The sequence below is a fragment of the Streptomyces sp. NPDC004752 genome, assembly GCF_053601275.1.
Window position 1 is genome coordinate 1 of the sequence record NZ_JBSGBN010000003.1, and the last position, 54,480, is coordinate 54,480.

The 54,480-nt window shown below is 72.5% G+C and carries 52 protein-coding genes and 5 tRNA genes (1 of these 57 only partly in view); 20 read left to right on the forward strand and 37 right to left on the reverse strand.

Annotated elements, in window-relative coordinates; translation table 11 throughout:
• Positions 1-130: 130 nt before the first annotated feature.
• Positions 131-595: a TIGR02611 family protein gene (locus ACWEKM_RS02030; RefSeq protein WP_451619208.1), complete on the reverse strand. Its 465-nt coding sequence runs from the start codon at positions 593-595 to the stop codon at positions 131-133.
• A gap of 191 nt (positions 596-786) precedes the next feature.
• Here ACWEKM_RS02030 and ACWEKM_RS02035 point away from each other — a divergent pair, with 191 nt between their 5' ends.
• Together ACWEKM_RS02035 and ACWEKM_RS02040 are read left to right on the forward strand one after the other, a co-directional pair.
• Positions 787-1,200: an SsgA family sporulation/cell division regulator gene (locus tag ACWEKM_RS02035; RefSeq protein WP_004002642.1), complete on the forward strand. Its 414-nt coding sequence runs from the start codon at positions 787-789 to the stop codon at positions 1,198-1,200.
• A 249-nt stretch (positions 1,201-1,449) separates the two neighbouring features.
• A complete protein-coding gene (locus ACWEKM_RS02040; RefSeq protein WP_451619209.1) occupies positions 1,450-2,010 on the forward strand; it encodes a CGNR zinc finger domain-containing protein in 561 nt (186 codons plus the stop codon).
• A gap of 66 nt (positions 2,011-2,076) precedes the next feature.
• On the opposite strand, the gene ACWEKM_RS02045 is transcribed toward ACWEKM_RS02040, so the two are convergent.
• Both ACWEKM_RS02045 and ACWEKM_RS02050 read right to left on the reverse strand, forming a co-directional pair.
• Positions 2,077-2,229: a hypothetical protein gene (locus ACWEKM_RS02045; protein ID WP_451619210.1), complete on the reverse strand. Its 153-nt coding sequence runs from the start codon at positions 2,227-2,229 to the stop codon at positions 2,077-2,079.
• 202 nt (positions 2,230-2,431) lie between these two features.
• Entirely contained in the window at positions 2,432-2,875 is a 444-nt protein-coding gene (locus ACWEKM_RS02050; protein ID WP_451619211.1) for a hypothetical protein, read from the reverse strand.
• A gap of 201 nt (positions 2,876-3,076) precedes the next feature.
• Here ACWEKM_RS02050 and ACWEKM_RS02055 point away from each other — a divergent pair, with 201 nt between their 5' ends.
• Positions 3,077-3,604: a DsbA family protein gene (locus tag ACWEKM_RS02055; protein WP_451619212.1), complete on the forward strand. Its 528-nt coding sequence runs from the start codon at positions 3,077-3,079 to the stop codon at positions 3,602-3,604.
• Between the two features lie 280 nt (positions 3,605-3,884).
• Here the strand turns inward: ACWEKM_RS02055 and ACWEKM_RS02060 are convergent, their stop codons facing one another.
• Genes ACWEKM_RS02060 through ACWEKM_RS02070 form a run of 3 tightly spaced genes read right to left on the reverse strand, consistent with a single transcriptional unit; the run spans position 3,885 to position 6,635 of the window.
• Entirely contained in the window at positions 3,885-4,709 is an 825-nt protein-coding gene (locus ACWEKM_RS02060) for a GNAT family N-acetyltransferase (RefSeq protein ID WP_451619213.1), read from the reverse strand.
• 53 nt (positions 4,710-4,762) lie between these two features.
• Entirely contained in the window at positions 4,763-5,584 is an 822-nt protein-coding gene (locus ACWEKM_RS02065) for an aminotransferase class IV (protein ID WP_451619214.1), read from the reverse strand.
• 1 nt (position 5,585) lies between these two features.
• Positions 5,586-6,635: a chorismate-binding protein gene (locus ACWEKM_RS02070; protein WP_451619215.1), complete on the reverse strand. Its 1,050-nt coding sequence runs from the start codon at positions 6,633-6,635 to the stop codon at positions 5,586-5,588.
• Positions 6,636-6,812: 177 nt separating this feature from the next.
• On the opposite strand from ACWEKM_RS02070, the gene ACWEKM_RS02075 reads away from it, so the two are divergent.
• The 5 genes from ACWEKM_RS02075 to ACWEKM_RS02095 all read left to right on the forward strand — a co-directional run bounded on the left by ACWEKM_RS02075 (position 6,813) and on the right by ACWEKM_RS02095 (position 7,267).
• Positions 6,813-6,885, forward strand: a tRNA-Gly gene (locus tag ACWEKM_RS02075).
• A gap of 38 nt (positions 6,886-6,923) precedes the next feature.
• Positions 6,924-6,997 (forward strand) — tRNA-Cys (locus ACWEKM_RS02080).
• Position 6,998: 1 nt separating this feature from the next.
• Positions 6,999-7,070: transfer RNA gene (locus tag ACWEKM_RS02085), tRNA-Val, on the forward strand.
• Between the two features lie 20 nt (positions 7,071-7,090).
• Positions 7,091-7,162, forward strand: a tRNA-Val gene (locus ACWEKM_RS02090).
• A 33-nt stretch (positions 7,163-7,195) separates the two neighbouring features.
• Positions 7,196-7,267: transfer RNA gene (locus ACWEKM_RS02095), tRNA-Val, on the forward strand.
• A gap of 50 nt (positions 7,268-7,317) precedes the next feature.
• Here ACWEKM_RS02095 and ACWEKM_RS02100 read toward each other — a convergent pair.
• From ACWEKM_RS02100 to ACWEKM_RS02115, 4 genes are all read right to left on the reverse strand, one after another.
• Entirely contained in the window at positions 7,318-7,614 is a 297-nt protein-coding gene (locus tag ACWEKM_RS02100) for a TFIIB-type zinc ribbon-containing protein (RefSeq protein WP_451619216.1), read from the reverse strand.
• A gap of 80 nt (positions 7,615-7,694) precedes the next feature.
• On the reverse strand, positions 7,695-8,669 hold the full coding sequence (locus ACWEKM_RS02105) for a phosphotransferase family protein (protein WP_451619217.1): 975 nt from the start codon (positions 8,667-8,669) through the stop codon (positions 7,695-7,697).
• A 435-nt stretch (positions 8,670-9,104) separates the two neighbouring features.
• Positions 9,105-9,302 (reverse strand): hypothetical protein, encoded by a 198-nt coding sequence (locus ACWEKM_RS02110; protein ID WP_451619218.1) that lies wholly within the window; start codon positions 9,300-9,302, stop codon positions 9,105-9,107.
• 197 nt (positions 9,303-9,499) lie between these two features.
• Complete coding sequence (locus ACWEKM_RS02115; protein WP_451619219.1) at positions 9,500-9,784, reverse strand: hypothetical protein; 285 nt, start codon at positions 9,782-9,784, stop codon at positions 9,500-9,502.
• Positions 9,785-9,980: 196 nt separating this feature from the next.
• On the opposite strand from ACWEKM_RS02115, the gene ACWEKM_RS02120 reads away from it, so the two are divergent.
• Positions 9,981-11,387 carry a protein kinase domain-containing protein gene (locus tag ACWEKM_RS02120; protein WP_451619328.1) on the forward strand — a complete coding sequence of 469 codons (1,407 nt, stop codon included), beginning with the start codon at positions 9,981-9,983 and terminating at the stop codon, positions 11,385-11,387.
• A gap of 291 nt (positions 11,388-11,678) precedes the next feature.
• Here ACWEKM_RS02120 and ACWEKM_RS02125 read toward each other — a convergent pair whose 3' ends face one another.
• The 9 genes from ACWEKM_RS02125 to ACWEKM_RS02165 form a co-directional block, all read right to left on the reverse strand.
• Positions 11,679-12,497, reverse strand: coding sequence for a TrmH family RNA methyltransferase (locus ACWEKM_RS02125; RefSeq protein WP_451619220.1), 819 nt, complete (start codon positions 12,495-12,497; stop codon positions 11,679-11,681).
• A 115-nt stretch (positions 12,498-12,612) separates the two neighbouring features.
• A complete protein-coding gene (cobA, locus tag ACWEKM_RS02130) occupies positions 12,613-13,845 on the reverse strand; it encodes a uroporphyrinogen-III C-methyltransferase (protein ID WP_451619221.1) in 1,233 nt (410 codons plus the stop codon).
• Between the two features lie 259 nt (positions 13,846-14,104).
• A complete protein-coding gene (cobT, locus tag ACWEKM_RS02135) occupies positions 14,105-18,562 on the reverse strand; it encodes a nicotinate-nucleotide--dimethylbenzimidazole phosphoribosyltransferase (RefSeq protein ID WP_451619222.1) in 4,458 nt (1,485 codons plus the stop codon).
• 381 nt (positions 18,563-18,943) lie between these two features.
• Positions 18,944-20,161, reverse strand: coding sequence for a precorrin-6y C5,15-methyltransferase (decarboxylating) subunit CbiE (gene cbiE / locus ACWEKM_RS02140; RefSeq protein ID WP_451619223.1), 1,218 nt, complete (start codon positions 20,159-20,161; stop codon positions 18,944-18,946).
• A gap of 126 nt (positions 20,162-20,287) precedes the next feature.
• A complete protein-coding gene (locus ACWEKM_RS02145) occupies positions 20,288-20,926 on the reverse strand; it encodes a GNAT family N-acetyltransferase (protein WP_451619224.1) in 639 nt (212 codons plus the stop codon).
• A 361-nt stretch (positions 20,927-21,287) separates the two neighbouring features.
• Positions 21,288-22,124, reverse strand: a complete 837-nt coding sequence (locus ACWEKM_RS02150; protein WP_451619225.1) for a MetQ/NlpA family ABC transporter substrate-binding protein — start codon at positions 22,122-22,124, stop codon at positions 21,288-21,290.
• Between the two features lie 118 nt (positions 22,125-22,242).
• The gene (locus ACWEKM_RS02155) at positions 22,243-22,911 is read right to left on the reverse strand and encodes a methionine ABC transporter permease (protein ID WP_451619329.1); all 669 of its coding nucleotides are present in this window, start codon (positions 22,909-22,911) and stop codon (positions 22,243-22,245) included.
• A gap of 62 nt (positions 22,912-22,973) precedes the next feature.
• Positions 22,974-24,026 (reverse strand): methionine ABC transporter ATP-binding protein, encoded by a 1,053-nt coding sequence (locus tag ACWEKM_RS02160; RefSeq protein ID WP_451619226.1) that lies wholly within the window; start codon positions 24,024-24,026, stop codon positions 22,974-22,976.
• 374 nt (positions 24,027-24,400) lie between these two features.
• On the reverse strand, positions 24,401-25,051 hold the full coding sequence (locus tag ACWEKM_RS02165; RefSeq protein WP_451619227.1) for an HAD family hydrolase: 651 nt from the start codon (positions 25,049-25,051) through the stop codon (positions 24,401-24,403).
• 65 nt (positions 25,052-25,116) lie between these two features.
• Here ACWEKM_RS02165 and ACWEKM_RS02170 point away from each other — a divergent pair, with 65 nt between their 5' ends.
• Positions 25,117-25,476 (forward strand): hypothetical protein, encoded by a 360-nt coding sequence (locus tag ACWEKM_RS02170; RefSeq protein ID WP_451619228.1) that lies wholly within the window; start codon positions 25,117-25,119, stop codon positions 25,474-25,476.
• Complete coding sequence (locus tag ACWEKM_RS02175) at positions 25,457-25,900, forward strand: hypothetical protein (protein ID WP_451619229.1); 444 nt, start codon at positions 25,457-25,459, stop codon at positions 25,898-25,900. The genes ACWEKM_RS02170 and ACWEKM_RS02175 overlap by 20 nt, the downstream gene beginning before the upstream one ends.
• Here the strand turns inward: ACWEKM_RS02175 and ACWEKM_RS02180 are convergent.
• The 3 genes from ACWEKM_RS02180 to ACWEKM_RS02190 all read right to left on the reverse strand — a co-directional run bounded on the left by ACWEKM_RS02180 (position 25,890) and on the right by ACWEKM_RS02190 (position 28,189).
• Entirely contained in the window at positions 25,890-26,387 is a 498-nt protein-coding gene (locus tag ACWEKM_RS02180) for a GNAT family N-acetyltransferase (RefSeq protein WP_451619230.1), read from the reverse strand. The genes ACWEKM_RS02175 and ACWEKM_RS02180 overlap by 11 nt on opposite strands.
• A gap of 57 nt (positions 26,388-26,444) precedes the next feature.
• Entirely contained in the window at positions 26,445-26,939 is a 495-nt protein-coding gene (locus ACWEKM_RS02185; RefSeq protein WP_451619231.1) for a sigma-70 family RNA polymerase sigma factor, read from the reverse strand.
• Between the two features lie 74 nt (positions 26,940-27,013).
• Positions 27,014-28,189, reverse strand: a complete 1,176-nt coding sequence (locus ACWEKM_RS02190) for a glycerophosphodiester phosphodiesterase (RefSeq protein WP_451619232.1) — start codon at positions 28,187-28,189, stop codon at positions 27,014-27,016.
• Positions 28,190-28,641: 452 nt separating this feature from the next.
• Here ACWEKM_RS02190 and ACWEKM_RS02195 point away from each other — a divergent pair, with 452 nt between their 5' ends.
• Positions 28,642-29,271: a lysophospholipid acyltransferase family protein gene (locus tag ACWEKM_RS02195; RefSeq protein WP_451619330.1), complete on the forward strand. Its 630-nt coding sequence runs from the start codon at positions 28,642-28,644 to the stop codon at positions 29,269-29,271.
• A 321-nt stretch (positions 29,272-29,592) separates the two neighbouring features.
• Here ACWEKM_RS02195 and ACWEKM_RS02200 read toward each other — a convergent pair whose 3' ends face one another.
• The 5 genes from ACWEKM_RS02200 to ACWEKM_RS02220 form a co-directional block, all read right to left on the reverse strand.
• Entirely contained in the window at positions 29,593-31,116 is a 1,524-nt protein-coding gene (locus ACWEKM_RS02200) for an MFS transporter (protein ID WP_451619233.1), read from the reverse strand.
• Positions 31,113-31,664, reverse strand: a complete 552-nt coding sequence (locus ACWEKM_RS02205) for a TetR/AcrR family transcriptional regulator (RefSeq protein ID WP_451619234.1) — start codon at positions 31,662-31,664, stop codon at positions 31,113-31,115. The genes ACWEKM_RS02200 and ACWEKM_RS02205 overlap by 4 nt, the downstream gene beginning before the upstream one ends.
• An 84-nt stretch (positions 31,665-31,748) precedes the next feature.
• The gene (locus ACWEKM_RS02210; RefSeq protein WP_451619235.1) at positions 31,749-32,720 is read right to left on the reverse strand and encodes an aldo/keto reductase; all 972 of its coding nucleotides are present in this window, start codon (positions 32,718-32,720) and stop codon (positions 31,749-31,751) included.
• Positions 32,721-32,834: 114 nt separating this feature from the next.
• Complete coding sequence (gene argH, locus ACWEKM_RS02215; protein ID WP_451619236.1) at positions 32,835-34,268, reverse strand: argininosuccinate lyase; 1,434 nt, start codon at positions 34,266-34,268, stop codon at positions 32,835-32,837.
• Positions 34,269-34,372: 104 nt separating this feature from the next.
• On the reverse strand, positions 34,373-35,566 hold the full coding sequence (locus ACWEKM_RS02220; RefSeq protein ID WP_451619237.1) for an argininosuccinate synthase: 1,194 nt from the start codon (positions 35,564-35,566) through the stop codon (positions 34,373-34,375).
• Between the two features lie 185 nt (positions 35,567-35,751).
• On the opposite strand from ACWEKM_RS02220, the gene ACWEKM_RS02225 reads away from it, so the two are divergent.
• The 3 genes from ACWEKM_RS02225 (at position 35,752) to ACWEKM_RS02235 (ending at position 38,155) form a co-directional block, all read left to right on the forward strand.
• Positions 35,752-36,651, forward strand: a complete 900-nt coding sequence (locus tag ACWEKM_RS02225) for a hypothetical protein (RefSeq protein WP_451619238.1) — start codon at positions 35,752-35,754, stop codon at positions 36,649-36,651.
• 208 nt (positions 36,652-36,859) lie between these two features.
• On the forward strand, positions 36,860-37,447 hold the full coding sequence (locus ACWEKM_RS02230) for a pyridoxamine 5'-phosphate oxidase family protein (protein WP_451619239.1): 588 nt from the start codon (positions 36,860-36,862) through the stop codon (positions 37,445-37,447).
• Positions 37,448-37,450: 3 nt separating this feature from the next.
• Positions 37,451-38,155, forward strand: coding sequence for a L,D-transpeptidase family protein (locus tag ACWEKM_RS02235; protein ID WP_451619240.1), 705 nt, complete (start codon positions 37,451-37,453; stop codon positions 38,153-38,155).
• Here ACWEKM_RS02235 and ACWEKM_RS02240 read toward each other — a convergent pair.
• A complete protein-coding gene (locus tag ACWEKM_RS02240; RefSeq protein ID WP_451619241.1) occupies positions 38,149-39,777 on the reverse strand; it encodes a sensor histidine kinase in 1,629 nt (542 codons plus the stop codon). The two genes, ACWEKM_RS02235 and ACWEKM_RS02240, sit on opposite strands and share 7 nt — an antisense overlap.
• Complete coding sequence (locus ACWEKM_RS02245; RefSeq protein WP_451619331.1) at positions 39,774-40,514, reverse strand: response regulator transcription factor; 741 nt, start codon at positions 40,512-40,514, stop codon at positions 39,774-39,776. The genes ACWEKM_RS02240 and ACWEKM_RS02245 overlap by 4 nt, the downstream gene beginning before the upstream one ends.
• Before the next feature lie 187 nt (positions 40,515-40,701).
• On the opposite strand from ACWEKM_RS02245, the gene ACWEKM_RS02250 reads away from it, so the two are divergent.
• The 5 genes from ACWEKM_RS02250 (at position 40,702) to ACWEKM_RS02270 (ending at position 45,793) form a co-directional block, all read left to right on the forward strand.
• Entirely contained in the window at positions 40,702-42,054 is a 1,353-nt protein-coding gene (locus ACWEKM_RS02250) for a ferredoxin reductase family protein (protein WP_451619242.1), read from the forward strand.
• Between the two features lie 183 nt (positions 42,055-42,237).
• A complete protein-coding gene (locus ACWEKM_RS02255) occupies positions 42,238-42,726 on the forward strand; it encodes an FMN-binding protein (protein ID WP_451619243.1) in 489 nt (162 codons plus the stop codon).
• Positions 42,727-42,785: 59 nt separating this feature from the next.
• Positions 42,786-44,168 (forward strand): ferredoxin reductase family protein, encoded by a 1,383-nt coding sequence (locus tag ACWEKM_RS02260; RefSeq protein WP_451619244.1) that lies wholly within the window; start codon positions 42,786-42,788, stop codon positions 44,166-44,168.
• 49 nt (positions 44,169-44,217) lie between these two features.
• Complete coding sequence (locus tag ACWEKM_RS02265) at positions 44,218-45,000, forward strand: FMN-binding protein (protein WP_451619245.1); 783 nt, start codon at positions 44,218-44,220, stop codon at positions 44,998-45,000.
• Between the two features lie 4 nt (positions 45,001-45,004).
• Positions 45,005-45,793, forward strand: a complete 789-nt coding sequence (locus ACWEKM_RS02270; RefSeq protein WP_451619246.1) for an FAD:protein FMN transferase — start codon at positions 45,005-45,007, stop codon at positions 45,791-45,793.
• A 380-nt stretch (positions 45,794-46,173) separates the two neighbouring features.
• On the opposite strand, the gene ACWEKM_RS02275 is transcribed toward ACWEKM_RS02270, so the two are convergent.
• From ACWEKM_RS02275 to ACWEKM_RS02310, 8 genes are all read right to left on the reverse strand, one after another.
• Positions 46,174-46,749, reverse strand: coding sequence for an arginine repressor (locus ACWEKM_RS02275; protein WP_451619247.1), 576 nt, complete (start codon positions 46,747-46,749; stop codon positions 46,174-46,176).
• 7 nt (positions 46,750-46,756) lie between these two features.
• Complete coding sequence (locus tag ACWEKM_RS02280; protein WP_451619248.1) at positions 46,757-47,956, reverse strand: acetylornithine transaminase; 1,200 nt, start codon at positions 47,954-47,956, stop codon at positions 46,757-46,759.
• Positions 47,953-48,888 (reverse strand): acetylglutamate kinase, encoded by a 936-nt coding sequence (gene argB / locus ACWEKM_RS02285; protein WP_451619249.1) that lies wholly within the window; start codon positions 48,886-48,888, stop codon positions 47,953-47,955. Before argB ends, ACWEKM_RS02280 begins: the two co-directional genes overlap by 4 nt.
• Positions 48,889-49,050: 162 nt before the next feature.
• Positions 49,051-50,202: a bifunctional glutamate N-acetyltransferase/amino-acid acetyltransferase ArgJ gene (gene argJ, locus ACWEKM_RS02290; RefSeq protein ID WP_451619250.1), complete on the reverse strand. Its 1,152-nt coding sequence runs from the start codon at positions 50,200-50,202 to the stop codon at positions 49,051-49,053.
• Between the two features lie 148 nt (positions 50,203-50,350).
• Complete coding sequence (argC, locus tag ACWEKM_RS02295; RefSeq protein ID WP_451619251.1) at positions 50,351-51,379, reverse strand: N-acetyl-gamma-glutamyl-phosphate reductase; 1,029 nt, start codon at positions 51,377-51,379, stop codon at positions 50,351-50,353.
• Between the two features lie 76 nt (positions 51,380-51,455).
• Positions 51,456-51,887, reverse strand: a complete 432-nt coding sequence (locus ACWEKM_RS02300; protein WP_451619252.1) for a GtrA family protein — start codon at positions 51,885-51,887, stop codon at positions 51,456-51,458.
• Positions 51,887-52,837: a glycosyltransferase family 2 protein gene (locus ACWEKM_RS02305; RefSeq protein ID WP_451619253.1), complete on the reverse strand. Its 951-nt coding sequence runs from the start codon at positions 52,835-52,837 to the stop codon at positions 51,887-51,889. Before ACWEKM_RS02305 ends, ACWEKM_RS02300 begins: the two co-directional genes overlap by 1 nt.
• Positions 52,838-52,859: 22 nt before the next feature.
• Positions 52,860-54,480, reverse strand: partial view of a YfhO family protein gene (locus ACWEKM_RS02310; RefSeq protein ID WP_451619254.1) — the 3' portion only. 1,103 nt of this gene lie beyond the right edge of the window; 1,621 of the gene's 2,724 nt are visible here — the last part of the coding sequence; its start codon lies beyond the right edge, outside the window; it ends in the stop codon at positions 52,860-52,862.

Here is a 54,480-nt window from a genome sequence, read left to right on the forward strand (position 1 = left end):
CGGTAATTGTTTCCAACCATTAACCGCCCACCCGCACGGGGGGCCCGTCTGCGACTGAGCAGACGGGCCGCCGTCGTTCTCGTATGCACGCGCCCGGCGCCGGGACCGGGGACGGCGCCCACCCGGCGGATCACTGGTTCTTGATCGTCCAGGGCATGACGACGCCGAACTTCCAGATGTAGACCGCGAGCAGCGCGGCCACGATCACCAGGCCGATCACCGTCAAGGCGATGTTGCGGCGGCGCACCTTGGGATCAAGCGCCCGCTGAGCCGCCTCGGTCACTTTCCGCTTCGTCCAGCGGAGCACGAGCTGGGCCCAGACGAACTCGGTCGCCCAGATCGCCATGCCGCCGAAGATCACCACCCAGCCGGGTCCGGGCAGCGGCAGCATGATGATGCCGGCGACCACGACCGCGAGGCCGACCACGAAGACGCCGACCTGCCAGCTCAGATGCAGGGCGCGGCGCGCCTTGATGAACCCCGGCGCCCGCGACCCGAGGCCCCGCTCCTGCGGAGCACCCGCCGTCTTCGACTCCGCCTCGGCCAGGCCGGAGACCATGCCGGCGTCACCGGATCCGTCACTCCCCGTATTCATACGACCAAACCCTACCCGAGTGAAACCAGTCACCGGAATGGTGGTAGCCCCCGCTCGGCTTCTCGGCCGGAAGAGGTACCTAAAGACACGCAAAACACTCAGAGGGGTTTACAACGGCACCGTAGGTGGCATGTCGATTTCGCCGACGTGCGAATCCCCGAGCGCACACTGAGCGAAAGGCCCTGGCGCTTATGAACACCACGGTCAGCTGCGAGCTGCACCTGCGCCTCGTTGTGTCGAGCGAGTCCTCCCTGCCCGTCCCCGCGGGCCTGCGGTACGACACGGCCGACCCCTACGCCGTGCACGCCACCTTCCACACCGGAGCCGAGGAGACCGTCGAGTGGGTGTTCGCCCGCGACCTCCTCGCCGAGGGCCTGCACCGGCCCACCGGCACCGGCGACGTCCGCGTCTGGCCCTCCCGCAGTCACGGCCAGGGCGTCGTGTGCATCGCCCTCAGCTCCCCGGAGGGGGAGGCACTGCTGGAGGCCCCGGCGCGGGCCCTGGAATCCTTCCTGAAGCGAACCGACGCCGCCGTGCCGCCCGGCACGGAACACCGGCACTTCGACCTGGATCAGGAGCTCTCGCACATCCTGGCGGAGAGCTAGGCCGCCCCCGAAGCAGCCCGGCGCCGTCCACTCGGGGAGACGGCTCGGGCCAAGACAACCGAATACGGCATGGCCGAAGCCGCCGCCGCGAGCCGTCGCGGGGGCGGCTTCGGCGCGCCCTGGCCCGTACGGCGGGGCCCGGGCGGCGGGAACCGTGATGCGCGGGGAGCCGTTCTTCCGGCTACCGGCCAACTACCATCGGCCAGCATCGGCGGGCACCCGCCCGGCCCTCACGCCAGGGAGCGAAACGTGCTGATCACCCACGACACCCGGTGCGCGCTCGACACCGTGGTGGATCTGGTGAACACCGTGCCGGAGGACGAGGCGGCGCGGGATGGGCTGCCGGACGTCACGACACTCAAGGATTTCGTACGAAAACACGAAATCAGCGACGTCGGGGCGCTCTCCGAGTTCGACCTGTCGGCCGTGCGCAAGGTCCGCGGCCGGTTCGCGGGGGTCTTCGCGGCCCCGGACGCCCGGGCCGCCGCCGGAATGATCAACGAGTTGGTCGCGGCGGCGGGGACGACCCCGCGGCTCACGGACCACGACGGCTATGACTGGCATGTGCACTACTTCGCGCCCGGCGCCTCCGTGGCGGACCATCTCGCCGCCGACTGCGGGATGGCATTGGCGTTCTTCGTGGTCGCCGGGGAGCAGGAGCGGCTGCGGCGCTGCGAGGCCCCCGACTGCCGGCACGCCTTCGTCGATCTGTCCCGCAATCGCTCGCGCCGCTACTGCGACAGCCGCACCTGCGGAAACCGGCTGCATGTGGCCGCGTACCGGGCCCGGCGCAAGGAGGCCACGGGCTGACCGCCCGGCCGGTTCTCCGATGCCGACGCCGCCCCGGCGGGTGGCGCCGGGACCGACGTGTACGACTCACAGCAACAGCAGATCGTGCAGCGCAGCCATGAGGATCAGACACCCGATCACCGCCAGGAAGATCATCAGCGGTGGCTGGGAAAGGGCGAAGAGGCACCCGCGCGGCTCGTCCTTCGGCGGCGCGGACTCGCTCTGTGTCGTGTCCAGCATCTCGGGGGCGATGATGGCCCAGGTGAGGCGCCGTTCGCGATCAACACGCCCGAAATATGCGGTAGTTCGTCGAATTCCGTGATGTCCGGTTCGGTTCCGCCCGGCTCATGATCACTTTCGGGCACGGTCCCGACGGACTGTGTCGGTTCGGCGCCGGTGCCGATGTCCGATGCCGCGGCTCATATGCCGTGCGCTTCTCGGCTCATATGCCGTGCTTCTTGAGGATGGCCTCGATGTCGCTGAAATCGTCCGAGGAGTCGGTGGCACGGGGCGCGGTCGCGGGCCGGGCCGCGGGGCGGGTGGCCGGACCCAGCGAGGGCGCCGAGGCGGCGGGGGCCACCGCGTCGGACCGCGATCCACGGGCGGCCTTCCGCTGCGCGCGGGTGCCGCCGCGGCGGCGTTCGACCGCGCGCGTGGTCGCGGACAGGGCCCAGGCGGCGCCCAGCACACCGAAGCCCGCCCAGGCCGTCGGACTGAACGCCGTATCGGCCAGCCAGCCGACGACACCCGTCAGCACCAGGCCTACGGGGACGAGCGAATAGGCCGCGATGCGGGCGGCAGCGAGGTAGCGCTTGCGGTAGGCGGTCACCACCGCGATCCCCAGGCCGACCGCGGACACGGCGGAACAGACGGTCTCGGCAATCATCCGGTCCTCCTGGCGGGCTCGGGTGGGCAGGTCTAAGCGCCGGTGTGCGCTTCGTCCCTTCCATCCTGCACCGTCCCCTCCCCGCGATGCCATGGCCCGGCCCGAGATCAGGGACATCTCCGGGTCGCCTCCTCCGCAGGTGCCGCTCGCGCGTACGGCGCCGATTCGGCCGGGGACGCCGCGCCTGGAAGACTGACGTCCATGAGCGACTCCTCCCCCGCGCCCAGCGACGCCGCCGTGCCCGTGCTCGACGTCTGGTGCGAACTCCAGTGCCCGGACTGCGGCACCGCCCTGGACGACATCCGTGCCCTGCGCGCCCGCTACGGCGACCGGCTGGAGCTGCGGCTGCGGCACTTCCCGCTGGACAAGCACCGGCATGCCTTCGCCGCCGCGCAGGCCGCCGAGGAGGCATTCACCCAGGGGCAGGGCTGGGCGTACGTCGAGGCGGTCCTTCGCCAGGTCGCGGAACTGGACCGCGAGGGTGAGCCGCTGCTGGTCCGAGTTGCCCGTGAACTCGGGCTGGACGCCGAGGAGTTCGACACCGCGCTGATCGACGGACGGCACATCCTCGTCGTCGACGCCGACCAGGCCGAGGGCAAGGCGATCGGGGTGACCGGCACCCCGACGTACGTCATCGGCGGCGAGCGCCTCGACGGCGGCAAGAGTCAGGAGGGCCTGCGCGAGCGGATCGAGGAGATCGCCGACCGGCTGCTGTCCGCGCGGAACTGACCCCCCTCGGCAGGGCCTCGCGCCGTGGGAGCGGAGCTGGCCACCCGTCGCCGTGCGGCCACCCGTCGCCGAGCGGGTCTTCGTGCCTCAGAGCTCCGAACAGATTGGGAGTCCGATCAGCGTGCGGCGTCTGGTGCGTGCGATCGCAAGACGCCGGAAGGTCCTCGTAGCGGAGCTACCAGGGCGTTTCGGCAACGCCGCGTGGGGGCACCTCCCGGCCGAAGGCTGGGGGAGTGCGTGCCAGGCGTCGCACGCCGTCCGCCCATTCTGTTCGGAGCTCTCAGAGCAGGTGCTTGTACAGCGAGTACTCCTCCGTCTCGTACCCCAGTGACTCGTACAGCCGCTCGGCCGGTGTGTTGCCCGCGAAGACGTTGAGGGCGAGGACGCGCTGTCCGGCGGCCATCGTCTGGGCCTCGGCCAGCAGCATCAGGGCGCGTCCGTGGCCGCGCCCGCGGTAGCGCTCGTCGGTCTCCACGTCGTAGACATACGCCCGGTCACCGGCGACCGACAGCCACAGGGTGCCGACCCTGGCGCCCTCGTGCTCCAGGACGCTGAGCAGGGTGTCCGCGGTGGCCGGGCCGTCCGGCAGGGCCTGCGCGTAGTCCCGCTCCGCCTTGGCCCGCGCCGCGTCCGCGGGCACACCGCGCTCGATCCAGCTGTGCGTGTAGTCGTCGACCGCCTTCTCGACCCAGGGTCCGAACTCGGCCTCGGTCATGGGCCTGGCGCGGCTGCCCGCGGGCAGCTCGGGCGGCACATCGCCGAGTTGCTTGCGCATCCGGCGGTTGCGCCGGACGTAGCCGAGCGCCGTGGCCAGCCGCACCGCGGGCCCGGCCGCCGCGGGCACCGTGATCTCGACGCGCTCGCAGCCCCAGCCGCGCGCGACCTCCTCGGCGGCGAGGGCGGCCACCGTGCCGCGGCCACGGCCACGGTCCGGCTCGGCGATGCCCAGCTCGGCGATCCGGGCCACGGAGGGCCCGAAGAGTTCGTGTGTGGCGAGGTGCACAGCGCCGACGGGGCGGCCGTTCACACACACCTGGAAGTGCCGGGACAGCGCCCCGTCCGCGGCATGCTGGAGCGGCCCGGTCGGCCGCAGGGTCGTGGTCATCACGGGATTTCTACCCTGCGCGGCGCCCTGCGTCAGCCCAATATGCGCCGCCGCTACGGATCGAGGTCGGCCCCGGACCGCTCGTCGAAGATCCGCATGGCCTTCGCGGTCATCTGGCCCGGCGCGCCGGGCAGGTCACGGCCGTCGACCCGGTGCACGGCCTGGACGTCACGCAGGGTGGAGGTCAGGAAGATCTCCTCGGCGCGCTCCAGCACATCCAGTGGCAGGTCCGTCTCCTTCGCGCCGGTCCACTCGGCGGTCAGCGCGCGGGTGATGCCGGGCAGGCAGCCGGAGGCCAGCGGCGGGGTGTGGAGCTCGCCGTCGAGGACGACGAAGACATTCGAGCCCGTGCCCTCGCAGAGCCGTCCGACCGTGTTCGCGAACAGCGCCTCGGAGGCGCCTTGTCGGACGGCGCGGGCGAGAGCGACGACGTTCTCCCCGTACGAGGTGGTCTTCAGGCCGGTGAGGGCGCCGCGCTCGTTGCGGGTCCAGGGGACGGTGACGACGGCGGTGGAGTCGGGGCGCCGGGTGGTCCCGCCCAGCGCGACCACCAGGGTCGGGCCCCGGTCCCCGCGGTCGGAGCCGAGCGGGCCCTCGCCACCGGTGTAGGTGATGCGCAGCCGGCCCAGCGGCACCGGGTCGGCCGCCAGGACGGCACCGCAGGCGCGGCGGACCTCGTCCAGGTCGGGTTCGGGCAGGCCGAGGCCGCGCGCGGAGCGGGTCAGTCGTTCGAGGTGCCGGGTGAGCGCGAACGGCCTGCCGTGCACCGCCTTCACCGTCTCGAAGACACCGTCGCCCACGGTCAGTCCGTGGTCCAGGGCGGAAACCCGGGCGGACTCGATGTCCCGCAGGCCACCGTCGAGCCAGATCTTCACGTCAGGATTCCTCCCCGCTCGCGTCGTAGGTCCCCGACGCTATCGCGAGCAGCCGGGACGCCTTCAGCTCGGTCTCCCGCCACTCCAGCTCCGGGTCGGAGCCCCAGGTGATGCCGGCGCCGGTGCCGAAGCGCAGCGTCGCCCCGGGCGCGCCGGACCGGTCGAGCCAGAAGGTGCGGATGCCCACGGCCAGCTCGCCGGTGCCCCGATCCGCGTCGACCCAGCCGATGCCGCCGCAGTACGGCCCCCGGAGTGCCGTCTCCAGTGCCTCGATGATCCGCAGCGCGCTCGACTTGGGCGCGCCGGTCACCGAGCCGGGCGGGAACGCGGCGGCGAGCAGCTGCGGCCAGCCGGCACCCGCGCGCAGTTCCCCGCGGACCGTGGACACCAGGTGGACGAGACCCGGGTGCTTCTCCACGGCGCACAGATCGGGCACCGTCACGCTGCCGGCGGCGCAGACGCGGCCGATGTCGTTGCGGACCAGGTCCACGATCATCACGTTCTCGGCGCGGTCCTTCTCCAGCAGGTCCGCCTCGGTGCGTCCGGTGCCCTTGATCGGGCCGGACTCGACCAGCGCTCCGTCGCGGCGCAGGAACAGCTCGGGCGAGGCGGTGGCGATCTCCACCCCGTGGCCGGGCAGCCGGATCGTTCCGGCGTACGGCGCGGGGTTGCCCCGGGCGAGCAGCGCGGTCAGGGCGTCGACGTCGGTGTCGGGGGCGACGGGCGCGGACAGTACCCGGCAGAGGTTGGCCTGGTAGACCTCGCCGGCCGCGATGTGCTCGCGGATCCGGGCCACGGCCGCCGTGTACGCGGCGTGGTCCAGGGACGACGTCCACTCCCGTGGCGCCGGTCCCCGCCACCCCCCGGGCACCGGGGCCGGTACCGGCTCCGCTCGGACGTCCGCGAAGCGGGCACAGGTCAGTCGGCCCTCGAAGTCCGCGCAGACCGCCCAGAAGCCCGTGGAGTCCAGGGCCCCGGGGTCGTCGGTGACGTCGAGTAGACCGGTGGCGACGCGGTCGCCGAAGCGGGCGAGCGGGGGCAGCTGGGGCACGCTGTCGAGTCTAGGGCGGGTGTCCCGAGGGCGACCCGGGCATGTCCCGTGGGTGTCCTGACCATGCCGTTCGGTGAGCGCAGGGCAGCACGCTGCGCAAACGCGTTTTTGTGCTGGCTCCGGAATCCGCTAGAGTTCAACACGTCGCCGGGACGCCGAGGCCGACCGAAACGACAAGCGGACGTAGCTCAGTTGGTAGAGCGCAACCTTGCCAAGGTTGAGGTCGCGAGTTCGAGCCTCGTCGTCCGCTCGAAGGAACAGGGGGTCGCCGTGATCCCCTACACTCCTGGTGGAGTGGCCGAGAGGCGAGGCAACGGCCTGCAAAGCCGTCTACACGGGTTCAAATCCCGTCTCCACCTCCAAGGACGATTAGCTCAGCGGGAGAGCGCTTCCCTGACACGGAAGAGGTCACTGGTTCAATCCCAGTATCGTCCACTGGATCCATGAGGATCCCCGCGCGATTAGCTCAGCGGGAGAGCGCTTCCCTGACACGGAAGAGGTCACTGGTTCAATCCCAGTATCGCGCACGCACGTTCCGTGACCTCCCGGTCACGTCCCGAGGACGATTAGCTCAGCGGGAGAGCGCTTCCCTGACACGGAAGAGGTCACTGGTTCAATCCCAGTATCGTCCACACGCCGAAGCCCCCGGCCGTCTCGTACGGCCGGGGGCTTCTTGGTGGGCTCAGCTGGAGAACAGCATGTGACCGAAGCTCTTGTGACCATGGTGGCCATGGCCATGGTGGCCGTAGTGTCCGTGACCGCCCTGCGGGGCGCCCCAGGCAGGAGCGGACGGGGCCGGGTACGCCTGCGGGGCGGGCGGGGGCGGCGGGGCCGGCTGGGTCCACTGGGCCTCCAGGCGGGTCAGCGACTCCAGTTCGCCGTAGTCGAGGAAGATGCCGCGGCAACCGCTGCACTGCTCGATCTGGACGCCGTTGCGGTTGTAGGTGTGCATCGGCGCATGGCACTTCGGACACTGCATGGTCGGCTCAACTCCTCGCCGTTCGGTCCTGCTTCGCGGTTCACCAGGACAGACTCCGCCCGGCCCTGGCCGGTTGCAGCCTACGTCGGGAATCCGTGCGTCAACTCCCCGGGGGTGCAGTCCATTCGGGCACAGGCGTCGACAAGGGCCACTTCCACCTCGTCCAGCGGGCGGTCCGCCGCCAGCGCCTTGGCGATCGCCAGGGCGGCGGTCTGCGCGGTGAGTGCGCGGGCCGGGACGTCCAGGGCGGGCCAGGGGTCGCCGTGAGCGGGGACGGCGGGGCCGCCGCCGGCGCGGTAGGCGGTCAGGAAGCGGGTCCATGCGTCGGGCGGGAGGAGCCCACAGGCGTACCAGGCGGCGGGGCGCGCCAGGTCCCAGGCCGGGACGCCCACGCCCAGGTCGTCCACGTCGATGAGCCGCCACGGGCCGTCCGGGGCGGGGTGCCGCACCAACTGGCCCAGGTGTATGTCGCCGTGGCACAGGGCGGCGGGGCCGGGCATGGGGGCCGCCGCGCGCGCCCAGGCGGGCAGGGCGGCCCAGGCGCGCAGGACCGGGGGTGCGGCGGGACTGCCGCCGGTGGTGAGGGCGGCACGCAGGCGGGTGATCGCACGGGCGGCCTTGACCGGACCGCGCATGGGGGGTGGCACGGGGGCCGCGCCCGGGGCCCCCGTGACGGCGCCGGTCGCTGAGGTCCGGTGCAGGCGGGCGAGGAGGGTGCCGGACGGCTCCCACGGCGCCGCGTCGGGGGTGTGCGGGTCGACCGGGGTGCCGTAGGGCCAGAACGTCGCGAGGCGGTCGCCGAGCGTGGCCGGTGGCGTGCCGAGCGGGGGCACGAAGACGTCCGGCAGGTGGGCGGCGGTGGCGAGACGGAGGTTCAGTTCGGTGCGGTCGGTGCCGGGGGCATGGGCCTTCGCGACGACGCCCGCGTGCCGTATGACGGTGGCGTCGGGGCGGTCGGCGAGAATGACGGCCGTGCCACAGACGCACGGCGCCCCGCCCTGGTGGGCTGCGCCCCTGGCCTTCGCGGCCAGCTGCGGCAGGACGGGTGTGGTCACGAAGGTTCCTTGCGGGGCCGGCGGCTGCTTCGAGGAGCCTACGCGGTCGCCCGGATCGCGGAGGCCGTACGCGTGTCGGGCCGAAGCGGCCGTACCGCGATGTCACGAAGGCCGGGATCCGTGGATCCGTGGACCGTTGATCCGTGGATCCGTGGACCGTTGATCCGTGGATCCGTTGCGGGAAGGGCTCGTCCGCGGGCCGGTCAGCGCGCCGTGGTGCCGGAGGGCGGCGGGGCTCGGTGGGTGGCGGGGTTGTACGGGCGAGGCGACGCCGGTCAGGCGAGCGGGGCGGGGCCGGTTGTGCGGGCAAAAGCAATGCCGGCGCAGCTCCCCAGCTGCGCCGGCATTTGTGCCGTCCGCCGCACCCCCGTCCCCACGGGGTTTCATGGATGGATGTCCCCGCCCGGACCGCTCTTCCGGGCCTGGGGTCGCCGCTCAGCGCCCCAGCATCACACCCACGGACGACGCCTGTGTGGCCACCGTCTCCCAGCCGTCGAAGACCACGAGGAGAAGGGCCGCCAGGGGAAGGGCCATGAGCGTCGCCACCAGGGGGTGGCGGCGGCCCTGTCGGCGGGCGCGGAACGCGGCGCGTCCCTGTGTGCGGAGCAGCGTCCGCGGTGCCGTGTGGGCCATGGTCCCTCTCCTGACCGTCTTGGTTGTCCTTGGCAGCGGCGGGCGTCTGACCTCGGGGGACGAGTGCTGCACCCGCCGCTTGACCTCAAATCTAGGTGAGCGACGCTCGCAGGACGTCATGCCGTCGTATCGATTCACGGGCCTACGGGAGGATGAGCCATCACCAGTTGCGTACTCCCCTGGGTGGAGACAGAGTCCTAGGTCTCGGGGTCTTCCCGGAGGGGGCACCCAAAGTGGTCGTGTCTCTCCGATTTGTTCTCGTGGTCGGCGCGCGGCACCGGCTGCTCGACCAGGGCGGGGGCTCGGTTCGCCGGGAAACGGGCGGTGCGTACGACCGTGCCGCTTCGGGTGACTTCGCTCACTTCCACCGCCTCCCAGCGCACCGCGGTCTCCACCCGGCGGCCCGCCCCGCTCGCCACCACCTCGTAGGTCCGCGTCGTGTCCGCGTCGTCCACGACCGTCTCCACGCGGTCACCCTGCACCGGTCCAATCCCCCTTCTGTGAAGGTCGGTTGGAGCCACCGGCCGGTCAAGGGCCGTGCTCTCGCACGATCCCTGACCGCCCTTCAAGTCTCCCGCCCGGCACCGACATTCCTTGGGGCCGAGAGGGCGCGGCCTCTGCGCGCGGGCGGCCGGGGAAACGTAAGCTGTGCCCCGTCACACGGACCGGGCAGCGGGGATGAACATGGCGATGATGCGCCTCAGGCGCGAGGACCCGCGCGTCGTCGGCTCGTTCAGGCTTCACAGACGGCTCGGCGCGGGCGGCATGGGCGTCGTCTACCTCGGTTCCGACAAGAAGGGGCAACGGGTCGCGCTCAAGGTGATCCGGCCGGATCTCGCGGAGGACCAGGAGTTCCGGTCGCGGTTCGCTCGCGAGGTCTCCGCGGCGCGGCGGATCCGGGGCGGCTGCACGGCGCGGCTCGTCGCGGCGGATCTGGACGCCGACCGGCCGTGGTTCGCCACCCAGTACGTGCCGGGCCCCTCGCTGCACGACAAGGTCGCCGAGGAGGGGCCGCTCTGGGCCGCCGAGGCGGCGGCCGTCGGGGCGGCCCTGTCCGAGGGCCTGGTCGCCGTGCACGAGGCCGGCGTGGTGCACCGGGACCTGAAGCCGTCCAACATCCTGCTGTCCCCGAAGGGTCCGCGGATCATCGACTTCGGCATCGCCTGGGCGACCGGCGCCTCCACGCTCACACACGTCGGCACGGCAGTGGGCTCCCCCGGTTTCCTCGCGCCCGAGCAGGTGCGCGGGGCGGCCGTCACGCCGGCCACGGACGTGTTCTCGCTGGGGGCCACGCTGGCGTACGCGTCGACCGGTGACTCGCCGTTCGGGCACGGCAGTTCGGAAGTGATGCTGTACCGCGTGGTGCACGAGCAGCCGCAGCTGCACGGTGTACCGGACGCGCTCGCCCCGCTCGTGCGGGCCTGCCTGGCGAAGGACCCCGAGGAGCGGCCGAGCACGCTCCAACTGTCGTTGCGACTCAAGGAGATCGCGGCCCGCGAGGCGAAGGGCCTGACCGACGTTCGGCCGCCCTCGCCGCGCACCGCCGAGGTGGACCGGCCGACCGGGCGGCTCACCGAGAGCTATCCGGAGCCGCAGCGAACCCAGCGCCGTCCGCATCCCTCGCAGGGCGGTACCTCTCTCCCGCGCGGCGGGGCTCCCGCACAGGGCAGTACCCCGCCTCCGCGTGGCGGGGCTCCCGCGCGGGGCGGCATTCCGTCGCGCGGGGGCGCCGTGCGGCCGCGCGGTGCGCGGCCGACTCCGGCGTCGCGCGGCACGACCCGGTCCGGCAGCGGGAGCAGGCCCGCGCCGCGTAGTGGTGCGGGACGGCCCGGGCCGCGCCCCACGGGCACCGGCAGGCGGCCCGCCAATCCGCGGCTGCTGCGGCAACGGCTGTTCGTGTTCGTCGTGGTGACCCTGCTGGTCGCGCTCGGCATCGCGCTGGCCCAGGGCTGTCAGGGGCCCGCGCGCGGCCTGGGCGGCGGTGGGAGCGTGGTCGGCGCGAAAGAGCGACCGGTGCCACCGGGCGTCGGGGACGGGAGCGCCCCGGTCCCGGCACCCGGACACCGTGGCCCGGTAGTGTTCTAGGCCCTGTTGTCCCACTCGCGTCGTTCGCCCGCGGGGCGAGCCACCTGCGGCATCGTCGGGGTCCCCCCGGTCGAGCGGAGCCGAGCACCTCGGGGGAACGTGCTCTCGGCTTGCCGGGCGCGACTCTCGTACGGGAGCTGGGTGGGTCTGTGTCCGGTGCGGCGAGTGGGGCTCCCCCGGCGCGAGAGCTTGGGGGAGCGTGCACGGCGTCGCGGGCTGGGACGCCTCCGGGCTGAGGCTGGGGGGCGCGCTCCTGGCCGGAGGCTGGGGGCGGGAGTTCGGGGAGCGGGGCTAGCCGCGGGGGCGGCCGGTGGCGACGGCGTAGAAGGCGACCGCTGCCGCCGCGCCGACGTTGAGGGAGTCGACGCCATGGGACATGGGGATGCGGACCCATGCGTCGGCGGCGACCAGGGCCTGGGTGGACAGTCCGTCGCCCTCGGCGCCGAGCATCAGGGCCACCCGCTCCATCCGGTGCGGGGCGGCCTCGTCGAGGGACTCGGCCTTCTCGTCGGGGGTCAGCGCCAGCAGCGTGAAGCCCGCCTCGCGGACCGACTCCAGACCCTTGGGCCAGGTGTCCAGGCGGGCATAGGGCACGGAGAACACCGCGCCCATGGAGACCTTGACGCTGCGGCGGTAGAGCGGGTCGGCGCAGTCCGGGGAGAGCAGGACCGCGTCCATGCCGAGTGCGGCGGCCGAACGGAAGATCGCGCCGATGTTGGTGTGGTCGTTGACGGACTCCATGACCACCACCCGGCGGGCGGAGCGCAGCAGTTCGGCCGCCCTGGGCAGGGGCCTCCGCTGCATGGAGGCGAGGGCGCCGCGGTGCACGTGATAGCCGGTGACCTGTTCGGCGAGTTCCGGGCTGACCACGTACACGGGGGCGGGGAGTTCGTCGATCACGTCGCGCATGACGTCGATCCACTTGGCCGAGAGCAGCATCGAGCGCATCGCATAGCCCGCTTCCCTGGCCCGTCTGATGACCTTCTCGCCCTCGGCGATGAACAGTCCCTCGGCCGGTTCGCGCTTGCGGCGCAGTTCGACGTCGGTCAGGCCCGTGTAGTCGCTCAGACGGGGGTCGTCGGGGTCCTCGACGGTGATGCGATCGGCCACGGAGTGATACTGCCTTGTCCTGGGTGCGGTGCCAACGGCTCGGGAAGGGTTCTCTTACCCACGGTTACTCTGGAGTGCCCACGGTACTCGGGAGGTGTGTTCGCCCGCTCCGGGCTCACCCGGCAGAGCGCGGGCCGACGGCGACGACCTCGCCGATGACGATGACCGCGGGCGGCTTCACGTCCTCGGCGCGGACGGTCTCGGCGACGGTGGCGAGGGTCGCGTCGACCCGGCGCTGGGCCGCCGTCGTGCCCTCCTGGACCAGGGCGAGGGGGGTGTCCGGGGACCGCCCGTGGGCGACGAGCGTCTCGGCGATCTTCCCGATTTTGTCGACGCCCATGAGGACCACGAGCGTGCCGGTGAGTCTCGCCAGCGCCGGCCAGTCGACCAGGGAGCGTTCGTCGTCCGGGGCGACATGGCCGCTGACCACGGTGAACTCATGGGCGACGCCCCGGTGGGTGACCGGGATGCCGGCCGCGCCGGGCACCGAGATCGAGCTGGAGACGCCCGGGACGACCGTGCAGGGGATGCCGGCCTCGGCGAGCGCCTGCGCCTCCTCCATGCCGCGGCCGAAGACGAACGGGTCGCCGCCCTTGAGGCGGACCACCGACTTGCCCTGCCGGGCGTGCCGGACGAGGGCTTCGTTGATCGCCTCCTGGGCCATGGCGCGGCCGTAGGGGATCTTGGCCGCGTCGATCACCTCGACGTGCGGCGGGAGTTCGGCGAGCAGGTCGCGCGGGCCGAGGCGGTCGGCGATGACCACGTCCGCCTCGGCGAGCAGCCGGCGCCCGCGCACGGTGATCAGGTCGGGGTCGCCGGGTCCGCCGCCGACCAGGGCGACGCCCGGGGTGCGGGTGCGGTGGTGCGGGGCGACCAGCGTGCCGTCGCGCAGGCCCTCGACCACCGCGTCACGGATGGCGGCGGTGTGCCGGGGGTCGCGCCCGCGGGCGTCGGTGGTGAGGACGGCGACCGTGACGCCCGCGCTGTGGCCGGTGGCCGGGGTCCAGGCGGTGGCGGCGTCCGCGTCGTCGGAGCGGACGCACCAGACACGGTGCCGCTCCGCCTCGGCGGAGGCGACGGCGTTGGCCACCGGGTCGCTGGTGGCGATCAGGGCGTACCAGGCGTCCGCGAGGTCGCCGTCCTCGTACGGGCGCCGCACCCAGGTGATCTCCCCGGCGTCCGCCATGGCCTCGACCGAGGGGGTCGCCTCGGGGGACACGAGGAGGACGTCCGCGCCCGCCGCGACGAGCGCCGGCAGACGGCGCTGGGCGACCTGGCCGCCGCCGAGGACGACCACGCGACGGCCAAAGAGGCGGAGACCTACGGGATAGGCGGGGTGTTCGGCCATGAGGGACGCTCCTCGTGCGGGCGGTGCGATGGGCGCGCTACGGCTCCGGAGCGACCCTGACGTGCGGATTTTAAGACGCGGACGGGGCGGCCCGCGCGGGTGGTCCGGCAGCTGAACGCCGGACCACCCCGGTCGCGGGCGCCGGACCACTGCGGTCGCAGGCGCCGGACCGCTGCGGTCCCGAACTGCGGACCACCAAGGTCGCGAGCATCGGACCACCGCGGTCGGCGGTGCCCGCTTTACGGGTGCTCCCGCGGCGCTACTTCTCGGTCACTCCCGCCGAATCGAACGTCGCCACCTCGTGCATCGCCCGTGCCGTGCTCTGCACCAGCGGCAGGGCGAGCAGCGCCCCTGTGCCCTCGCCGAGCCGCAGGTCGAGGTCGACCAGGGGGCGCAGGCCCAGCTTGTTCAGGGCGGCGACATGGCCGGGCTCGGCACTGCGGTGGCCCGCGATGCAGGCCGCCAGGACCTCGGGGGCGATGGCACGGGCCACCAGGGCTGCGGCGCCCGCGCTGACACCGTCCAGGATCACCGGCGTACGCAGCGAGGCGCCGCCGAGGAGCAGGCCGACGATGGCGGCGTGCTCCAGGCCGCCGACCGCGGCAAGCACGCCGATCGGGTCGGCCGGGTCCGGCTGGTGCAGTTCCAGGGCGCGGCGGACGACCTCGGTCTTGCGGGCCAGGGTCTCGTCGTTGATGCCTGTGCCGCGGCCGGTCACCTCGGCCGGGTCGGCGCCGGTGAAGACGGCGATCAGGGCGGCGGAGGCCGTGGTGTTGGCGATCCCCATCTCACCCGTCAGCAACGCCTTGTTGCCGGCCGCGACCAGGTCGCGGGCGGTCTCGATGCCGACCTCGATGGCCTGCTTGACCTCCTCGCGGGTCAGCGCCGGGCCGGTGGTCATGTCGGACGTGCCGGCCCGGACCTTGCGGGGCAGCAGACCGGGCGTGGCCGGGAGATCGGTGGCGACGCCCACGTCGACCACGCAGACCTCGGCGCCCACCTGGCCCGCGAACGCGTTGCAGACCGCTCCCCCGCCGAGGAAGTTGGCCACCATCTGGGCGGTGACCTCCTGCGGCCAGGGGGTGACGCCCTGGGCGTGCACACCGTGGTCACCGGCGAAGATCGCGACGGCGGCGGGCTCCGGGATCGGCGGCGGGCACTGCCGGGACAGGCCGGACAGCTGCGCCGAGATGATCTCCAGCATGCCCAGCGCGCCGGCGGGCTTGGTCATCCGCTTCTGCCGCTCCCATGCCTCGCCGAGCGCCTTGGCGTCCAACGGGCGGATGCCAGCGACGGTCTCGGCGAGCAGGTCGTGCGGGTCCTCGCCGGGCAGTGCGCGGCGGCCGTAGGTCTCCTCGTGCACGACCCAGGACAGCGGGCGACGCTTGGACCAGCCGGACCGCATCAGCTCGGGCTCGTCCGGGAACTCGTCGACGTATCCGACGCACAGGTAGGCGACGACCTCCAGGTGCTCGGGCAGGCCGAGGGCGCGGACCATCTCCCGCTCGTCGAAGAAGCTGACCCAGCCGACGCCGAGGCCCTCGGCCCGGGCGGCGAGCCACAGGTTCTCCACGGCGAGCGCGGAGGAGTACGGCGCCATCTGCGGCTGGGTGTGCCGACCGAGGGTGTGCCGGCCGCCGCGGGTCGAGTCGGCGGTGACGACGATGTTCACCGGGGTGTCGAGGATGGCCTCGATCTTCAGTTCCTTGAACTGCTTCGCCCGGCCCTTGGGCAACGACTTGGCGTAGGCGTCACGCTGACGCATGGCCAGTTCGTGCATGGTGCGGCGGGTCTCGGCGGACCGGATGACGACGAAGTCCCAGGGCTGTGAGTGGCCGACGGAGGGCGCGGTGTGGGCGGCCTCCAGGACGCGCAGCAGTACCTCGTGCGGGATGGGGTCGCCGCGGAAGCCGTTGCGGATGTCGCGGCGCTCGCGCATGACCTTGAGCACGGCCTCGCGTTCGGCGTCCTCGTAGCCGGGGGCGGCCGGGCCGACGGGCCGTCGCGTCTGCGCGGGCGTGCCGTCCTCCTGGTCGGCGGCCCTGGTCTCCAGGTCCTCCGCCTGCTGGACGAGATCGAGGGCGTCCTGCGCCGGCTCGGCCTCGCGGGGTCCGGGGACCGAGGCGACGGGCCCCTGCGGGGCCGCCGGGGCGGGCTGCGGCTTGCCCTGGTCCTGCGCGGGCAGGACCAGGGGCCGTGGTGGGGTGGGGGCGAGGTGCGGGGTGGTCGGCACCGTGCCGTCGACCGGTACGAACCGGCCCAGGGTCTGTTCCGCGTCCGAGGCGCCCGCGACGGTGCCGGGGAGGGGCGTCTGCTCGCCGGGAGCGTCGGCGGCGGGAACGACGGTTTCGGGCGTGACGGTTTCGGGCGTGTCGACGGCGGGAGCGCCGTTGGCGGACGCGTCGATGCCGGGAGCATCCACGGCGGGAGCGCGGTTGGCGGGAGCGTCGTTGGCGGACGCCCCGTTGGCAGAAGCGTCGATGCCGGGTGCGCCTGCTGCGGGAGCGGCGGCGCCGGAAGCGTCCACGGGGGGAGCGCCGTTGGCGGACGCGTCGAGTCCGGGAGCGCCTGCTGCGGGAGCGGCGTTGCCTGAAGCCTGCACGGCGGGAGCGGCGTTGGCGGTCGCTTCGGTCACGGGCTCGTTCGGCGCCTCCGCCAGGATCTCCTCGGGCCGGACGGCCTCGGCGGGCACGGCCGCCGGTTCGCCGCCGGGTACGGCCTGGGGGTCGGGTACGGCCTGGGCGCCGGGCATGGTCTGGGGGTCGGGTACGGCCTGCGGCGGCTCGGCGGTCTCGTGAGGGTGCGGACCGGCCTGCGGCCCGCCCGCCTCGTGCGCCGGAGTGGCGGGCGCGGGCCCGCCGTCCGCCGCCGGGTCCTCCGGTGCGAGGGGTGCCGGGCCGACGGGGGCAGCGCCGGACTGGTCGGTCTCGGCGGCCGGTTGAGTCGGTGGCTGCGGCTGGGCCTGCTGCTGTGGGCCCTGCCCGGCGTGCGGCTGAGACCCGTCGGTCACGTGGTCCGCGACGAGCCCGGCGGCCGGCGTCCGCTCGGCTGCCTGCCCGGGGTGTGCCCCCTCGGCCGGTACGGCGGGATCCGCCTCCGCGTACTGCGAGGCGGCGGGCGCCGCACTGCTCACTGCGGGCGCCGGGGTCCCAGCCGCAGGCGTCGGGGTACCAACTACGGGCGCCGGAGTACCAGTCACGGGCGTCGAGGTGCCAGCCGCAGGCGCCGAGGTACCAGTCGCGGGCGTCGGCGTACCGTCGCCGATGCGCGCCGGGGTACCGGCCGCGGGCGTCGTGCTACCACCAACAGGCACCGGAGCACCAGCCACCGGCACCGGCGTGCCGTCGCCGGTGGGCGCCGTGGGAACCGCACCGGCCACGGGCGGAACGGGCGGCACAGGAACCGCGCCTTGGGGCCCGGCGGCCGGAGCCTCCTGGACGTGCGGGGCGGCGAGAACCGTCGGCTGGAGCCTGTCGGCCTCGGGGAGTTGCGCGACCGGCTGCGCCGGATCGACGGGCGGGGCGCCCTCGGGCGCGAACAGGGCCTGCGGGATGTTCGGGGCCTGCGGGATGGGCGGTGCCTCGGCGGACGGGGCCTGGACACCGTCCTCGGGCCCGGCCTGCACGCCCTGGGCGGCGTCCGGATCTTCTTGGGGCACGGCGGCTTGGGCGGGCTCCGGGGCCGTCGCCCCCTCGGGAAGCGGCGCGTCCGGTGCCGCGAGGACGGCCTGCGCACCGAGCGTCCCGTCCGGCCCGGGGGCGGCCGTCGAGGTCGGCGCCGGGTCTGGCACGGGGCTGCCCTCCGGGCCGTATCCGTTCTCCGGGCCGTATCCGTTCTCCGGACCGTGGCCGCCTTCCGGACCGCCCGGCGCCAGCGGTCCGTTGGCGGCCTCGACGGCCGGTCCTTCGGCGCTGTACGCCCCGTCGGGCCCCTGCCCGACCTGCGCGTCCGCCGGTCCGTGCGGCTCCTGCCCGGTTGCCTGCCCCACCGCCGACGGGGCCGGGGCCTGCGCCGGGGCGGGGCCCGCCGCCTGGACCCTGTGGTCCGCCGTGCCGGTGCCGCCCGCCACGACCGCGCCCGGGGCGAGCCGGGGCACGACGGTCGCGGGCCGCCCGCCCGCCTGGGCCGGCGGCGCCTGCGGCGCGCCCCACGGCACCGCGCTCTGCGGGGCCAGGTCGCGCAGCGGCTGGACGTCGAGGTACTCGGGGCCGGTCGTCGGCGGCCCCGGATGCCGCACCGGGGCGCCCGCAGGACCGCGGTCGGCGAGGGAGCGGACCGGGCTGGCGGAGGCGTCGGGGATCGGCGGGCCGAGGTGCAGCGGCCGGGGCGGGGTCGCGGGCGCGGCCTGGTCGTGCGCGGCCGAGGGGACGGCGGGGGCCGAGAGGAGGGGGGACGCCGCGGCGGGCACGGGGGCGGGGTCGGGCAGCCGGACGCCACCGAGGTCGACGGACCCGCTGTCCCGGCCGGCCAACTCGTGCGGGCCCGGCTCGTGGACGGCCTCGAAGACGGGCTCCGGGGCGGGCGGGGGCACTTCGTTGCCCCAGGCGCCCTGGGCGCCCGGCAGCAGGAGGTCCTCGTCCTCGGCGGGAGCGTCGGAGACATGGGCGGGAGCATCGGAGAGGTAGTGGTACGCGCCGTGCGCGGGAACGCCCGGCTGCTCCACCATGGCTGCGCTCTCCGGCAGTCCCTCGCTCGGGACCTGGCCGGTGTCCGTCATGCGTACCCCTCGCCCATCGGTTAGTGCTCCTACGACCAGCTCACCCGGAACGGCGCACCGACCGCCCGCAGTGAAGAACGAGCGTGCGTGCCCAGCGGCACGAACGACCGCCCGGAAAAGGCGACAAAGCCATTCGGTGGCATTGTCCCGGCCGTTCCACCGTCGCGACAGCGTGATCCGCGACAGCCCGCTGTGGACTGCGCCACGTTGCGCGTCCCCCGGCTGTGCCGTACCACACCCGCCCCAAAACGGGCGTGTTTTCCGGACATTGACGAACGAACCCCCGGGCCGCCTGGCGTGGTACAACGATCGGCCAGCCTACCGCGCGCAGTACGACAACAGGATCACAGGGCGCGATCCGTCAGGGGGCGCACGCGCCGGTCAACGAGGCATTTCGCGCGCCGGAAGCTCCCCGGTGAGCAGGAACGCGACGCTCCGCTCCGTCTCCGTCCAGGCCCTGGTGTCGAGTTCGACGGACTGCGTGAGGGCGCACTCGACCCGGTATCCGTGTTCGGTCAGGTCGCGGCCGACGAGTTCGGCGGTGTCCCGGGTCGCGGCGTGTGTGACGATGCGCTGCGGGCGGCGGTCGGCGACCGCCGAGACCACGGCCGCTCCGCCGCCGCCGACCCGGACGACGTCCGGTTCGGGGAGGTTCTCCAGAATGTGCGGGGCGGTGCCGTGCACGATCTGGAGCTGGACCCCGAAGGCGCGGGCGGCGTTCTCGGTGCGGGCGCACGCCCCGGGGTCCCGGTCGACGGCGATGACGGCGGCACCGGCGCGCGCGGCCTCGGTGGCGAACGCGCCGCTGCCGCAGCCGATGTCCCACACCAGGTCGCCGACGCGCGGTCCCAGCCGGGCCAGTTGGGCGGCCCGGAGCAGATCCCTCTCGCCTTCGCCGAGTCCGCCGCCGTACGCCTCGTCGGGCTGGACCCAGCCGCGCGGGCCCTGGCCCGGGTCACGGCCGGCGATCCATCCGCCGCTCTCCGCCGCGCCGGCCGGACCACCGATGACGATCACGAGGTTGGGGTCGCGCCAGGCGTGGTCGGCGGCCTTGTCGGAGGTGACGACGGTGACCCGCTCGCGTTCGGTGCCCAGCTCCTCGCAGATGACGAAGGTGCGGTGCACTCCGTCCAAGAGCAGGCCGAGTTCGGCGGGTCCGGCGCCGGGTGAGGTGAGCACGGCGACCTTGGTGTGGGCGCGGCAAACATTCACCGCGCGTCGCAGGGTACGCCTGTGTGCGACGACCACCTGGGCGTCGTCCCAGGGCATGCCGGCGCGAGCGAAGGCCGCGGCCACGGCGGAGACGGCGGGGACGACCTCCACCTCAAGGCCGAACTCGGGTGCGCGCAGGGTCCGTACGACCCCGAAGAAGCCGGGGTCGCCGTCGGCGAGCACGACCGCGCTGCCGCGGTGGGCGGCGATGCGCCGGGCGGCCAGGGCGACGCTGCCGAGGCGGATGCGTTCGGCGGTGGGCGGCACCTCGGGCAGGGCCAGGTGGTGGGCCGCTCCCGCGACGAGGGTGGCGGCGCCCAGTGCGGAGCGCGCCGCCACGGTCAGTGGCGAGCCGTCCCAGCCGATCACCGTGACCCGGTCGGCCATCGTCGTCAGTCTCCAGTGTTGTTCGCGGATCGTCAGGGAGCGGGGCCCGCACACGGGCTCCGTGAGCGTACCCGGTGGCGCCCTCGGGCGCGCGTGGCGGGGCGGAGGCCGTGGGCCCCGTGCGGGTCAGTTCCAGTCGGAGAACGAGGTGAAACCGCCGGTGTCGGCGAGCTGCTCGCCCGCGCCCTCCAGGTCCTCCGGGAGCAGGCTCCACACGATGAAGTCGGTGCGCAGGTCGGTCCAGGTGCCGTCCTCGGTGCGGACCCGGGCTATGCAGGCGTTGCGCAACACGCCCTCGCTGATGCAGCCGATCTTCTGGGCGACCTGCTGGGAGGCGGTGTTGCCGGCGGCGGTGCGCAGTTCGACGCGCTCGAACTGCTGGTCGCGGAAGAGCCATTGGGCGGTGGCCAGCGCGGCCTCGGCGGCGTAGCCCTCGCCGCGCGCCCAGGGGGCGATGACGTACGACAGTTCGGTGGCGCGGATGCGCCAGTTGGTCTTGGTCAGCTGGACGAGGCCGACCAGGCGCTGGGTGAGGAACTCGGTGACGGCGAGGCCGAGGCCGCGACCGGCGGCGCGCTCGGCCGGCGCGTACCCGGTGACCCAGGTGCGGGCGCGGGCCTCGGTGAACGGCTGAGGCACGTCGGTCCAGGCCACGACCTGCTCGTCGTTCATCATCTCGGCCAGGGCGGGCACATCGTCCTCGTCGAGGGGCCGCAGCACCAACCGCTCCGTGCTGATGGAGATGTTGGGGAAGGTGCTAGTCATGCGCCGCTCCGTAACCTTCGGACGAGCCCACTGGGCCTGCTGAACTGCCCAGCATGCAGCATGGGAGCAGCGCACCGCACCACGGGGTCCGCACCGGGCCCCGGTGCTGCTCCTCGATGCCTTTCCTCACGTCGCGGTGGACGACATCCCCGGTGGGGCCGCGGCCCGGGTCCTGGGCGTGTGGTTGTCGGCGACGACGGCCGCGGCCATGTCGTCGAGCGTGCGCGAGGGGGCAGGCATGCCCGCACGACCGGTACCGGGTCGGTGTCCCCGGGCGGGACCGAGGGCCGCGGCGGTGGCCGCCGCGGCGACGGTGGACGTGCGCGTCGGCTCGCTGTGCCGTCCGGGCTCGGCAGGACGGTCAGAAGGACGGGATGACGGAGCCCTGGTACTTGTCCTCGATGAACTTCTTGACCTCGGGCGAGGTGAGCAGCTTGGCGAGCTTCTCCACCCGCGGGTCCTTCTCGTTGCCCTTCTTGACGGCGAGGAAGTTGCCGTACGGGTTGTCCTTCGCGGACTCCAGGACCAGGGCGTCCTTGGCGGGCTTGAGGCCGGCGGAGATGGCGTAGTTGCCGTTGACGACCGCGGCGTCCACGTCGTCCAGGGAGCGCGGGGTCTGGGCCGCCTCGACCTCCTTGAACTTGAGGTTCTTGGGGTTGTCGGTGATGTCCTGCGGGGTCGCCTCGCTGCCGACGCCGTCCTTGAGGGTGATGAGGCCCTTGGTGGCGAGCAGTTTGAGGGCGCGGGCCTCGTTGACGGCGTCGTTCGGGACGGCGACGGTCGCACCGCTCTTCAGGGCGTCGGCGCTCTTCACCTTGTGGGAGTAGAGGCCGAGCGGCTCCAGGTGCACCGTGACGACGGGCACGATGTGGGTGCCGCGCTTCTTGTTGAAGTCGTCGAGGTACGGCTGGTTCTGGAAGTAGTTGGCGTCCACCGAGCCGTCCTCGGTCGCGGTGTTCGGGACGATGTAGTCCTGGAACTCCTTGACCTCCAGGTCGAGTCCGGCCTTCTTCGCCAGGTTGTCCTTGACGAAGTTGAGGATCTCGGCGTGCGGGGTCGGGCTCGCGGCGACGATCAGCGGTTTGCTGGTGTCGGCGGAGGACGAGGAGTCGTCATTGCCCGAGCCGCAGGCGGTGAGCCCGAGAGTGAGGGCTCCGGCGGCGAGGACGGCGGCGGTGATCTTGGCGGTGTTACGCACGAAAAGTGCCTTTCCTTAAGGATGGAGCGGCCCCGCGGTCGGTGGTGCGGGAGTTCTGGTGGTGTGGTGCGGCAGTTCGGGTGATGTGATGCGGCAGTTCGGGTGGTGTGGTGCGCGGTCAGCCGGTCTTTCCGGTGGGCGTGGACGCCTTGAGCAGCCGCAGCCGGGGCGCGGGCCCGGATCGGCCGCCGCGGCGGTGCAGCGCGCGGGCCGCGTAGTCGCCGGCGAACTGGATGACCGAGATGACGACGGCGAGGATGCCGACCGTGATCCACATCAGTTGGGTCTCGAAGCGCTGGTAGCCGTAGCGGATGGCGATGTCGCCGAGGCCGCCGGCGCCGACCGTGCCGGCCATGGCGGAGTAGCCGATGAGGGCGACGATCGTGGTGGTGGTGCTGGAGATCAGCGAGGGCAGGGACTCGGGCACGAGGACCTTGCGCACGACGGTCCAGGTGTTGCCGCCCATCGACTGCACGGCCTCGACCAGTCCGCCGTCCACTTCGCGGACGGCCGTCTCGACGAGCCGGGCGAAGAAGGGGATCGCGCCGATGGCGAGCGGCACGATGGCCGCCTCGCGGCCGATGGTCGTGCCGGTGATCCAGCGGGTGAAGCTCATCAGCGCGACCATCAGGATGATGAACGGCATCGAACGCGCGATGTTCACGATCTGCCCGATCACCTTGTTGGCGACGACGTTCTGCAGCAGTCCGCCGCGGTCGGTGAGGACCAGCAGGACGCCGAGCGGGAGCCCGCCGACGACGGCGATGAGCGTGGACCAGCCGACCATGTAGAGCGTGTCCCAACACGCCTGGGAGAGCAGCGGCTGTATCTCGGACCAATCGGACCCGGTCACTTGGCACCGTCCTTCACGAGCGCGGTCCCCTCGGCGGGACCGGCGGGCCCGCCTACGACGTCGATCTGCAGGCCCTGTTCGCGCAGGAAGCCGATCGGCACGACGTTGTCCTCGTAGCGGCCGGGCAGTTCGATGCGCATGCGGCCGATCTGGAGGCCGCCGACGGTGTCGATGGCGGCGCCGAGGATCGATATGTCGATGTTGTAGGTGCGCGACAGCTGGGAGACGACGGGCTGGGTGGCGGTCTCGCCGTGGAAGGTGACGTCGAGCACGGTGCGGTCGCTGCCGGATGCCTCGCCGCCCACGGGGAAGAGCGCGGCGGCCAGTTCGGATCCCGGGGTGGCGAGGATCTCGCTGACCGTGCCGGACTCGACGATGCGGCCCCGGTCCATGAGGGCGGCCGAGTCGCAGATCGACTTGACGACGTCCATCTCGTGGGTGATGAGCAGCACCGTGAGGCCGAGCTGCCGGTTCAGGTCCCGCAGCAGGTGCAGGATCGAGCGCGTGGTCTCCGGGTCGAGGGCGCTGGTGGCCTCGTCGGAGAGCAGCACCTTCGGGTCGCCGGCCAGCGCGCGGGCGATGCCGACGCGCTGCTTCTGGCCGCCGGAGAGCTGGGCGGGGTAGGCCCCTGCCTTGTCGGCGAGGCCGACCAGGTCGAGAAGTCCGAGCGCCTTGCGGGTACGTTCTTTCCCGGATGTGCCGAGGATCTCCAGCGGCAGCTCGACATTGTCCCTGACCGTCCGTGAGGACAGCAGGTTGAAGTGCTGGAAGACCATGCCGATCCGGCTGCGCGCCCGGCGCAGCTCCTTGCCGGCCCGGGGGCCACGCCCGACCAGGGCGGTGAGGTCCTGTCCGGCGACGGTGACCGTCCCGGACGTCGGACGCTCCAGCAGGTTGACGCAGCGGATGAGCGAGGACTTGCCGGCGCCGGACTGGCCGATGACGCCGTACACCTCGCCCTCGCGGACATGGAGATCGACGCCGTCGAGGGCGGTGATCTCGCGGCCGCGGGTGCGGTAGACCTTGGTCAGGCCCGTTGTGGTGATCACGTGGGTTTCCGTCACTGTCGGGGGCGGGCGCGGGTGTGCCCAAAGGGTGCGTTCGTGCGGGGGCCCGGCACGGTTGTCACGGTGGTGCGGTGACCGGGAGGATCGGGGCGAGGGTCGGTCGCGTGCGTCGCGCGGCGGCGCACGGACAGGCCGCGATGTCTCGCTTCGGGGCGCAGGACTCGGGCGGTGTGGGACTCAGACGGTGCGGGGGCCCTCTAGCAGGCGCACATTCGACACATACAACGAGCACCGGGCGTCATGGTCGCCTCGGTCGCAAGGGCATGGCTGCTCGTCGTGGTCATGCGATCAGTAAACCAGACGTACGGTGCTGACAGTCCGCCGCCGTCCGCATGCCGGACCGTGGTGGACAGGGTTCAGCAGCGGACGGAGATCTCCACTTCCCCGTCGGTGACCTGCGCGGACAGGACCGAGAGGTCCTTCACCACTAGGTCGGCGACCAGCTCGGACGCGGGGTGGGTTGTGGCCAACGCCACGGTGGCCATGCCGGCGGCGCGGCCCGCCCGCAGCCCTGCCGGGGCGTCCTCGAAGACGACGCAGCGGGCCGGGTCGACGCCCAGGCGCCGGGCGGCGAGCAGATAGGGCTCGGGGTCGGGCTTGCCGCGCGTGACGTCGTCGGCGGCGATGAGCGCCTTGGGCCGGATGCCGACGGCGTCGAGCCGGGCCTCGGCGAGCCGCCGGGTGGCGGAGGTCACCACGGCCCACCGGTCCGCCGGCAGCGAGTCGAGGAACTCGCGGGTCCCGGGCAGCAGTCGCACACCTCCCTGGGCCACGTCCTCCACCTCCAACTGGTCGATGCGGGCTACGGCCCCGGGCACCGCGTCGGCGGGCAGCAGGTCGGCGACGATCTCCGCGTTGGGCCGCCCATGCAGTTCCACCCGCCCGAAGTCGGCCGCCGTCAGCCCGTACTCCCCCGCCCACCGCGTCCAGCAGCGCCGGACGGAGACGAGCGAGGACACAAGGGTGCCGTCGTTGTCGAACAGGAGGGCTTGTGCCGGGATCGTCATGGCCTCGACCCTACGGTGCCGGGCCCGGACGCGGCCGGGCGCCCGGAGCGTAATAGGGTCGCCGCATGCTCAATCCCCTGACGCTGGTGACCGGGGTCGCCGCGCTGCTGCTCGCCGCCTGGTGCGGCTGGGCGGCCCATCGTGATCAGCCCACCAAGGACTGGCACTTCATCGGGATGGCCGTGGTGTCGCTGCTGGCCGTCGTGCAGTTGGCGGTCGGGATCGTGCAGTTGGCCCGGGGCGAGGACCCGGAACAGGGGAAGACGATCTTCGTGGCCTATCTGCTGGGCGCGTTCGCGTGCGTCCCGGCGGCGGGCTTCATGTCGCTGGCCGAGCGCACCCGGTGGGGCTCGGTGACGGTCGCCGCGGGCGGCGTCGTCCTGGCCGTCCTGGAGGTGCGGCTCTATGACATCTGGGGAGGCTGAGGTGACCACCACCACGCAGGAGACCCGGGCACGGCTGGTCGGCGGGCCCGGGATGCTGCTCGTCTGGTTCTACGGCGTGATGGTCGTCGGGGCCGTCTCGCGGTCCGTCTACCAGATCGCGACCGAGTTCGACCGGGCGCCGCTCGCCTACGCGTTGTCGGCGGTGGCGGGCGTCGTCTACGGGTTCATCACATACTCGCTGGTGCGCGGCGGCGAGCGGGCCCGCAGGGCGGCGCTGGTGTGCTGCGCCGCCGAACTCGCGGGTGTCCTGGTCGTCGGGACCTGGACGCTGGTCGAACCGTCGGCCTTCCCGGACGCGACGGTCTGGTCCGACTACGGCATGGGGTACGTCTTCATCCCCGTGCTGCTGCCCCTGACGGCGCTGTACTGGCTGCGCCGGGCCCGGACCGGCGTCACGCCGTAGCCGCGTACGTCCCGGCCGGCTTCTCCAGGACGATCATCGGGACGCCGTCCTCGCCCTTGGAGGTGCCCACCGCCTGGTAGCCGACTCGCCGGTACAGCCGCAGGTTGCCCTCGCTGCGGTGGCCGGTGTGCAGCCGGAACGTGGTGGCACCGCGCTCCTCGGCGAGCGCGGCCTCGGCGGCGCGCAGCAGCCGGGCACCGATGCCGTGGCCCTGCAGCCGTGGATGGACGCAGAGTTTGCCGATGGAGGCCGCGCCGTCCCCGGTGACCGTGCCGCGGACCGAGCCGACCACCTCGTCGCCGAGCCGGGCGACGAACACGCAGTCGGCCGCGACCTCCTGGCGGACCGAGTCGAGGCTCTGGACGAGCGGATCGATGCGGTAGTTGCCGTACAGCGCCGCCTCGCTCTGGAAGCACAGGTACTGAAGCCTGAAGATCTGCTCCGTATCCCGCTCGGTCGCCGCCGAGATGGTCACGCTCATGCCCATGTGCGCATGCCTCCCGCTCACCTGATCGCCTGTGGTTCCTCACTCCTATCCCCGCGCTCAGCGGGCCGCAACCTCCGTCGTCAGCAATCGCCGCAGACATCCCAGACATTTGGAACGTTCCGGCCCGAGACTGCCCTGTGAGATACCCAACTCCGCCGCGATTTCCCGGTAGGTGAGGTCCTTCGGAGACAGCAACGCCTCCAGCAGCCGCGGGCAGCGGCCGGGCAGTCTGCGCACCGCGTCGCGCAGCGCCCGGTGCCGCGCCGCGGTGAGCGCGGTCTGTTCGGGCCCGCGGCCCCCGTCGTCGGCGGGCTCGGACTCGTACGGCCGCTCGGCGCGGGCCCGGCGCCGGCTGCGCCGTGCCTCGGCGCGGACCGCCCGGCGCAGCCAGCCCTGCGGGTCGGCCGGCGGGCCGACGGCGGCCAGGCGTTCCAGGAGGCGCAGCCAGACCGCCTGTTCCAGATCGGCGGGTTCGGTTCCCGCGGCATGTGCCTCGGCGCCCGCCTCGGCGGTGAGCAGCGGGCGCAGGGCGGCAACAAGGTCGTGCGTCATATGCGCAACGACGTGGCCGCCCCGGCGCGGGTTGCCGGGGCGGCCACAGGTCTACCCGAACGGGCGTCAGGTGCTCAGCTGTTGACGTAGTCCTCGCGGGCGAGCAGACCGGTGTCCGCGTTGTCGGTGAACACACCGTCGATGCCGGTCGCGAAGTACGCCTGGAACGCGCCGAAGGCGTCGCCGTAGGCGTCCGCGTCGGTGCCCTTGCGGAACTCCTTCGGCAGGAAGGGGTTCTCGTTGCGCATGGTGTAGGGGTGCAGGATCAGACCCACCTTGTGCGCGTCGGCGACGAGCGTGGTCGGCGCGTCCAGGCTGCCGTCGGCCTTCCTCGGGATGACGAGGTCGAGGGTCGGGCCGATGCCCTGCGCGTAACCGGCGATCTCCCGCAGGCCCTTGGGCGTGATGAGGTCGGCGACGGTGCGCGCATCGCCCGCCTCGACGAAGTCCCAGGGACGGGAGTTCGCCGAGGAGAGCAGGACGACCAGCGGGTTGTCCACCAGCTTGTTCAGCCGCTGGATGCTGCCCGGCTCGAAGGACTGCAGGATGACCGGCGAGTTCCGCTTGTCCTTGCCGTACTTGCGCAGCAGCTTGGCGACCCGCTCCTCCAGGCCCAGGCCCAGCTTGCGGAAGTACGTGGGGTGCTTGGTCTCCGGGTAGATCCAGACCTGCTTGCCGCGCTTGCGGGTCTGCTCGTCCTGCCACTTCAGGACCTCTTCGAACGTGGGGATCTCCCAGCGCCCGTTGTAGAGGTTGTTGTGCGGGCGGTTGGCCGGGATGCGCTCGACGGCGCGCAGGGTCTTCAGCTCGGCGAGCGTGAAGTCCTCGGTGAACCAGCCGGTGGTGGAGACGCCGTCGAGGACCTTGGTGGTCTTGCGGGACGCGAACTCGGGGTGGTCGGCGACGTCGGTGGTGCCGCCGATCTCCGGCTCGTGCCGGCACACCAGGTGACCGTCCTTGGTCGGCACCAGGTCACCGGCCTCGACGATGTCGGCGCCCAGGTCGAGAGCCAGCTGGTAGGAACCGAAGGTGTGCTCGGGGCGGTAGCCGCTGGCACCCCGGTGGCCGACGATCGTCGGCACCGGCAGGCTCTTCAGGCCTCCGCGCCCGTGTCCGGCCGACCGGGACTCCGCGGCCAGCGCGGCGCCCGGCAGTCCGAGGACCGCTCCGCCGGCGCCCAGCACCGCGGCGCCCAGGAGCGCCCGCCGTCCGGTTCCCTGCGTCTGCTCGTTCGACTCATGCCTGTCCATGAGGCCCTTCCTGCCGTGCGGCCGCTGTTTCCGACGCCCCCCCTTTGGGACGCCCCGGCCGGTGTCTCCGTCGATGCGGGCCGATCGTAGGGGCGTGTACATGACGGACGGGAGACTCCGGACCCAACACACGGGTGAAGTCAGATGTCGCGCGGGAAGCACGAGGTGACGGTGCGTCCGGGACGACGCGCGCGACACGGGCGGGCGTCCGGCGGGTGGCCGGGCGATGTCCGTCACACCGTCACGCCCGTGTTACACGGCGGCCCCGGCGCGTCACCACAGGTAAACCCGCGTCAATAGTGAGTAAGACATCGGTGAACCGGACGCACCCGGTGTGCGCTGCCCCCCGAGCCACGAGTATCGTCCTCACCTGCACAGACTCATACCATCCCTCGACATCGGAGGACCCGTTGTCCCGCTTCGCGCTCATCAAGGCAGTGCTCGGACCGATCATGCGCCTGATGTTCCGCCCCCAGGTGGAGGGCGCCGAGCACATCCCGGCCGACGGTCCGGTCATCATGGCGGGCAACCACCTCACGTTCATCGACTCGGTCGTGCTGCCGCTGGTGTGCAAGCGGCAGGTGTTCTTCATCGGCAAGGACGAGTACGTCACCGGCAAGGGGTTCAAGGGCCGCCTGATGGCCTGGTTCTTCACCGGCGTCGGCATGATCCCGGTGGACCGGGACGGGGCGAACGGGGGCGTGGCCGCGCTGATGACCGGGCGGCGGATCCTGGAGGAGGGGAAGGTCTTCGGCATCTACCCCGAGGGCACGCGGTCGCCCGACGGGCGGCTCTACCGCGGCCGTACCGGCATCGCCCGCCTCACGCTGATGACGGGCGCGCCGGTGGTGCCGTTCGCGGTGATCGGCACGGACAAGCTGCAGCCGGGTGGGACGGGTATTCCGCGTCCGGGCCGGGTGACCGTGCGCTTCGGTGAGGCGATGGAGTTCTCCCGGTACGAGGGGATGGACCGGGATCGCTATGTGCTGCGGGCGGTGACCGATTCCGTGATGGCGGAGGTCATGCGGTTGTCGGGGCAGGAGTATGTGGATATGTACGCGACCAAGGCGAAAGCCGCCTGACGCCTCCGGCGGTTTGGCCGTTGTTCGGGTGCGGGTGAGTTGGGGGTTGGGGGTCGGGGTGGGGGGTTGCGGTCGTTTTCGGGTGCGGGTGCATCGTGGTTGAGCGCGCAGTTCCCCGCGCCCCTGGGGGGTTGCCCTGCCGGGGTTTCTTCGGTTCTGCTTTCTGAGTCAGCGCCGCCTCTCCGTCGTCGTTCGGGTGCGGGTGCATCGTGGTTGAGCGCGCAGTTCCCCGCGCCCCTGGGGGGTTGTCGGCGGGCATGCCTTGATGGGTGCGGGTGCGTTGGGGCTTGGCGCGCAGTTCGCCGCGCCCCTGGGGGTGTCTCAGGGGGTGTCTTCCAGGGATTGGTGTTTGAGGAGGAACCACGCTGCCGCTGCTGCGGTCAGGAGGACTGCTGCTCCTACGCCGAAGGCCAGGTGGAGGCCGTGGACGAAGGCGTCGCGGGCCGCGGTCAGCAGGGCCTGCGCGGTGGGGGCCGGCAGGGTCGACGCCGACTCCACCGCGCCGCCCAGTGACTCATGGGCCACGGTCGGCGTGCCCGCCGGGCCCGCGAAGCCCCGGTAGACGCCCGTCACGATCGAGCCCAGCAGGGCGATGCCCAGGGCGGCGCCGAGTTCGTACGCCGTCTCGGAGACCGCGGAGGCGGCGCCCGCCTGCTCCTTGGGCACGCTGGAGAGAAGCACGTCGGCGGTCACTGTGAAGGAGAAGCCCGCGCCCACGCCGACGACCAGCAGCGCGGCGCCGAGCAGCGGATACCCCGTCGTATGGCCCAGCGTCGTCAGCGCGGCCAGCGCCAGGCCCACCGCGGCGAGGCCGCCGGAGACCACGACCCGCACCGAGAAACGGCGCGCCGCGCGGCCCGCGACCAGACCGGCCGCCACCGCGCCGAGCGCGGCGGGCACTTCGGCCAGCCCCGCCTGGAACGGACGCATGCCCTGGACGAGTTGCAGGTACTGGGAGAGGAAGAAGACCAGCCCGGACATGCCCAGCACGGTCAACAGGTCGGCGAGGACCGCGCCGCTGAACCCGCGCCGCCCGAACAGCCGCATGTCCAGCAGTGGGATCGGCAGCGTGAACTGGCGGCGCACGAAGCCGTACAGCGCGACCGCACCCAGCAAGCCCACGCCGAGGGTGGCCGGGGCGAAGCCGTGCGAGGCGGCCTCCTTGATCGCGTAGACGACACCGATCATGCCGACCAACGACAGGACCACGCTGGCCAGGTCCCACGGGCCGGGGTTCGGATTGCGGGACTCGGGCAGCGTCCGAGCGCCGACGAGCACGAGCACCGCCATCACCGGCAGGTTGATGAGGAAGACCGAACCCCACCAGAAGTGCTCCAGCAGGAAACCGCCCGCGATCGGACCGACGGCCGTACCGGCGGAGGCCGCGGCACCCCAGATGCCGACCGCGAGGCTCCGCTCGCGCGGGTCGTGGAAGAGGTTGCGGATCAGGGCGAGCGTGGCGGGCATCAGGGTGGCGCCCGCGACACCGAGCAGCGCCCGCGCCAGGATCAACAGTTCGGGGGTGGTGGCGTAGGCGTTGAGCACGGAGATCGCGCCGAACGCAGTGGCCCCGCCGAGCAGGATCCGCTTGCGGCCGATGCGGTCGCCGAGGCTGCCCATGGAGACGAGCAGACCGGCGATGACGAACGAGTACACGTCGCCGATCCACAGCAGTTGGTTGCCGGAGGGCCTGAGATCCTCGCTGATGAAGGGGGTCGCGAGGCCGAGGACGGTCGCGTCGACGGCCACCAGCAGCACGGCCAGCACGAGGACGGCGAGCGCGAGCCAGCGGCCCGGCCGCTTCTCCGCCTCCGTCACCGAGACCGACCGCAGGGTGCTGCTCATGATTCCTCTCTTCGTACTGCGCCGCCGAGCAGCAGCTCGACGATCATGTGGGTGAAGTCCTTGCGGGCGACGCGGCCTTCCGAGACCGCCCAGGCGGCGGAGGCCAGCAGGCCGTACAGCGCCTCGGTGAGCCAGGCGGGGGTCAGGTCGATGCGGAACACGCCCTCGGCCTGGCCTCTGCGGAACAGGGTCGCGACGCGCTCGTCGATCCGGGCCCAGCCCTCGTTCTGCTCCTCGCCCTCGAACAGCTGGTTCTCGGTGTAGAGGAAGGCCAGCAGGCCCGCGACGGGTTCGCACGCGCGCACCAGCCGCCGTACCGCCTCGCTCGCCGGGCCCTCGTCCAGGCGGGCCGCGTCCAGCGCGGCCACGCACTCCGCGATGCCGAGCGACTCCAGCGCCCGCACCAGCGCGTCGCGACCGGCGAAGTGGCGGTGCAGGGTGGCCCGGCTGATCCCGGCGGCCTTGGCGACCTCGTCCATGGTCGCGGTGGCTTTACGGGTCAGCAGGGCGGCTGCGCAGCGCAGCACGTGGTCACGGTCCAGAGCCATGAGACAACCATAGGCCATTTGAGACAAGGATGTCTCAGAGCGGGCGTGGGGGTATCAGCCGCCCCGGTCGGCGGGTGGCTCGGCTCAGTGCCAGGGGAGCTGCCCGCGCCGCGCCCAGTAGGCGGCCGGTTCCTCGGCGAGCGTCGAGAGCCGGGCCAGCTGCTCCTCGTCCAGGTCGACGGCCGCGGCGTGCAGATTGGATGCGAGCTGGCCGGTGGTCGCGGCGCCGGACAGGACGACGCCCGCCCACGGCCGGTGCAGGATCACCGCGAGGGCGACCGCGTCGCACCCCAGGGACGTCTCCTCGGCCACGCTCCGCAGCGTCTGCGGGGCCTGCGGGGCGGCCAGCCGCCCGTTGGCCATGCCCTCCTTCACGATCACGGTGAGCCCCGCGTCGTGCGCCTCGGTGAGGGCCGGCCCGGCGGAGGTCTCCAGGACGTTGTACGTCGACTGGACGGTACGGAAGAGCGGCTCGCCCGCGACGGTGACGGCGAGGGCGGCGCGGATCGCCTCGGCCTGGGCCGGGCCGCTGGTGGAGAAGCCGATGGTCAGGCCCCCGGCGGCGGCCTCGGCGAGTTGCGCGTGCAGCTCCTTGTCGGTGAGGGCCGGGCTGTCCGGGGTCACCGAGTGGATCTGGTAGAGGTCGAGCCGGTCACCGAGCAGCCCGTCCGTCTCGGCGCGCTGGCGCTCGTACGTCCGCAGGCTGTGGTCCTTGGTCTCGTGCTGCTCCGCGTCGGTGGACCAGTCGGCGGTGTAGGTGTAGCCCCACTTGCTGCCGACCACCACATCGGCGGCGGCCGGGCGGGTACGCAGCCAGTCGGCGAGGAACTCCTCGGCGCGGCCGTAGGAACGGGCCACGTCGACATAGCGCACGCCCTGGGCGTAGGCGGCGTCGAGGAGTTCGTGGCTGCGTTCGCGCAGCGCGTCGACGGTGCGGCCGGCCGGGAGGTCGCGCTCCCGGCCGAGGTTGATGTACCCGGGGCGTCCGACGGCGGCGAGGCCCAGACCGATGTGGCAGGTGGCCGTCGTCGCCGAGGCCAGTCGGGCGAAGGGCATCACGGGCTCCGTTCGGTCGGCTCCGGTACACGTTCATGACCAACGTAACCGCGAGGACCGGCCTTCACGCGCGCGGCGGCGGGCCGCGGTCGGGGCGGTCGGCCGCCCCGGGCGTCACCTTCCGTTCTTGGCGGTGGCCCACGTGTGCTGGGCCGCCACGTCCGCCTTCACCTCGGCCAGCTGGACGGCGACCGCGTCGGGTGCCGTGCCGCCGCGGCCACTGCGGGAGGCGAGGGCGCCGGGGACGTCAAGGACCGAGCGGACCTCGGGGGTGAGGCGGGCGGAGATCTTCGCGAACTGCTCGTCCGTCAGCTCGTCCAGCTCCTTGCCCTCGGCCTCGGCGGTCTTCACGCACTCGCCGGCCACCTCGTGCGCGACCCGGAAGGGCACGCCCTGCTTCACCAGCCACTCGGCGATGTCCGTGGCGAGCGAGAAACCGGCCGGGGCCAGCTCGGCCATGCGCTCGCGGTGGACCGTGAGGGTGGCCATCATCCCGGTGAAGGCAGGCAGGAGGACTTCGAGTTGGTCGCAGGAGTCGAAGACCGGCTCCTTGTCCTCCTGGAGGTCGCGGTTGTACGCCAGCGGGAGCGCCTTGAGGGTGGCGAGGAGACCGGTCAGGTTGCCGATCAGCCGGCCGGACTTGCCGCGGGCCAGCTCGGCGATGTCCGGGTTCTTCTTCTGCGGCATGATCGACGAGCCGGTGGAGAAGGCGTCGTGCAGCGTCACGAAGGAGAACTCCTTCGTGTTCCAGATGATGACCTCCTCCGCGATCCGGGAGAGGTCGACCCCGATCATCGCGGTGATGAAGGCGAACTCGGCCGCGAAGTCGCGGGATGCCGTGCCGTCGATGGAGTTGCCGACGCTGCCGTGCTCGAAACCCAGGTCCTTCGCCACCGCCTCCGGGTCCAGGCCGAGCGAGGAGCCCGCCAGGGCCCCCGAGCCGTACGGCGACACGGCCGTCCGCTCGTCCCACTGGCGCAGCCGCTCGGCGTCCCGGGAAAGCGCCTGGACGTGCGCGAGGACATGGTGGGCGAAGAGCACCGGCTGGGCGTGCTGGAGGTGGGTGCGGCCGGGCATCGCCACGTCCGGGTGGGCCTCGGCGAGGCCGATCAGCGCGTCCTGGAGGTCGGCGATCAGTCCGCCGATGATCCGGGCGTGGTCGCGCAGGTACATCCGGAACAGCGTGGCGACCTGGTCGTTGCGCGAGCGGCCCGCGCGGAGCTTGCCGCCGAGGTCCGGGCCGAGCCGCTCCAGCAGACCACGCTCCAGGGCGGTGTGGACGTCCTCGTCGGCGACGGTGCCGACGAAGGAGCCGTCCGCCACGTCCGCCTCCAGCCGGTCGAGACCGGTGATCATCCGGGTCAGTTCGTCGTCGGTGAGGAGCCCCGCCTGGCGCAGCACGCGCGCGTGGGCGCGCGAACCGGCGATGTCGTAGGGGGCGAGCCGCCAGTCGAAGTGGACGGACGCGGACAGCTTCGCCAGGGCCTCGGCGGGACCGTCCGCGAACCGGCCGCCCCAGAGCCGTACGTCACCGCTGTTGCTGCTCACTTGCGTTGCTCCTAGGAAAAGTTACGGATGTGCCGCCGCCTCCCCGCTCGGGTCCGAGCGGGGAGGCGGTTGTCAGGCCGGTGCGGGTGGCTGCGGCCGGCCGGTCACGCCAGGTCGCGCTTGGCGGCGATCTTCGAGGACAGGCTGTAGATGTCGATGAACCCCTTGGCGGCGGACTGGTCGAACGTGTCGCCCGTGTCGTAGGTGGCGAGGTTGAAGTCGTACAGCGACTGGTCGGAGCGTCGGCCGGTGACCACCGCGCGGCCGCCGTGCAGGGTCAGCCGGACGTCGCCGGAGACGCTCTGGTTGGCCTCGTTGACAAAGCCGTCCAGGGCGCGCTTGAGCGGGGAGAACCACTGGCCGTCGTAGACCAGTTCGCCCCAGCGCTGCTCGACCTGCCGCTTGTAGCGGGCCAGTTCGCGCTCGACGGTGACGTTCTCCAGCTCCTGGTGGGCGGTGATCAGGGCGATCGCGCCCGGAGCCTCGTACACCTCGCGGGACTTGATGCCCACGAGCCGGTCCTCGACCATGTCGATCCGGCCGATGCCCTGGGCGCCGGCGCGCTCGTTGAGCTGCTGGATGGCCTGGAGGACGGTGACGGGCCTGCCGTCGATGGCGACCGGGACGCCCTCCTTGAAGGTGATGATCACCTCGTCGGCCTCGCGGGGCTCGGCCGGGTTGGACGTGTACTCGTAGATGTCCTCGATCGGGGCGTTCCAGATGTCCTCCAGGAAGCCCGTCTCGACGGCGCGCCCGAAGACGTTCTGGTCGATGGAGTACGGGGACTTCTTGGTGGTGGCGATCGGGAGCTGCTTCTGCTCGCAGAAGGCGATCGCCTTGTCGCGGGTCATCGCGTAGTCGCGGACCGGGGCGATGCACTTGAGGTCGGGGGCAAGGGCGACGATGCCGGCCTCGAAGCGGACCTGGTCGTTGCCCTTGCCGGTGCAGCCGTGGGCGACGGTGGTGGCGCCGTGCTTCTGGGCCGCGGCGACCAGGTGCTTGACGATCGTCGGGCGGGAGAGGGCGGAGACCAGCGGGTAGCGGTCCATGTACAGGGCGTTGGCCTTGATCGCCGGGAGGCAGTACTCGTCGGCGAACTCGTCCTTGGCGTCCGCGACCTCGGCCTCGACGGCGCCGCACGCGAGGGCGCGCTTGCGGATGACGTCCAGGTCCTCGCCACCCTGGCCGACGTCGACCGCAACGGCGATGACCTCGGCGCCCGTCTCCTCGGCGATCCAGCCGATGGCGACGGAGGTGTCCAGACCGCCTGAGTAGGCGAGTACGACGCGCTCGGTCACGGGTTTCTCCTCACAGTGCACTGGCTTACGTGCATGAGTATGCAGCACTCTGCATGATTCGTCAATCTACGAGGAGAACGAGGAAAACGGCGGCGCCTTGAACATCCGAAATCGCTTTCCCGTACTTCCCACCGACGCAGGCGCCGCGTCCGTGAACCCACCCCTGACCCAAGTGAGGCATCCCCATGTCCAGGGCTCTTCCGAAGTACAACAGGCGTCGCGTGGCGTTGATCGGCGGCGCCGCCGCCGTGGTGCTGTCCGGCGCGGTGATCGCCGGCTCCGCGCTCGCCGGGGAGACCTCCAAGACCTCGAAGGACGGCGGCACCGACGCCCGTACCCTCGCGGCCGCGGGAACCATCAGCTGCCCCGACGTCGCCTCGCAGCTGCCCGCGATCCCCGCCTCCGCACAGGCCGAGGTCGACCGCAACCTCACCCTCCTCCAGACCCAGATCCAAGAAGCGAACAAACGCCTCAACGACACCGTCGGACAAGGCGGACCCAACTTCGTCAACAACGCCATCCTCGGACCCCTCAAGGACAAGCGGGTCTCGACCATCGACCGCATCGCCATCTCCATCGGCCGCACGGCGGAAAAGCCCACCGGGCTCGACGCGCTCGCGCCGTGCACGCTCGGCGCGGACGGCGCTGACGCGGGAGCCGGGGACGCGGGAGCCGGGGACGCGGGAGCCGGGGACGCGGGAGCGGCCGGTTCGGGCGACACCGGCGCTGGTGACACCGGTGCGGACGGTGCCGGGGCCTCGCAGCAGCCGGCCGACGGCACCGGCGCCGCCGCGGGAACCATCAGCTGCCCCGACGTCGCCTCACAGCTGCCCGCGATCCCCGCCTCCGCACAGGCCGAGGTCGACCGCAACCTCACCCTCCTCCAGACCCAGATCCAAGAAGCGAACAAACGCCTCAACGACACCGTCGGACAAGGCGGACCCAACTTCGTCAACAACGCCATCCTCGGACCCCTCAAGGACAAGCGGGTCTCGACCATCGACCGCATCGCCATCTCCATCGGCCGCACGGCGGAAAAGCCCACCGGGCTCGACTCCCTGGCCGCCTGCACGCTCAATCAGTGAGGTGACAGGCAGCCGTGACCGCCCCGTTTCAGCGCCGGCCGGGGCGGCCACGGCGGAAGCCGGGTCCGTCCCCACCGGATCCGGCTTCTCCCTCGGCGGACGAGTTCCTCTTCGACGGACGACTGCCCATGCTCGACCGGACGACTGCCCATGCGACGGACGAATTCCCCTTCGACGGTCGAAGGGATTGCGGCGATACTCGGCAGACATGGGAAAGACCTATGAGCGCATAGACGGCAGGCTCCGCACGTTCATCGAGGAACAGCCCCTCTTCTTCACCGCCACCGCCCCCCTCTCCGGCGACGGCACCGTCAATCTCTCCCCCAAGGGGCTCAAGGGCTCCTTCGCGGTGCTCGACGAACACACCGTCGCCTACCTCGACTTCGCCGGCTCCAACGCCGAGACGATCGCCCATCTGCGGGAGAACGGCCGCATCACGCTGATGTGGTGCGCCTTCCAGGGCTCGCCGAACATCGTCCGGGTGCACGGGCGGGGCGAGCCGGTCTTCCGCGACGACCCGCGCTTTCGCGAACTGCTCGCGCGCTTCCCCGGCATCGACCCGGCTCCGCACGGCCTGCGCGCGATCATCGTCGTCCGCGCCGAACTGGTCCGGGACACCTGCGGATACGCGGTTCCCTTCCTGGCGTACGAGGCGGACCGGGACCTGCACGAGCGGCGCTTCGCGCGCGAGGACGACGCCTCGCTGAGCGACTACTTCACCAAGAAGGACCATGTGGCGACGAGCCTGGACGGCCTACCCGGGCTGCCGTTGCCGCTGCCCCCGTCTACCGTCTGAGCCATGCGCCCAGGTGTCGTCGTCACCCTCGTGTCCGCGTCCCTTCTCGTACTCGGTACGGCGCCCGCCACCGCCGGCCAGCCCCCGCTGCCGACGCGGCTGGCCGACACCGGGGGCGGCGGCCAGCTGATCACCGCCGAGGCACCGCGGGCCGACGCGACATCGGGCACCGTCACCTGGTGGGACCGGCGGGGCGGGCGATGGGTGTGGGCCGGTTCGGCGCCGGCCCGGTTCGGCGCGCGGGGACTCGTCGAGGGCACCGTGCGCGAGCAGGGCATGAACACGACCCCGACCGGGCTGTACGACCTGCCGTTCGCGTTCGGCGTGCGGCCGGCCCCGCGGGGCACGGCGGTCCGGTACCGGCCGGTGCACGAGGACTCCTGGTGGTGCCAGGACACCGCGTCCCGGTCCTACAACCGCTGGACCGAGCCCCGTCCGGCCGACTGCCGCGCCGCCGAGTCGGAGCACCTGATCGCGTACCGCACCCAGTACGCGCACGCGCTCGTCATCGGCTTCAACTACCGGCGCCCCGTGCAAGACCGCGGCGCGGGGATCTTCCTGCACGTCAACGGGCCCGGCGCCACGGCCGGTTGTGTGTCGGTGCCGGCCGACGCCATGCGCCGGATCCTGCGCTGGGCGAACCCCGCGGCGCGGCCGCACATCGCGATCGGGACGACGGGCGGGGCCACGGCGATCACCCGTTACTGACGTCGGCCGACCGGACCATGGGCCGGTCGCGCACCGGCGTGCTCCGGACGCGCACCGGCAGGCTCCGAGCGCGCAGGAGCGGGTTCCGGTGCCGTCGCACGGTCCGGGCCGACCGCGGGCAGCCGCACCGTGAACGTCGTGCTGCCCGGACGGCTGTCCAGGCCCACGCTCCCCCCGTGCGCCTCCGTCACCGCCGCCACGATCGAGAGCCCCAGCCCGGCCCCGCCGCCCGCGGCCTCCGTGCGGCGGCGGTGCTCGGCGCGGGTGAAGCGTTCGAAGACGCCGGGCCGGACCTCCTCGGGAACGCCCGGCCCGGTGTCGTGGACGTCCAGCCGGACGGTGTCACCGTCGGTCTCCAGGGACACCGTCACCTTCGTGCCGGGGGGCGTGTGCGACCGCGCGTTGCCCAGCAGGTTGGCCAGCACCTGTTGCAGCCGGTGGGCGTCGCCGGTCACCGTCACCGGCTCCTCGGGCAGTTCCAGCGCCCAGCGGTGGTCGGGGCCCGCGGCCCGGGCATCCGTGACGGCGTCCAGGACGAGGCGGGTCAGATCGACGGGGCGGCGCTCCAGGGGGCGTCCGGCATCCAGCCGGGCGAGCAGCAGCATCTCGTCGACCATCTCGCCCATACGGGCGGACTCGGCGGCGATCCGCTCCAGGGCCCGTGTCACCTCCGGGGGCACCGGTCCGGGATGCAGCAGGGCGAGTTCGGCGTGGCCGCGCACCGAGGCGACCGGGGTGCGCAGCTCGTGGCTGGCGTCGGCGGCGAAGCGGCGCAGCCGTTCCTCGCTCGCCTGTCGCTTGGTCAGCGCGTTCTCGACGTGCCCGAGCATCCGGTTGAACGCGGTGGCCACCTGCCCCACCTCGCCGCGCGGGTCGGTCTGCGGGGCCCGCGCCGGCAGGACGACTTCCCCGCTGGCCAGCGGCAGCTCACTGACCCGGGTGGCGGTCGCGGCGACCCGGTTCAGCGGGCGCAGCGACCAGCGCACCCACAGGGCGCCGGCGACACCGGCGATCACCAGGGCGGCGCCGAAGACGCTTGCGGCGACCAGTTCGAGCCGGCGCACGGCGGCCGCCACCGGTTCCAGCGGCAGCCCGGTGATCAGCACGTCGCCGTCCCGGCCCCGGTAGGCGGCGGCCCGGTAGGAGGCGTGCAGCGACTCCAGGGCGACGGTGCGGGCCCGGCCGTCGGCCGGCAGGGCGCCGAGCCGCGCCTGGTCCTCGGCGGACAGGGTGACATCGCGCAGATTGGCGGCGGCGCTGCCGGACGGCACGACGGCCGCGTTGGTGACCCGTTCGGCGACCAGCCGGGCGCCGAACGTGCCGGTCACCTGGCGCCGGGTGTCGCCGTGCTCGTCGCCGTCGTGGTCGCTCGGTGCCGGACCCCCGTGCTCCAGGCTGGCCGGCAGTCGGCTCCCGACGTCGGTCAGCTGCTGGTCGAGACGGCGGGTGAGAAAGCCGTCCAGCTCGACTACGGCGGCCACCCCGACGGCGGCGCAGCTGACGGCGAGCAGCACGACCAGTCCGGCACTGAGCCGGGCCCGCAGCGTGCGCGGCCAGGGCAGCCGCCGCAGCCCCCGCGCCACGCGCCGCGGTACCGGCCTCAGCCGCGGTACCGGCCTCATGAGAGCGCCGGCTTGAGCAGATAGCCGGCCCCGCGCACGGTGTGGATCATGGGCGCGCGGCCCGCGTCGACCTTCTTGCGCAGGTACGAGATGTACAGCTCGACCACGTGGGCCTGGCCGCCGAAGTCGTAGGACCACACCCGGTCGAGGATCTGTGCCTTGCTGAGCACCCGGCGCGGGTTGCGCATCAGGAAGCGCAGCAGCTCGAACTCGGTCGGGGACAGCTCGATCAGTTCGCCGGACCGGGTCACCTCACGGGCCTCCTCGTCCATGACCAGGTCGCCCACCACCAGCCGCGGCCCCTCCTCCAGCTGCCGGGCCATGCCCGCGCGCCGCAGCAGTCCGCGCAGCCGGGCGACGACCTCCTCCAGGCTGAACGGCTTGGTGACGTAGTCGTCGCCGCCCGCGGTGATCCCGGCGATGCGGTCCTCCACGGCGTCCCGCGCGGTGAGGAAGAGCACACAGACGTCGGGCTTCACCTCGTGCAGCCGACGCAGCACGGCGAAGCCGTCGGTGTCCGGCAGCAGCACGTCGAGGACGACCGCGTCGGGCAGCAGCTCGCGGGCCGCCGCGAGCGCCGAGGCGCCGTCGCCGGCCGCGCGGACCTCCCAGCCCTCGTAGCGCAGGGCGCCGGTGAGCACCTCGGCGAGGTCGGGGTCGTCGTCGACGACGAGGACGCGCAGCGGCGACCCGTCGGGGCGGGTCAGTGCGGGGCGGCCGGCGCGGGTGGTGTTCATCTCGTCCTCCAGCATCACCCATCCCGTGCGACGACGGGGAGCGGGAATGCTCTGAGCTTCCTCTGAGTCCGCCGGGCGCGGACCGTGCTCAGAGGCGGCTCAGAGCTTTCGGCGGCACAGTGACGGCTCCGGTGACGGCTCCGGCGGGAGTGCACGGTGCGGACTCGCCGGGAGAAAGGACATGATCATGGCCGCGGTGCATGAGCGGCGGACGGCTCGGGCCGCTCCGCTCGCCTCCCGGCGTTCCCCGGCGCTCCCGCTGCTGACGCTGCTGTGGGCCGGTGCCGCGGCCGTGGCCGCCCTGTGGTGGACGGGCACGGGCTCGGTCATCGGCGCGGCAGGCTGGCTGACCGGGGCCGGGCGGATCGCCGGTCTGCTGTGCGGGTACGCCTGCGCGGTGCTGGTGGGCCTGATGGCGCGGGTTCCGGTGCTGGAGGTACGGATCGGCTCGGACCGGGTGGCACGCTGGCACGCGATGGCGGGCCGGTACACGGTCTGTCTGCTTCTCGCGCACATCGTGCTGATCCTGGCCGGGTACGCCGCGCAGGACCATGCCTCCCTCGTGCGCGAGACGGTCACCGTCGTCCTCGACTACCCGGAGATGCTGAAGGCGACCGCCGGCGGCGTGCTGCTGTGCGCGGTGGGCGTCGCCTCCACGCGCGCCGTGCGCCGCCGGACCAGCTACGAGTTCTGGTACTACCTCCACCTGCTGACCTATGCCGCCGTCTTCCTCGCCTTCTTCCACCAGCTGGCGCTGGGCAACGATTTCGCCGGGAAGCCCGTGGCCACCGCCGCCTGGTACGCGCTCTACCTGGGCGTCGCGGCCCTGGTCGGGTGGTACCGGATCCTCGCACCGGTGCGGCTGAACCTGCGCCACCGGCTGCGCGTGGAGTCGGTGCACCGGGAGGCGCCGGGCGTGTACTCCGTGGTCGTCCGCGGCCGGCGGCTGGCCGAACTGGGCGCGCGGCCGGGGCAGTTCCTCCGCTGGCGGTTCCTCGGGGCGGGCCTTGGCTGGACGTCGACGCCGTACTCCCTGTCGGCGCCGCCGCACGGGGACCGGCTGCGGATCACGGTCAAGGCGCTCGGCGGCCACAGCGCGGCCGTGCCGGGGCTGCAGCCGGGCACCCGGGTGTGGGCGGAGGGCCCGTACGGCTCGCTGACCGCGGACCGGCGCACCGCGCACCGGGCGCTGCTGATCGCGGGCGGTGTCGGTATCACCCCGCTGCGGGCGCTGTTCGAGACGCTGCCCGGCGATGTGACGCTGCTCTACCGGGCGCGGACGGCCGAGGACCTCGCACTGGGCGGCGAGCTGGAGGCCATCGCGCGCCGGCGCGGGGCGACGGTGCGCTACGCCCTCAACGGGGCCGACGGCGAACGGCCCGCGCTGACCGCCGGGGCGCTGCGCGCCGCTTTCCCGGGGCTCGCCGGGCACGACGTGTACCTGTGCGGTCCGCAGGGCTTCGCCGAGGACGTGTACACGCAGCTGCGGGCCGCGGGCGTGCCGGACCGCCGTATCCACCACGAGTCGTTCGAACTGTGAGAACCGGCCGAGAACCGGCCGAGAACCGGCCGAGAACCGGCCGAGAACCGGCCGAGAACCGGGACGAGAACCGGGACGAGAACCGGGACGAGGGAGGAGAGGGAGCGCCATGGACGACGCGAAGGCCCTGGGAGGCACGGAAGTGGTGGGAGGCACGGAAGTGGTGGGAGCGGTGAGGCCGTCGTGCACGCGTTGAGGAAGACCCGTCCGCTGCGCCGCGTCGTGCTGGCGAGCGCCGCGACCGTCTGCGGGACGGTCCTGCTGCTGGCCCTGAAGCCGCACGCGAACCCGGTGGCCGCCGCTGCGCCGGTGCCCACGCCGTCCGGCCGCGCGAGCGCATCGGCCACGGCTCCGGCCGGCCGCGCGAGCGCGTCGGCCACGGCTCCGGCCGCCGACGACAAGACCGTCACCGGTGACACGGTGCAGACCCGCTGGGGCCCGGTCCAGGTGCGCGTCACCGTGCGGGGCGGCCGGCTCACCGACGTCACGGCCGTCGTGTACCCGCAGGACAACCCGCGCGACCAGCAGATCAGCGCCTACGCCCTGCCCCAGCTGCGGCAGCAGGCGCTGGCCGCGCAGAGCGCGCGGATCGACACCGTGTCGGGGGCCACGTACACCAGCGACGGTTACCGGCAGTCGCTCCAGTCCGCGCTGGACTCCGCAGGTCTGTGAACACTCGGGAGCCCCGACACGTATCTGTGGGCCAAGGTCCCGTCCCGCACGGAGGAACCGTGACCACCACCCTCGCAGGCGGACGTGCCGCCCGCCGCCAGACGATGCGCCGCATCCGCCCGCGCCGCTCCCCGGCCGTCCCGCTGCTGCTCGCCGTCGCGGCGGGCGCGGCGGGCGTGCTGTGGCTGTGGTGGCACAACACCCCGTCCATCGCCGACGACACCGGCAAGATCCTCAACGCGGGCCGGATCACGGGTCTGCTCGCCGGCTACCTCATGGCGCTGGTCGTCCTGCAGATGGCCCGGGTCCCCGCGCTGGAACGGCGGGTCGGCTCGGACCGGGTGGCCCGCTGGCACGCGATGAGCGGCCGCTACACGCTCTGCCTGGTCCTCGCCCATGTCTTCCTCATCATGTGGGGCTACGCACTGCAGGCGGGCAGGTCGCTCGGCGATCTCGTCCAGCAGACCGTCGACTCCGTCAACCAGCTGCCCGACATGGGCAAGGCCGCCATCGGCACGGGCCTGTTCGTGCTCATCGGGCTGACCTCGATCGGCGCGGTCCGCCGCAGGCTGCCGTACGACACCTGGTACCACGTCCACCTGATGACGTACGCGGCGGTGTTCCTGACGTTCTGGCACCAGATCACCAGCGGCAACGACTTCGCCCTCGAACCCGCCGCGAAGACCTTCTGGTACGCGCTGTACGGCTCGGTGACCGCGTTGCTGGTCTGGTATCGGATCCTCAGCCCGATCCGGCTCAACCTGCGGCACCGGATGCGGGTCGAGGCGGTGATCGAGGAGACCCCGGGCATCGTCTCGGTGCTGATCGGCGGGCGGAAACTGCACCGGATGGGCGCGGAGGCCGGGCAGTTCTTCCGGTGGCGGTTCCTGGCGCCGGGCATGCGGTTCAGCTCGCACCCGTACTCGCTGTCGGCGGCGCCCCGGCCGGACATGCTGCGGATCACGGTGAAGGCGATCGGCGACCACAGTGCCCGGCTGCGCGAGCTGCGGCCGGGTACCCGGGTGTGGGCCGAGGGTCCGTACGGCGCGCTCACCGCGTCCCGGCGCAGCCGCGGCAAGGTGCTGCTGGTCGCGGGCGGTGTCGGCATCACGCCGATGCGGGCGCTGTTCGAGACGCTGCCCGGCGCGGCCGGCGACCTGACCCTGCTGTACCGGGCCAACAGCACGCAGGACCTGGCGCTGTGGGACGAGCTGGCGTCGATCGCCGAGGAGCGCGGCGCCCGGTTGATGTACGCGGTCAACAGCCCGGAGGGGGAACGGCCGGACATCTCCGCGGACAACCTCCGGCGGAAGATCCCGGACATCGACCGGCACGACGTCTTCATGTGCGGCCCGCCCGGGTTCGCGCAGTCGGTGTACGAGGCGCTGCGCGGCGCGGGGGTACCCGCCCGCCGCATCCATCACGAGTCGTTCGAGATGTGAGCGACGGACCCTCAGCGGAACCCCACGGGAAATCAGGAGCGCACAAGAGATGCGGAAGAGCCACCCCATACGGCGCGTCATGCTGGCCACCGCGGCCACCGTGTCCGGTGTCGTCCTGCTGCTGTCGCTGAAGCCGGCCTCGGACCCGGCCTCCGCATCGGCGGCGGGCGCGGCGCCCCAGCAGACGGCGGCGGCGCAGGAGTCGCCGCAGGGCGGAGCGCAGCCCGCCGGATCCGGCACGGTGACCGGTGACGCGGCCCGGACCCAGTACGGGGCCGTTCAGGTACGCCTGACCGTCAGCGGCGGCAGGATCACGAAGGCGGAGGCGGTGCAGGCGCCCAAGGGCGGCACCAGCGACCAGAAGACAGCACTCGCCGTACCCAAACTGAACCAGGCGGCGGTCACCGCACAGAACGCCCGCATCGACACCGTCTCCGGCGCGACCTACACCAGCAACGGCTACAAACAGTCACTCCAGTCGGCGCTCGACAAGATGAAGGCGGCCGGTTCCTCGCCCGCGGCGCCCGGCGCACCCTCCTCCGGCGCCGCGCGGGCCGGTTCCCGCACGCTGACCGGCGAGGCCGCCCAGACCCCGTACGGACCGGTCCAGGTGCGGATCACCGTCACCGACGGAAAGGTCACCGAGGCGGCGGCGGTACAGGCACCCAAGGGCGGCACCAGCGACCAGAAAACAGCACTCGCCGTACCCAAACTGAACCAGGCGGCGGTCACCGCACAGAACGCCCGCATCGACACCGTCTCCGGCGCGACCTACACCAGCAACGGCTACAAACAGTCACTCCAGTCGGCGCTCGACCAGGCCGGTGGCTGACGCGGTGGCAGAGCCGGCGAATACTCCCGCCGCGGTGCGGCACGCGGAGGAGGTCATGGGGACGGTCTTCTCCTTCGACGTCCGCGGCGGGGACCCGGGTGCCGTACGGGCGGCTCTGGACGAGGCGGTCGCCGGACTGCACCGGGTCGACGCGGTGTTCAGCACGTACCGCGAGGACAGCCAGGTCTCCCGGCTGGCCCGGGCCGAACTGACCGTGGCGGACTGCGATCCCGAAGTGGCCGAGGTGCTGCAACTGGCGGCCGAGGCGGAGCGGTTGAGCGATGGATGGTTCAGCACGACGTACCAGGGCCGGCTCGATCCGACCGGGATCGTCAAGGGCTGGGCCGTCGAGCGGGCCGCGCGGCGGATCGCCGCGGCCGGGGTGAGCGGGGTGAGCGTGAACGGCGGCGGCGATGTGCAGATGTTCGGCGCGCCCGAGCCGCAGCGGCCCTGGCGGGTCGGGGTGGCGGATCCGCTGCGGCCGGGTGGGCTGGCGGCGGTGGTGTCCGCGGCCGGGGTGGACCGGCTGGCGGTGGCGACGTCCGGGACGGCGGAACGCGGGGCGCACATCGTGGACCCGCGGACCGGGCGGACGGCGGTCACCGACCTGGTGGCGGTGACCGTGATCGCTCCCCGCCTGACCTGGGCGGACTGCTGGGCCACGGCCGCGTTCGCGATGGGCTCGCGGGCCGGCCTTGACTGGCTGGAGTCCGTCCCGGACGTGGAGGCCCTGTTGATCACGGCAGGCGACGAGGTCCGCTGCACCGAGGGCCTGGCAGCCCGCCTGGGCTGAGCCACCGGGATGCCTTGCACCGCTGATGGGCGGGCCGCACAGCCCCGACCCTCACAAGCCCCCACCACACACAACCCGCACCCAACCAACCACAGCCACCCAACATAGGGGCGCGGGGAACTGCGCGATCAGCCACACACCACCTGCACCCAACCGAACACAGCCACCCATACATAGGGGCGCGGGGAACTGCGCAAACCGCCCACACACAACCCGCACCCAACCAACCACAACCACCCACCCCAGGGGCGCGGGGAACTGCGCAACCACCACACACAACCCGCACCCAACCGAACACAGCCACCCATACATAGGGGCGCGGGGAACTGCGCAAACCGCCCACACACAACCCGCACCCCCACCCCCACCGCCAAAAAACTTCAGTGGCCGTTCTGCGCCAACCGCAGCAAGTGGGCCGCCAAAGCCTGCCCCCCACTCGGCTCCCGGCTGATCAGCAGCACCGTGTCGTCGCCCGCGATCGTCCCCAGGATGTCGTGCAGTTCGGCCTGGTCGATGGCGGACGCGAGGAACTGCGCGGCCCCGGGAGGGGTCCGCAGGACCACGAGGTTGGCCGATGCCTCCGCGGAGATCAGCAACTCCTGGGAGAGCCGCCGCATCCGCTCTTCCTTCGCCGACTCCCCGAGCGGCGCCCGGGGCGTGCGGAACCCGCCCTCGCTCGGCACCGCGTAGATCAGGTCGCCGTCGGTGTTGCGGATCTTCACCGCGTTCAACTCGTCCAGGTCCCGGGAGAGCGTCGCCTGGGTGACGCTCAGCCCGTCGTCGGACAGGAGTTTCGCCAACTGGCTCTGCGACCGCACCGGTTGCCGGTTGAGGATGTCCACGATCCGGCGGTGGCGTGCGGTCCGGGTCTGCGGCACGGCGGGCCCGGCGGCCTGGTCGTTGTCCGGCCCGAGGCCCTGCCCGTGGCCCTGCCCGTGATTCTGCTCCTGACTCATCGTCGTCTCATTCTCCGGATCGTCCGTCCCCGTTCGCTGCGTCGAGGATGCCGGGCAACGCCCGGATGAACGCCTCCGTCTCGTCGTCGCCGAGGTTCAGCGGCGGCATCAGCCGTACGACGTCGGGAGCAGGCACGTTCACCAGGAAACCGGCCTCCTGAGCCGCCTGCTGGACCTGCGACGCGAGCGGCTCGGTGAGCACGATACCGAGGAGGAGCCCGGTGCCCCGGACATGGGCGACCAGCCGATGGCCGAGCGCCTCGATCCCGTCCCGCAACCGCTCGCTCTGCCGCTTGACGTTCTCCAGCAACCCGTCGTTCGCGATGGTGTCGAGAACGGCGAGCCCCGCGGCGCAGGCCACCGGATTGCCGCCGAAGGTCGTCCCGTGCTGGCCGGGCCCGAGCAGGTCGGCGGCGCGGCCGAAGGCGACCGTGGCGCCCAGCGGCAGCCCGCCGCCGAGGCCCTTGGCGAGGGTGACGACGTCCGGCAGGACGCCCTCGTGGGCCTGGTACTCGAACCAGTTCCCGGTGCGGCCGACGCCGGTCTGCACCTCGTCCAGGACCAGCAGCGAGCCGGTGGCCGCGGTGATCGCGCGGGCCGCCTTCAGATAGCCGACGGGCGGGACCACGACGCCGTTCTCGCCCTGGATCGGCTCGATGACGACGAGGGCGGTCTCCTCGGTGACCGCGGCGGCCAGCGCCTGCGCGTCGCCGTAGGGCACATGGGTGACGTCGCCGGGCAGCGGCCGGAACGGGTCCTGCTTGCCGGGCTGGCCGGTGAGCGCGAGGGCGCCCATGGTCCGGCCGTGGAAGCCGCCCTCGGTGGCGACCATGTGGGTCCGCCCGGTGCGCCGGCCGATCTTGAAGGCGCCCTCGTTGGCCTCGGCGCCGGAGTTGCAGAAGTACACCCGGCCGTCGCGGCCGAAGAGTTGGAGGAGCCGTTCGGCGAGGGCGACGGGCGGCTCGGCGATGAACAGGTTGGAGACATGGCCGAGGGAGGCGATCTGCCGGCTCACGGCCTCGACCACGGCCGGGTGGGCGTGGCCGAGCGCGTTGACCGCGATGCCGCCGACGAAGTCGAGGTACTCCTTGCCGTCGGCGTCCCACAGCCTCGTGCCGGCGCCGCGCACCAGCGCCAGTTGGGGGGTGCCGTAGTTGTTCATGAGCGCGCCCTGCCAGCGCGCGGTGAGTTCCTGATTGTCCGTCATGAGGCGTCCCCGTCCTGCTCGTCGGGCACGACCATCGTGCCGATGCCCTCGTCGGTGAAGATCTCCAGCAGGATCGAGTGCTGGACCCGGCCGTCGATGACGCGGGCGGTGCGCACGCCGCCTCGCACGGCGTGCAGGCAGCCCTGCATCTTCGGCACCATGCCGGCGGACAACTCCGGCAGCAGTTTCTCCAGTTGGGAAGCGGTGAGGCGGCTGATCACCTCGTCGGAGTGCGGCCAGTCCTCGTAGAGGCCCTCGACGTCCGTGAGGACCATGAGCATTTCGGCGCCCAGCGCCGAGGCGAGGGCCGCGGCCGCCGTGTCCGCGTTGACGTTGTAGACGTGCCCGTCGTCCTGGCTGCGGGCGATGGAGGAGACGACCGGGATACGGCCGTCGGCGAGCAGGGTTTCGATCGCGCCCGTGTCGATCTCGGTGATCTCGCCCACCCGTCCGATGTCGACGGGTTCGCCGTCGATCTCGGGCAGATGCTTGACGGCGGTCATGGTGCGCGCGTCCTCGCCGGTCAGGCCCACGGCGAACGGCCCGTGCTGATTGAGCAGCCCCACCAGCTCGCGCTGCACCTGCCCGGCGAGCACCATGCGTACGACGTCCATGGCGTCCTCGGTGGTGACCCTCAGACCGGCCTTGAACTCGCTGACGATGCCGTGCCGGTCGAGCGCGGCGCTGATCTGCGGGCCACCGCCGTGCACCACGACCGGTTTGAGGCCGGCGTGCCGCAGGAAGACCACGTCCTGGGCGAACGCGGCCTTCAACTCCTCGTCCACCATGGCGTTCCCGCCGAACTTGATGACGACGGTCTTTCCGTGGTGCCGGGTCAGCCAGGGCAGTGCCTCGACAAGGATCCGGGCCTTGGGCAGTGCGGTGTGTTTACGGGTCGAAGACTTTCGTTCTTCTGGGTGATTGACCGTCATAGCCGACTTTCGGAAGTATCTCGAATCAGCCGCCGGGCGGGCGGTGTTGGCCTGCGGAGGCGCTGTAAGACTCGTCTCGGACTCGTCCGGGGCAAGCGGTCGCCGGTGAAACAGGAACCCCCGTCGGCGACGATGGGGATCCGCGACAACCAAGCGGGCACGTCAAGAGCTGTAGGCGCTGTTCTCGTGGACATAGTCGGCCGTCAGGTCGTTGGTCCAGATCGTGGCGGTCTCGGTTCCTGCCGCGAGGTCCGCCACGATGTGGACCTCGCGGTAGCGCATGTCGACCAGGGCGCGGTCCTCGCCGACGCCGCCGTTCCTGCACACCCAGACGCCGTTGATGGCGACGTCGAGCCGGTCGGGCTCGAAGGCGGCGCCGGTCGTGCCGATGGCGGCCAGCACGCGGCCCCAGTTGGGGTCCTCGCCGTGGACGGCGCACTTGAGGAGGTTGTTGCGGGCGATGGCGCGGCCCACCTCGACGGCGTCGTCCTCGGTGGCGGCGCCCACCACCTCGACCTTGATGTCCTTGCTGGCGCCCTCGGCGTCCTGGATGAGCTGCCGGCCGAGGTCGTCGCAGACCTGCCGTACGGCCTCGGCGAACTCGGCGTGCTCCGGGGTGATGCCCGAGGCGCCGGAGGCGAGCAGCAGCACGGTGTCGTTGGTGGACATGCAGCCGTCGGAGTCGACCCGGTCGAAGGTGACCCTGGTGGCGGCGCGCAGCGCGCGGTCCAGCGTCTCGTCGTCGGCGACGGCGTCCGTGGTGAGGACGACCAGCATGGTGGCGAGGCCGGGGGCGAGCATGCCGGCGCCCTTGGCCATGCCGCCGACGGTCCACCCCTTTCCGGTGGCCACGGATGTCTTGTGCACGGTGTCGGTGGTCTTGATGGCGATGGCGGCCTTCTCGCCGCCGTGCTCGGAGAGCTGGGCGGCGGCGGCCTCGACGCCCGGCAGGAGCTTGTCCATGGGCAGCAGCACGCCGATCAGGCCGGTGGAACACACGGCCACCTCGACGGCGCCCCGGCCGAGGACCTCGGCCGCCTTCTCGGCGGTGGCGTGCGCGTCCTGGAAGCCCTGGGGGCCCGTGCAGGCGTTGGCGCCGCCCGAGTTGAGGACGACGGCCGAGACCTGGCCGCTCCTGAGAACCTGCTCGGACCAGAGCACCGGGGCGGCCTTCACGCGGTTGGAGGTGAAGACCCCCGCGGCGGCCCGGCGGGGCCCGTCGTTGACCACGAGGGCCAGGTCCGGGTTGCCGTTCTCCTTGATCCCGGCGGCGATGCCCGCCGCCGTGAATCCCTTGGCTGCCGTGACGCTCACTGCATCTCCTTGTTCGCTTCTGTGCCCGTGCGGCACAGCGGTGCGGCTTTCTCTCCCGGTGCCTCAAGGGCCTGGGCGCTGCCCCCGGTCGTCCCCGGCCCGGTGGCCGCACCCGCTCCCCCGGTCACCGCCGGCAGGTGCGCCCCGCTCACGGTGCGACTCCGATCGTGGACAGCCCCGTGGTCTCGTCGAGCCCGAGGGCGATGTTCATGCTCTGGACGGCACCGCCCGCGGTGCCCTTGGTCAGGTTGTCGATGGCGCTGATCGCGATGATGCGTCCCACGGCGGCGTCATACGCGACCTGCACCTGAACGGCGTTGGAACCGTGGACGGACGCCGTGGCCGGCCACTGTCCCGCGGGCAGCAGGTGGACGAACGGCTCGTCGGCGAACGCCTTCTCGTAGGCGGCGCGCACCGACTCGGCGGTGACCGGCCCGCGGGTCTTCGCGCTGCATGTGGCGAGGATGCCGCGGGGCATCGGCGCGAGGGTCGGGGTGAAGGAGACGGCGACCCGCTCGCCCGCCACGGCGCTGAGGTTCTGGATCATCTCGGGCGTGTGCCGGTGACCGCCGCCGACGCCGTACGGCGACATGGACCCCATGACCTCGCTGCCCAGCAGGTGCGGCTTGGGCGCCTTGCCCGCGCCGGAGGTGCCGGAGGCGGCGACGATCACGGCCTCGGGCTCGGCGAGGCCCGCCGTGTACGCGGGGAAGAGGGCGAGCGAGACGGCGGTCGGATAGCAACCGGGTACCGCGATGCGCTTGGACCCCTCCAGCGCGGCGCGGGCACCCGGCAGTTCGGGAAGGCCGTACGGCCAGGTCCCGGCGTGCCCGGAACCGTAGAACCGCTCCCAGTCGGCGGCGTCCTTGAGCCGGAAGTCGGCGCCCATGTCGATGACGAGGACGTCGGGGCCGAGCTGCTCGGCGACGGCGGCGGACTGCCCGTGGGGCAGGGCGAGGAAGACCACGTCGTGCCCGGCGAGGGCCGCCGCGGTGGTCTCGGCCAGCACCCGGTCGGCCAGCGGCAGCAGATGCGGCTGGAGCGCGCCGAGCCGCTGGCCGGCGTTGGAGTTGCCGGTCAGGGCACCGATCTCGACCTCGGGGTGTGCGAGGAGCAGCCGCAGGACCTCTCCGCCCGCGTATCCGCTCGCTCCGGCCACCGCCGCACGTACCGCCATGTCACCCTCCTCCTGGATGGCATGACTATACGTTTCGCTGCACGTTTATGCAATCCTATGCGGCATCCCCGTTCTCCTATGCGGCATCCCCTTCGGGGACCCGGGGCAGCATGACCCAGCGGGAGACCACGAAGGTCACCGGAATCGCCGCCACGGACGCGAGCAGGGGCGCGAACCGGCTGCCCACGTGCAGCACGCCGACGATCACGTACACACCCGCCGTGGTGATCAGGAAATTGGTCGCGTTCGTCAGCGGAAACAGCAGGAATTTCCGCCAGGTGGGCCGGATCCGATAGGTGAATCGGGCATTGAGAAAGAAAGACCCGACCATACTCAGCAGGAATGCCAGAACATGCGCGAAGAGATACGGCAAACGCATCAGGAACAGCAGGTAGAGACCGTAATACGTGCCCGTGTTCACGACGCCGACGACGGCGAAGGTGAGGATCTGCCGCGGCAGCGGCCGGGCCGCCGAGCGGGGCGTCGGGCTGGTCGTCGCGGCACGCATCAGGGGATGAGGTCCTTCGTCCGTTCCACGTTGGTCGCCTTCACCAGGAAGTGCGGGCGCCCCTTGACCTCGTAGTAGATCCGGCCGGTGTACTCACCGATCACCCCGAGCATGATCATCTGCACCCCGGCGAGGGCGGTGACGGCGGTGATGATGGTGACATAGCCAGGCGCGTCCACGCCGTTGACGAGCGCGGCGCCCACGATCCACGCCGTGTACACGCCCGCGCACAGCAGCAGTCCCATGCCCAAGTAGAGGGCGGCGCGCAGCGGCCGGTTGTTGAAGGAGAGCAGTCCGTCGAGGCCGTAATTGAGCAGGCTGCGCAGGTTCCAGGAGCTGCGGCCGTGTTCGCGCACCGCGTTCGTGTAAGCGAAGGTGGTGCTGGGGAAGCCCACCCAGGCGAACAGGCCCTTGGAGAAGCGGTTGTACTCGGTGAGGTCGAGGACCGCGTCCACCACGCGCCGCGACAGCAGCCGGAAGTCGCCGACGCCGTCCACGAGTTCCACGTCCACGAGCCGGTTGACCGTCCGGTAGTACAGGCGGGCGGTGAGGGTGCGGGCGACCCCCTCGCCCGTCCTGGTCCGCTTGGCTATGACCTGGTCGAAGCCCTCTCCGCGCAGCTCCACCATCCGCTTGATCAGTTCCGGCGGGTGCTGGAGGTCGGCGTCCATGACGATCACGCAGTCCCCGGTGGCGTGCCGCAGACCGGCGAGCAGGGCCGCCTCCTTGCCGAAGTTGCGGCTGAAGGAGACGTATCGCACGCGCCCGTCGAGGTCGGCCAGTTCCTTCAGGACGGCCAGCGTCCGGTCGCGGCTGCCGTCGTCGACGTACACGAACTGGAGGTCGTGGCCGAGGGGCAGCAGTTCCTCCGCGACCTTCTGCACCGCTTCGTGGAAGCGTCCGAGGACGTCCTCCTCGTTGTAACAGGGCGCGACTATCGAGATGAGCATGGGTTCTTCCCCTTGGGGCGGGTCACAGAGCGTGGGTGAGTCGCTCGGGCTGTTCGTTCAGGGTCGTCCGCGGTGCCGCGGCCCGCCGTCGGCGGACGGCACCGAGGACGCAGAGCAGGATCAGGGTCAGCAGCGCAACGCCCCCCACCGTCGCGCCCAGCCGCAGTCCCGGAGGGTGGAACGTGCAGCTCAGACTGGTCGCGGAACCATCCAGGGGCACCGCGATCAGCCCGTAGAACTCCCCCGCGGGCCGCTCCTCGGCGCCGCCCGCGGCGCACCGCCAGCCGGCGATCCGCGGTGCCGCGACGACGGCGGTCCCCTTGCTGCCGGCGGGAAGTTCGGCCCGCAGGGTGCCGTCGCCGACGGTCACCTTGGTGGCCGCGGTGGCCCGCAGCCCGTCGACGGCGGTGCGCAGCGCGGCGGTGTCCAGGCAGCCGACGGCACCGCTGTCCGGCACCCGGCTGGGCCGGTTAGGGGTCAGCTCGATCCGCAGCCGCCCGGAGGCCGGGACCGCGCCGAGCGGCTGCATGGTGGCGATCTGGGTGCCCATGGCGTCGGACCGGAACAGGGTGGCCGGACCGCCGCCGTCGAGCCGCGCGGTTCCCGAGAAGTGTGGCGCCCACAGGAACGCCTGGTCGCCGGCCGTGCAACGGGCCGTGATCGTGGGCTCGGGCAGACCCGTGCCGCGGGCGGGGGCGGTGACGAGCAGCCCCGGATCGCCGGCGTCGCCGCGCTGCGGCGGCTTGCCGGTGGCGGTGGCGGTCGTGCCGGCGCCAGCGCCGGTGGCAGTGCCGACGCCGGTGGCGGTGCCAGCGCCGGTGCCGGTGCCGGTGTGCATCGTCGCGCGGGGCAGGGTGTAGACGCGGCTGCCGAGCAGCCGTTCCTGGTTGCGGTACGGAGACGGCCCGAAGGCCGTGGCCGTGGTGTCGGCCGGGGTGCCGGGCGGGCGCACGGTCACCAGAGAGGGCACCTGCTCGCGGGACACGGTCACCGGGCCGCCGCCCTGCGGCAGCCAGCGCTGGTGCGGGTCCGGCGGGGAATGCACCCGCGCGCCGACGGAGAAGACCGCGTCCGTGACGGGGTTGTCCAGGCTCTGCAGGCTCCGGCCCCGCGAGGTCCAGCCACCGCCGAGCGCGGTGAGGGTACGGCTGAGCACGTCGGAGGTGAGGCTGCTGTAGTACTGGGCGCCCTGGCCGCCCACCATCAGCGGATCGTTGCCGACGGTCTGGTTCCGGCCCGGTTCGGTGCGGTAGCGGGGCCAGCCGTCGACGCTCGCGACCGCGTCGGCCTGCACTTGCTGCCGCTCGCCCCAGGGCGCGTAGTCGTCCAGGTGGGCGAGGCGCTGCCGGCTGTCCACCGCGGAGGTCGCGGCGGTCTCGCCGAGCTGCCCGCCGACGAGCAGTGCGACGGAGCAGCCGACCACTGCGGCGCGCCGCCGACCGGCGGACGGCAGGCCACGGCCGTCCCAGGCGAGCAGGGCGAGCCCGCCGAGCGCGCCCACGACGGCGAGCAGGAACACCGCCCATGTGTAGCGGTGCACCAGCGCGCTACGGCTCGCGACGGCGGCGATCAGCGCGAGCAGCGCGCTCGCCGCGCCCAGCGCGCGCCAGTCGGGCGGGCCGTAGGAGAGGGTGTGCCAGGCG

Excerpts from the sequence above, each read along its gene's own strand:
- ACWEKM_RS02030 (WP_451619208.1), bottom strand. The coding sequence starts at position 595 with ATGAATACGGGGAGTGACGGATCCGGTGACGCCGGCATGGTCTCCGGC.
- ACWEKM_RS02035 (WP_004002642.1), top strand. The coding sequence starts at position 787 with ATGAACACCACGGTCAGCTGCGAGCTGCACCTGCGCCTCGTTGTGTCG.
- ACWEKM_RS02045 (WP_451619210.1), bottom strand. The coding sequence starts at position 2,229 with ATGCTGGACACGACACAGAGCGAGTCCGCGCCGCCGAAGGACGAGCCG.
- ACWEKM_RS02050 (WP_451619211.1), bottom strand. The coding sequence starts at position 2,875 with ATGATTGCCGAGACCGTCTGTTCCGCCGTGTCCGCGGTCGGCCTGGGG.
- ACWEKM_RS02055 (WP_451619212.1), top strand. The coding sequence starts at position 3,077 with ATGAGCGACTCCTCCCCCGCGCCCAGCGACGCCGCCGTGCCCGTGCTC.
- ACWEKM_RS02060 (WP_451619213.1), bottom strand. The coding sequence starts at position 4,709 with ATGACCACGACCCTGCGGCCGACCGGGCCGCTCCAGCATGCCGCGGAC.
- ACWEKM_RS02100 (WP_451619216.1), bottom strand. The coding sequence starts at position 7,614 with ATGCAGTGTCCGAAGTGCCATGCGCCGATGCACACCTACAACCGCAAC.
- ACWEKM_RS02110 (WP_451619218.1), bottom strand. The coding sequence starts at position 9,302 with ATGGCCCACACGGCACCGCGGACGCTGCTCCGCACACAGGGACGCGCC.
- ACWEKM_RS02120 (WP_451619328.1), top strand. The coding sequence starts at position 9,981 with ATGAACATGGCGATGATGCGCCTCAGGCGCGAGGACCCGCGCGTCGTC.
- cobA (WP_451619221.1), bottom strand. The coding sequence starts at position 13,845 with ATGGCCGAACACCCCGCCTATCCCGTAGGTCTCCGCCTCTTTGGCCGT.
- cobT (WP_451619222.1), bottom strand. The coding sequence starts at position 18,562 with ATGACGGACACCGGCCAGGTCCCGAGCGAGGGACTGCCGGAGAGCGCA.
- cbiE (WP_451619223.1), bottom strand. The coding sequence starts at position 20,161 with ATGGCCGACCGGGTCACGGTGATCGGCTGGGACGGCTCGCCACTGACC.
- ACWEKM_RS02145 (WP_451619224.1), bottom strand. The coding sequence starts at position 20,926 with ATGACTAGCACCTTCCCCAACATCTCCATCAGCACGGAGCGGTTGGTG.
- ACWEKM_RS02155 (WP_451619329.1), bottom strand. The coding sequence starts at position 22,911 with ATGGTCGGCTGGTCCACGCTCATCGCCGTCGTCGGCGGGCTCCCGCTC.
- ACWEKM_RS02165 (WP_451619227.1), bottom strand. The coding sequence starts at position 25,051 with ATGACGATCCCGGCACAAGCCCTCCTGTTCGACAACGACGGCACCCTT.
- ACWEKM_RS02170 (WP_451619228.1), top strand. The coding sequence starts at position 25,117 with ATGCTCAATCCCCTGACGCTGGTGACCGGGGTCGCCGCGCTGCTGCTC.
- ACWEKM_RS02175 (WP_451619229.1), top strand. The coding sequence starts at position 25,457 with ATGACATCTGGGGAGGCTGAGGTGACCACCACCACGCAGGAGACCCGG.
- ACWEKM_RS02180 (WP_451619230.1), bottom strand. The coding sequence starts at position 26,387 with ATGGGCATGAGCGTGACCATCTCGGCGGCGACCGAGCGGGATACGGAG.
- ACWEKM_RS02185 (WP_451619231.1), bottom strand. The coding sequence starts at position 26,939 with ATGACGCACGACCTTGTTGCCGCCCTGCGCCCGCTGCTCACCGCCGAG.
- ACWEKM_RS02190 (WP_451619232.1), bottom strand. The coding sequence starts at position 28,189 with ATGGACAGGCATGAGTCGAACGAGCAGACGCAGGGAACCGGACGGCGG.
- ACWEKM_RS02195 (WP_451619330.1), top strand. The coding sequence starts at position 28,642 with ATGCGCCTGATGTTCCGCCCCCAGGTGGAGGGCGCCGAGCACATCCCG.
- ACWEKM_RS02200 (WP_451619233.1), bottom strand. The coding sequence starts at position 31,116 with ATGAGCAGCACCCTGCGGTCGGTCTCGGTGACGGAGGCGGAGAAGCGG.
- ACWEKM_RS02205 (WP_451619234.1), bottom strand. The coding sequence starts at position 31,664 with ATGGCTCTGGACCGTGACCACGTGCTGCGCTGCGCAGCCGCCCTGCTG.
- ACWEKM_RS02210 (WP_451619235.1), bottom strand. The coding sequence starts at position 32,720 with ATGCCCTTCGCCCGACTGGCCTCGGCGACGACGGCCACCTGCCACATC.
- ACWEKM_RS02225 (WP_451619238.1), top strand. The coding sequence starts at position 35,752 with ATGTCCAGGGCTCTTCCGAAGTACAACAGGCGTCGCGTGGCGTTGATC.
- ACWEKM_RS02230 (WP_451619239.1), top strand. The coding sequence starts at position 36,860 with ATGGGAAAGACCTATGAGCGCATAGACGGCAGGCTCCGCACGTTCATC.
- ACWEKM_RS02235 (WP_451619240.1), top strand. The coding sequence starts at position 37,451 with ATGCGCCCAGGTGTCGTCGTCACCCTCGTGTCCGCGTCCCTTCTCGTA.
- ACWEKM_RS02240 (WP_451619241.1), bottom strand. The coding sequence starts at position 39,777 with ATGAGGCCGGTACCGCGGCTGAGGCCGGTACCGCGGCGCGTGGCGCGG.
- ACWEKM_RS02245 (WP_451619331.1), bottom strand. The coding sequence starts at position 40,514 with ATGAACACCACCCGCGCCGGCCGCCCCGCACTGACCCGCCCCGACGGG.
- ACWEKM_RS02250 (WP_451619242.1), top strand. The coding sequence starts at position 40,702 with ATGGCCGCGGTGCATGAGCGGCGGACGGCTCGGGCCGCTCCGCTCGCC.
- ACWEKM_RS02265 (WP_451619245.1), top strand. The coding sequence starts at position 44,218 with ATGCGGAAGAGCCACCCCATACGGCGCGTCATGCTGGCCACCGCGGCC.
- ACWEKM_RS02275 (WP_451619247.1), bottom strand. The coding sequence starts at position 46,749 with ATGAGTCAGGAGCAGAATCACGGGCAGGGCCACGGGCAGGGCCTCGGG.
- ACWEKM_RS02280 (WP_451619248.1), bottom strand. The coding sequence starts at position 47,956 with ATGACGGACAATCAGGAACTCACCGCGCGCTGGCAGGGCGCGCTCATG.
- argB (WP_451619249.1), bottom strand. The coding sequence starts at position 48,888 with ATGACGGTCAATCACCCAGAAGAACGAAAGTCTTCGACCCGTAAACAC.
- argC (WP_451619251.1), bottom strand. The coding sequence starts at position 51,379 with ATGGCGGTACGTGCGGCGGTGGCCGGAGCGAGCGGATACGCGGGCGGA.
- ACWEKM_RS02300 (WP_451619252.1), bottom strand. The coding sequence starts at position 51,887 with ATGCGTGCCGCGACGACCAGCCCGACGCCCCGCTCGGCGGCCCGGCCG.
- ACWEKM_RS02305 (WP_451619253.1), bottom strand. The coding sequence starts at position 52,837 with ATGCTCATCTCGATAGTCGCGCCCTGTTACAACGAGGAGGACGTCCTC.